Source organism: Paeniglutamicibacter sp. GQ140 (assembly GCF_059759235.1).
Genome location: NZ_JCAXDW010000005.1, coordinates 283,095 through 340,765, shown reverse-complemented (window position 1 = coordinate 340,765; position 57,671 = coordinate 283,095). Strand labels below are relative to the sequence as shown.

The following is a 57,671-nucleotide window of genomic DNA, read 5'->3' as shown; positions in this document are numbered from 1 at the left end:
CGTGGTCGGCAACCAGACCCTGGCCAAGGTCACCAAGAACGCACTCGCGACCGGGACCATCGCCGGGATCACCGGGGTTCCCTTCGCCGCCGGCTGCGACCGCCCGCTGGTGCGCACCATCGAAAACGCGCCCGACATCCACGGCGAATCGGGCATGGATGGCCCGCTGCAGCCCGAATCCGCCATCGAGCTGGACCCCCGCCACGCCGTTGACCTGATCATCGACACGATCATGGCGCACGAGCCGGGCACCGTCACCCTGGTCCCCACCGGCGGCCTGACCAACATCGCCATGGCCGCTCGCAAGGAGCCGCGCATCGTCGAGCGCGTGAAGGAAGTCGTGCTGATGGGCGGCGGCTACCACGTGGGCAACTGGAGCGCCGTGGCCGAATTCAACATCATCATCGACCCCGAGGCCGCGCACATCGTCTTCAACGAGAAGTGGCCGGTGGTCATGGTCGGGCTCGACCTGACCCACCAGGCGCTTGCCACCGACGAGGTCGTCGCGCAGATCGAGGCCGTCGGCACCGGCCCGGCCAAGTTCGTGCGCGAACTCATGGACTTCTTCAAGGCAACCTACAAGGACGCCCAGGGCTTCGACTTCCCGCCGGTCCACGACCCCTGCGCCGTCGCGTACGTCATCGACCCGACCATCGTCACCACCCGCAAGGTGCCGGTGAACATCGAGCTGCAGGGCACCTTGACCCTGGGCATGACGGTGGCCGACTTCCGCGCCCCGGCCCCGGCCGACTGCCACACCTCCGTCGCCGTGGACCTTGACCACGAGCGCTTCTGGAACCTGGTGACCGACGCGCTGGTGCGCATCGGCGACGTCGAGCTCGCAAGCGCATGAGCACGCTGACCGAAAAGGCCACCGGCACCCGCGGCGGCGCCGCGGCGCTGACCGCCGCCCTGCTCACCGCCTGCGTGGCGTTCCAGCTCAACGCCTCCATGCTCAGCCCCGCGCTGGTGACCATGGGCGAGGAACTGGGCACCGACCAGGCGGCCATCGGCCTGTCCCAGACCTGGTTCTTCACCACGGCCGCGCTGTTCTCCCTCTTCCTGCCCCGACTTTCCGACGTGGTGGGCCGCAAGCGCATCCTCGTCATCATGATGCTGCTGACCGCCGTCGGCTCCGTGGTCGCGGCCCTGGCCCCGAACATCGGCTGGCTCTTCGCCGGACGCATCATCCAGGGCATCTCCGGGCCGACCGTCCCGCTCTGCCTGCTGATGCTGCGTTCGGCCGTGCCCAACCCGCGCCGCTACGGCACCCTCATGGGCCTGATCCTCGCCGTCAACGGCGGGGTCGCCGGCGTCGATTCCTTCCTCGGCGGCTACCTCGCCGAGAACCACGGCTTCCGCTCCATCTTCTGGTTCATGGTCGTCCTCGCCGTCCTGGCCGCAGCCGCGGTGGCACTGCTGACCCGCGAGTCCAAGCCGCAGGCGGGCACCAAGATGGACTGGCGCGGCGTGTTCTTCATCGTCGTTGCCGTCGGCGCCCTGCTGACCGCACTGAACGAGGCCGCCAAGCTGGTCGGCGGCATCGACCCAGCCACCGTGATCACCTCCGTCGTGCTGCTGGCCCTGGCCGCCGCCGCCTTCTACGGCTTCTGGGCCACCGAGAAGCGCGTGGCCGAGCCCATGGTGCAGCTCGAGCACCTGCGCCAGCGCGCCACCTGGGCGCCGCTGCTGACCACGGTGCTGACCATGACCGGCATCTTCGCGGTCATCAACGGCATCGTCCCGGCCTACGTGCAGGCGGCCGGCCCCGGCTTCGGCGTCGGTCCCACCCAGACCGCGCTGCTGATCCTCACCCCCTACGCGTTGCTGGGCTGGATCTTCGGACCCATCAGCGGACGCCTGGCCCCGGTGTGGGGCTACAACAAGGTGCTGCGCATCGGCATGGTCGGCTCGGTGGCCGCGCTGTTGGTCATCGTGTTCTTCGGCATGGATTCGCTTCCCATGATGGTTGCCGGCACCGCGCTGCTGGGCATCATGTACGCCGGCACCGCCAACATCATGCTCAACGGCCTGGGTGTGGTGCTCTCGCCCAAGGGCAACCCCGGCTTCCTGCCGGGCATGAACGCGGGCGCCTTCAACCTGGGTGCCGGGCTGAGCTTCCTGGTGCTCCCCGCGGTGCTCGTGGGAACATCGTCCCTGGGCGACCGCGCCTCCTACGTGACCGTGGTGGTGGTCGGCCTTCTCATCACCGTGGCCGCCTTCGCCGCGTCGCTGTTGATCCCCAAGCCCGTCGATGCAGAGGTGAAGTAGTTGGATACCCAAGCCCCGGACAACCAGGCCGGCAGGATCGTCGTGGTCGGCTCGCTGAACGCCGACCTGACCATCTACACCCGGCGACTGCCGGCCCCGGGGGAGACCCTGCACGGTGAGGGCTTCACCGTGAACCCCGGCGGCAAGAGCGCCAACCAGGCGGTTGCCGCCGGGAAGCTCGGCGGCAACGTGGCCCTGGTGGGCGCCGTGGGCCGGGACGCGAACGGAACCATGCTGCTCGAGTCCTGTGCCGCCGCAGGCGTCGACGTCACTCAGGTCCGCCGCGCCGAGGGCGTGGAGACCGGCGTCGCGGTGGTCACCGTGGATGCGCACGGGGAGAACAGCATCGTGATCTCCGCCGGCGCCAACGGGACCCTGTCCCCGGCCGACGTCGAGGCGGCAGCGGCCGCCTTCGAGGGCGCCGCGGTGCTCTGCCTGTGCCTGGAGGTCGGCATGGAGACCGTCGAGGAAGCGGCCCGGGCCGGCGCGGCCGCCGGCGCGAAGGTGCTGCTGAACCTTTCCCCGTACGCCCCGATCCCCGCCAGCCTGGCCCGGCTCTCCGACGTGCTGCTGGTCAACGCGCACGAGGCCTCGCAATTCCTTGACGGGGAACAGATCCCGGAACCCGATGCCGAGGCCTCGGTCTGGGAACCGGTCCTGGAGCACCTGGCGGCCCGCGGGCTGCCAAGCGCCGTGGTGACCCTGGGTGCCGAGGGCTCGGTGGTGCTGGACTCGACCGCCGAGGCGGGGAAGCGCATTGTCCGCATCTCCCCGACCCGGGTCGACGCGGTGGACACCACCGGCGCCGGCGACGCCTTCACCGGCGGGCTGGCCGCGCGCCTGGCCGCCGGGGACACCCTGGCCGATGCCGCGGCCTTCGCCTCGGTGGGAGCCGCACTTGCCGCCACCCGGAAGGGCACGCAGGCCGCCTACCCGGATGCCGCCGCGGTCAACGCCAGGCTCAACGCCTAGCCCCTTCCCTGCCCGTCCCCGATCCCCCGGGAAGGGCGGGACCCCCCGGCCGCGCCAGATCCCTCCCGGACCTTTCCCCGGGAGGGATCCGGCGTTAAGCCAAGTGGGCGCAGCATCCCGTTGCGCGTCCACTCGGGTGCACCTAGGCTCAGGGTGAGGGCGCACCACCAGGTGTCCCGGACCGCGGAACCGCACAGCCCGTGAAGAACCCAGCCCATGCCATTCGGCCCGCTCAAGAGGTGGCTCGACGCCAAGAGAAGCGACGACTACATGTACATGACCCGGCCCCGGGCCCGGGCCGCGCTCCGGGAGTTCCTTGACGAACGCCCACCGGCCCTGCGCCGGCTGGAGGAACTGATGACGGTTGACGGCCAGGATCCGGCCGTTGTCCTGGACGGCACCCCGGAGAGCCTGGTTCCGCTGTGGGGCTGGATGCTTTCGAGGTTCACCGCCCGCGAAGCCGCCGGCGCCACCGACCCCGCCTCCGTGGCCAGGGCGGCCTGGCCGTCGTGGGAACGCCATACCAGGGAGGTGGAGCAGACCCTGTCCATTCAGTCGCTGACGCTTCTGGACGGGCTGGTGTCCTACCTTGCCCAGGTGGTGCTGGCCCGCGCGCCGTTGGCACGGTGGGAGATCGCGCACGACAGCCACAAGCGCTACCACCTGGAGAACCACCCGGTGCTGGTCAGCGGGACGGGCAAGAACCACAACTTCCTCCCCGGTCTCCCGGTGGTCCTCGTGGTCAGGATCTTCCACGGGCTTGATGAGCCGCAGGACGACAGCATGGCCCAGTACGCGCGCAGGCTCATCGAGCAGCTGAACCGGGACGAGGAGAGCGACGACGAGCTCGCCGAGCCGGAGCCGCCCTACGAGGTCGAGGACGTCCGCGGCGAGGAGGGGGACTACGACTTCGAGATCGGCCTGGGCGAGGAAATCGCCCACGAACGCTCGCGCGCGGTCGACAGGATGGTCCGCAAGTTGGGCCGAGCGGACGGGGTCAAGGAGGCATTCCGGGAGGACCGGGAGATCATCCTGGTGCGGGCTCCGTCGTGGAGCCTCGACGCGCTGGAGGAATGGCTTTCCCGGCACCTCTGAGGTTCGGCGGCCATCGGTGTTCCCTTTTTTCCGTTCCGTTCAGCGAAGCGGTGCTGCCACGTCGACGAGGGTGATCGTGTCGCGCCCGCGCACGCCCTGGAAGCTGTACTCGCCCCAGCGGACAGACTGCGCCTGCTCGTGCTCGACGGCGCTCCAGTCCCAGCCGAGCACGGCGGGGGAGTCGGCGCCGCATTGCGGCGGGAAGGACTCCATGACGGTCGTGCAGTAAACAGGACCGGTCCCGCCATCCAGCACCGTGCCGGCGAAGGACCGTTCGGGCGCGGGTGACAGCGCGATGAGCAGCGCGAGGACCGCGAGCACCAGCGCAACCGGTGTCATCACGTAGCGCTCCGGCCTGGATCGGGAGATCGCATTCATCACCACCCCGAGGGCAAGGTACCCGAACACGACCCAGCTGCCCACGCGGGAGAGGCCTTCCGGAAACATGTCGAGAATTCCTGCCCGGTGCAGGGCAAGCACCGCGATGAACCCGTAGACCAGGATGGAGAACGCCGAGGCGATCCGGTAGCCGGTCGGCAGGATGCCGGGATGTTGCCCGCCCCACGCGAACCGACCCCACGGCGCCCCACACGCCAAGGCAAGCTGGAAGATGGCCAACAGGGCCAGCACTGCGACGAAGACGACGGCGACGGTCATGGACGGAAGCCTACTATGTGCCCTGGAACGGGCAAGGGGGCGGCTTCCCGCCTTTTTGGGGTCCAGAGTTGAACCTCCGCGTTGGACCACGCGGATTCCACGTGCCAGCCGATTTGTCCATTTAGTACTATCATGCGATGGTTAAAGGTCCCCTGGAGATTTGCCAGAAGAGCGTGAGCAGCGGAATTTTCCGCACGGCCGCTCGTATAGCAGTGCAAACACTTGGGCGGAACGGACAGTTGGGCCGGGATGAATTTGTCAGGGCCGGATGCAGCGCTGAAGGTAGCGACAGCAAATCCCCCGTACCCACGCTCTGCAGCCTGAACCGAAAGCGGGCCGCGCGATCCGATGAAGCACGCCTGCCAGAAATCTTTGCTGACGGGCCCCTGCACATCGCTTCGGATGTCGATTGCACGTTGGAGTTGGCCGGTCAATGGACCGGCGGATCAACGAGGATTGTTCGAAATTCGGCAGGCACCTCCCTCGACGTGGAGGGCCTGCAATAGCACCACTCGGAATGTGCCAACTGTTCGACGCCTCCCGGCGTCGAACACGGCGCTCCCGGCGGTGAACGACGCTGGGCATGCCCCGTCGAATTGCCGCACAGTCACGAAAGGACGGATCAGAATGACACCAGGTCACGAAGCACTCATCATCACCGCCATCGCGATGATCGGCCTACTCAGCGTGCTGACCTTTGCCATGGTCTCGCGCTACCGCAAGGCCCACAACAGGCACGCGGAACCAAGCGCCGAAAAAGCCGCATAGGAATTTAGATGGCACGGGAATGAACGGCCCGGGCCACTGAACAAGAAGAACGGGTGTGCCGGCCATGGATGTGGCAAGCGCACCCGTTTTTCGTGTTTCCGGCGGTCCTTCATCCATCCCTGCAAGGCAACCGATTCCCTCGATGCCTGTTGCCAGTCACCGCAAATACGGGCCGCCTCACCGAGTCGACCGGCGGTTACCTGCATCGAAGGCGCAAAGTGGCCCAAATGTGACGCGATCAGGGACTAAAGTGGCGCGAATGACACGAGGCAACGTGTGTCACACATCTTTAGGAAGGGCAGCCGTGCACGAGCGGATCCAATACTCCAAGTTCCTTGACCTTCGAATGACGGCCGAACAGGCCGCGGCCATGGTCAAGCCAGGCATGACGGTGGCAATGAGTGGCTTCACGGGCGCCGGCTACCCCAAGGCCGTCCCCGGCGCACTCGCCGCCCTCATGGAGCAGGAGCAGGCCGCCGGAAATCCGTTCAAGATCAACGTGCTCACCGGCGCCTCCACCGCCCCGGAGCTCGACGGGGTGCTGGCCCGGGCCGGGGGCATGGATCTGCGCCTGCCCTACATGTCGGATCCTGAGCTGCGCCGGCGCATCAACGCCGGCGAGATGGAATACATGGACATCCACCTCTCCCACGTGGCCCAGCACGCCTGGTTCGGCTTCTACGGCAAGATCGACCTGGCGATCATCGAGGTCGTGGGCATCAAGGAGGACGGCAGCCTGATCCCGTCCTCGTCGGTGGGCAACAACAAGACCTGGCTGGACATGGCCGACAAGGTCATCATCGAGGTCAACACCCAGCAGTCCGCCGCCATGGAGGGCATGCACGACATCTACTACGGCACCGCGCTGCCGCCGCGCCGCTTGCCCATCGAGATGACCACCGCCGACCAGCGCATCGGCGAGCCCTACCTGCGCGTGGACCCGGCCAAGATCGTTGCCGTGGTGGAAACCAACGCTCCCGACCGGCTGAGCCCCTTTGCCCCTGTCGATGCGACCAGCACGCAGATCGCCGACCACCTGCTGGACTTCCTTGACCACGAGATCCGGGCAGGCCGCCTCACCGACAAGCTCCTGCCGCTGCAATCTGGCGTGGGAAACATCGCCAACGCGGTGCTCGCCGGCCTGGCCCGCGGCGGTTACAAGGGCCTGCAGGCCTACACCGAGGTCATCCAGGACGGCATGCTGTCCCTGCTCAAGGACGGGACCCTGGGATTCGCCTCTGCGACCTCCTTCTCGCTCTCGTCCGACGGCATCGACGAGTTCAATGCGCACGTGGACTTCTACCGCGAGCGGATCCTGCTGCGCCCGCAGGAAATCTCCAACCACCCCGAGCTGGTGCGCCGGCTGGGGTGCATCGCGCTGAACGGGATGATCGAGGCCGACATCTACGGCAACGTGAACTCCACGAACGTGGTCGGCTCGCACGTCATGAACGGCATCGGCGGCTCCGGCGACTTCGCCCGCAACGGCTACCTTTCGGTGTTCATGTCCCCGTCCACCGCCAAGGGCGGAAAGATCTCCGGCATCGTGCCGATGGCCAGCCACGTCGACCACACCGAGCACGACACCATGATCCTGATTACCGAGCAGGGTCTGGCCGATTTGCGCGGGCTCTCGCCCAAGCAACGCGCCCAGGTGGTCATCGACAACTGCGCCGCACCGGAGTACCGCCCGATGCTGCAGGACTACTTCGACCGGGCAAAGGTTTCCAGCTACGGCAAGCACACCCCGCACCTGCTGGGCGAGGCACTGTCCTGGCACCAGCGCTACATCGACAACGGGGACATGCGTCCGGCCAGCTAAGGACCCGGAACCGGCAACGCCGGGAGCCCGTTTCGCACGCCTTCACGGCTTGGGCGAAGCGGGCTCCCGGCGTTTTGCCGGACCTTGACAGTCCTCGATGGATTTAGGCCGGAACTGCGCTGTCCTGGTCCGTCCCGAACTCCACCGGGCGCGCCCGGTGAATGCCGTGCGGAAGCACGGTGTTCGGCTGGGCCGGGACCAGCGGAGCCAGACCCATGCCGGTGCGGTACCAGGAGGATTCCGTGGACACCCAGATGGTCATGGGAAGCCCGGTGAAGTAGCCGGTGTATTCGCGTTCGCGCGTCCACCGCGGCGATCGCTCGTAGTAACCCCACGAGGCCTGGTTGCGGTTGTCGATCACCGTGACCGGGGTCCCGCCCATGGACAGGGCGTAGGTTAGCCGCGCCTCGGCCATGTACTGGCGGATGCCCAGGCGGCGGTAGGCGGGGTGCACGAACATGCCACCGAGCTCCATGGGGCGCGGCGCCTCGGTGGGTGCCGTGACGGCGTTGTGGACGATTCCCATGCCCACCCGGGTTCCCTCGTGCAACGCGGTGACAACGAACAAGGCATGGTCCATGCGCTCGTGCCAGCGGGCGTCGGGGTTCAGGGTGAGCGCGGACAGGGCATCGCGTTCGATGCCGGTGGGCGCGGAGTAAGACAGGGAATACTCAATGTTGGGAAGCACTGGGAGCGGTCCTCTAAGCAAAAAGAGAGCGAACAAAAGAAGTGGTTCCCGGAATTACGCCGGGCCGGTTCTTTGGCCGGTAGGGGACCGCTGCCGGCGGTTCCCGGCAGCTTCCTTGTAGGGCCCAGTTTGGGCGTCGAAGAATTCGACAGTGAAATTATTACCCGCCGAAAGCCCTGTTGTAAACACGGCTTTGGGGCGACTCGCCGTCCGCGTCGAAAGCTCCGTCGCGAGGCACTGTCCCGGACCCCGAAAATCCCCGGAATATCAAGGGTTTTGATGACATTGCAGGACCGCGGATTCACCAACAATTCACCCGTGGCTTTTGCGTCCGGGCGTGGCCCCGGCAGCGAGCGATCGGCGCTGCGGCAGCGCGGGCCTGCGTAGGCCGGAACGCGGAAACATCTCGCGCCGATTTGGCGTGCACCGAGGTGCTCGGCTAATCTTGCTAGGTACTCCCTTGGGAGTGGCAGCACGGTTCTTTAGCTCAGTTGGTTAGAGCGCTCGCTTCACACGCGAGAGGTCAGCAGTTCGAGTCTGCTAAGAACCACCAACAGAAAGGAACCCCGGATATCCGGGGGTTCCTTTCGTTGTTAGTGGCGGCTTCCGCCGCAATGGCGGGCCCCGGCCTACTTTGCGTCGAGCATCTCCAGGACCAGGGGCTTGACCTTGGTGCCGAGCAATTCAATGCTGCGCATCATGGTCTCATGCGGCAGCGAGCCGGCCGAATACTTGATGTCGGCGCGTGAGAGCCCGAGACCGCTCGCAAAGTGGGCGATCTTCCTGGCCACGGTCTCCGGGCTGCCGGCCAGCAGCGAGCCCTCGGGACCGGCCGAGGCCTCGAAGCGCATGCGGCTGGCCGGCGGCCAGCCACGCTCGGCGCCCAGCCGGTCCATGGTGGTCTTGTAGTGCGGCCACAACAGGTCAAGCGCCTCCTGGTCGCTGTCGGCAACCAATCCGTGGAAGTGCGCACCGATGCGCTGGGGCCGGTGCCCGAACTCCTCCAGCGAGCGCTTGTACAGCCGGGTCAGCGGCTCGAAGGCCATCGGCTGCCCACCGATGATGGCCAGGAACAGCGGCAGGCCGTGCCGTGCCGCGCGCACCACCGATTCGGGGCTGCCGCCAACACCAACCCAGGCATCCAGGGTGCCGTTTTCAATCGGCGGGTAGACCGCCTGGTTCCGCAGTGCGGAGCGGGTCTGGCCGGACCAGCTCACGGGCTCGCCCTTGCGCAGCTTGGCGAAGAGCGCGAGCTTCTCCTCGAAGAGCAGCTCGTAGTCGGAGAGCTCGTAGCCAAAAAGCGGGAACGACTCGATGAAGGAGCCGCGCCCCAGGATGACTTCGGCGCGGCCGTTGGACAGGCCGTCGACAGTTGCGAAGCGCTCGTAGACGCGCACCGGGTCATCTGAGCTCAACACCGTCACAGCGGAGCCCAGCTTGATCTTCTCGGTCACCGAGGCAATGGCGCCCAGGACCACCTCGGGCGCGGAGACCGAGTAGTCGTCGCGGTGGTGTTCGCCCACCCCAAAGAAATCCAGTCCCGCGGCCTCGGCGGCCCTGGCCTCGGCGACCACGTTGCGAAGGACCTGGGCTGGGTGCAGCGGCTGGCCGCTGGCGTCGTTGGTGATGTCGCCGAAGGTCTCGATGCCGATCTCAAATTGCTGGGTGTTCGGGGTGGATTCACTCATGGTTTCCCGTCGCTCTCCTGTCGAAAGTTATATGCGTTTGCATTCATTATGGCTCAACTCCGGGAATGGCGCGGATATTCCCGGGGCAGGTGCGGGCAATGTGTCCAAACAGTCAAATGTGAGTTGTGCGGTCCGTGGATCAATGCACCATAAAGCGGCGGTATGGTGGTGGAAACAAGCGCAATCGACAGGAGGAAGCGTGTCTTCAGGTAAGGGGCCGGACACCGCCGCCCCGGCATCCCCGGGCGAGGATCCCAACCCGCAGGTCTCGAGCATTCGCCGCGTCCAAGCGCGGGAAATGGTCCACATCACCCAGGCCCTGAAGGACGCTGCCGCGCACGCGCAAAACGCCCCGAAGTTCCCCGCCATCGACGCGCCCGCCGCCGGCACGCCGGTTGTCGAACCGACGCCCACGAAACCCGTCGCCAAGCAAGAAGCTAAGCCCTCGGGTCGTCCGGCCGGCAAGCGACCAAGCGGCACCAAGCCGCCCAAGGCGCCGAAACCGGCCAAGCCCGCCAAGCGGCCCCGGCCCACCACCCTGGCCCAGGACGCCATCAACGCGAAGACCGGGCAGGTAGGCATCACGTCCAGCGGCGCGCCGGCCCTGCCGCCGCGCGCCAACCCCACCGCCAAGCGCATGATCTCGCGCTGGCTGGCCTCCGACACCCCGCCCACCCAGGCGTTCAACATCGTCGAGCGGCTCAAGGGGACCCCCTATGCCAACCCGAAGGTGAACGCTGCGCAGGATGCCTCGGCGCGCAAGACCCTGGAATTCGCACTCGACCTTGCCGAAACCATGTTCCGCTACGGTGCCGGTGCCCTGGAAGTGGAAACCAGTGTCATTGCCGTGACGGCCGCCCTCGGGCTGAGCTACACGGACGTGGACATCACCAACCAGTCGATCCACCTGAACTTCGCCCCGCCGGAGGGCGAGTCGTTTTCCATGCTGCGCGTGGTGCGGTCCTGGACCAACAACTTTGCCGGACTGGCGGAGGTCCACCGGCTGGTTTCCGACATCGTCTCCGGCGGCGTGACCCGGCAGCAGTCGGTGGACAGGTTGCGGGAGATCTCGCGTCGGCCCAAGCCCTTCCCGCGCTGGATGATCGCCTCGGCCTCCGGCGCCTTTGCCGCCCTCTTCGTGATCTTCATCGGCGGATCCCTGCCCGGGGCCGTCCTGGCTTTCGTCTCATCCCTGGCGGTCGGACAGATCATCAAGCACGCCGCACGCTGGCGGGTGCCGGAGTTCTTCTCGGTTGCCACCGCGAGCTTCGCCGTCACGGCCATTGCGGTGCTCTTCCACGCCCTGAACGCGCCCATGGACCCGGCGCTGGTAGTGGCAGGCGGCATCCTGCTGCTGTTGCCCTCGGCCAGGTTTGTCTCAGCCCTGCAAGATGCGATCAACGGGTTCCCTGTCACCGCGGCCGGACGGTTCTTCTCCGCCGCGCTGACGTATGCCGCGATCCTGACCGGCATCATGACGGCATTGGTGGGAGGCGAGCTGCTCGGCGCCCCGGAACTGGACGTGCGGGTCATCGACACGATTTCCTATCCCGGCTGGCTGCTGGCGGCCCTGGTGGTGGCGGCTGTCATCATGGGCGCGATCACCGAACAATCGGAGCCCAAGCTCCTGCTGCCCACCGGCGGAATCGCCCTGCTGGGCTACCTGATCCTGCTGGGCATCCAGGCACTGGGAGTGGGCGACAGGGCCGCGCCCGCGGTCGCGGCGACCTTCGTCGGCCTGGCCGGGCGCTGGGTGGCCTACAAGATGGGGGCCCCGCAGCTGGTGCTCGCCGCCCCCGCCATCGTGTTCCTGCTGCCCGGGCTGATGATCTTCCGGTCCATGTACGGGATCGTCTTCGAGATCGACGACATGAACTCGGCCATCGTGCAGATGTTCACCGCGTTCACCATCATGATGGCGATTGCCGGGGGCGTGGTCTTCGGCGACACCATCGCCCGCCCGCTGATCGGCGCCGAGGTGCTGGCCGAGCGCCGCAACATCCGCCGCCGCTAGGCCCTGGGCACCGCCAGCGGAAGCGCCCAGTCGATGGGGGCGCCGCCGGCCGCCACCAGCAATTCGTTGGCACGGGTAAAGGGCCTGGAGCCGAAGAAACCGTGCCGCGCCGAAAGCGGTGAGGGGTGGGCGGAGGCAATGATCGGGATTGGGCCCAGCGCCGGTGCCAGCGCCTGGGCGTCCTTTCCCCACAGGATCGCCGCCAGCGGGCCCCCGCGCGCGGCCAGGGCGGACATGGCGGCGTCGGTGACTGCCTCCCAGCCCAGCTTCCGGTGCGACCCCGCGGCGCCTGCACCCACCGTCAACACCCGGTTCAGCAGCACCACGCCCTGGTCGGCCCATGCGGAGAGGTCCCCGTGGGCCGGGATCGGCGCCCCGGTGTCCTCGTGCAGCTCAAGGTAGATGTTCCTCAGGCTGCGCGGCAGCGGGCGGACCTGCGGCAGCGCGGAAAAGCTCAGCCCCATGGAATGCCCCGGCGTGGGGTAGGGGTCCTGCCCCATGATCAGCACCCGGGCCTCGGACAGCGGGCGGCTGAAGGCCCGCAGGATGTCCGGGGGCGCAGGGAGGATGCGCTCGCCGGAGGAGCGCCTGCGCTCCAGCTCCCGCGCCAGGGACACCAGGTTGCCTTCCACCGGCGCCAGCGCCTCGGCCCAGTCGGCAGCCACGTAGCCGCCCGCCACGGCCGCGGCGAGCCCGTGGCCGAAGGGGAAGGCGGTGGTGTCGGGTGTCGGCTCGGGGAGCTCGAAGAGGGGCGTTTCGCGGGTGTCCATGACATACATTGTGGGCAGATGCCCAGCCGGATGGGCAAACGGTTTGCGGGGGCGACACGTTAGAATAGTTACAGTTGGGGCAGATTGCCCGGTAGTTCGCCGTGAACCGGGGAACCGGATTGTTGAGGGAAGTGCAATGTCATCCGAGGCACTTGGGCTGGAGTTCGAGCTTGACGAATCCAGCGGTCTGGACGAGCGTTCCCAGCGGATTCTCGCGCTGGAACGCCAGTGGTGGAAGTACGCCGGAGCCAAGGAGCAAGCCATCTCGGAGCTGTTTTCCATCTCCCCGACCAACTACTACCAATTGCTGAACACGCTCATCGACACGGACGCGGCACTGGCCCATGACCCCATGCTGGTCAAGCGATTGCGTAGACTACGAACGACGAGGCATCGCGCTCGGTCGGCGAAACGGCTCGGATCCGAGGCATGATTGCAACGCACGTCTGGCGTTTCGGGGCCAGGCCGCACTTGTATTCCTGCACCCGCGCATGCCCACATTGCAAGCCACATCACCGAGGACGGGCATGACCAACTATCCGCGCGATGAATTTGATCGCGTCCCAGAGTTCAGCAACCGTAGCGGATCGCACCGCGAAAACGGCTGGGCTGCCGCCGCATCCGTGGGCGGGGCCCGATCCGGCTTGCGTTGGCTGATGGTTTTCGGGGCAATTGCCCTGGTCGTGGGACTCTTCTCCTTCATGGTCCTGCCCAAGTTCACGGGCACCCCAACCGATCCGGCATCCGTTGCCGCCAGCTCCTCGGGCGCGCAGGAGGCCACGGCGTCTTCCGAGGCAGCGGAATCGCCTTCCGAGTCCGAATCGCCGTCCGAGGCCAGCGAAACGCCTGCCGAAAGCGAATCGGCCGAGCCCACCGAAGCCAGCTCCTCCGCCGAGTCCAGCGAAAGCCCCCTGCCGGAAGACGCTGACACCTCCATGGCCATGGGCGTCTACAACGGCGCGAAGGTCGGCGGCCTTGCCGGCAAGGCGCGTACCGAGCTGCAGAACGCCGGGTTCAGCAACGTCGCGGCTTCCAACTGGACCAAGAAGGTCACCTACTCCACGGTCTACTACCGCTCAGAGACCCACCGGGCCACCGCGGAGGCCGCGGCCGCGGAATTGGACATCACCTCGGTCATGCAGAGCGCAAACATCCCGGGCAATATCGCCATCGTGCTGGGAAGCAACTTCCGCTAGGGAGCGCAGCGCCGCAATACGCTTACGGCAAAGACCCACAGCTTGCACTCCGAGTGGTTGAGTGCCAAGATTTGTATTAGCACTCGCATGCCCCGACTGCTAATTCGATCGAAGATTCGACCGACTACGTGCGGCTTCGGGGCGGTGTTTGAGTGAGTCCTTGACCAGGGCAGCGAGAAGCTTTTGCGATCGTCCCATGACATCGTGGATTCTTCGTCCGTCGCGGGCGTTGCCTCAGGTCGTAGATACGCATGAACGTCCCGAAAGGACATAAGCCGCTATGGCCAAAATCATTGCATTTGATGAGGAAGCACGCCGCGGCCTTGAGCGCGGCCTGAACATCCTGGCTGACGCCGTCAAGGTCACCCTTGGCCCGCGTGGACGCAACGTCGTCCTGGAAAAGAAGTGGGGCGCCCCCACGATCACCAACGACGGTGTCTCCATTGCCAAGGAGATCGAGCTCGAGGATCCGTACGAGAAGATCGGTGCGGAACTCGTCAAGGAAGTTGCCAAGAAGACCGACGACGTCGCAGGCGACGGCACCACCACCGCCACCGTCCTGGCACAGGCATTGGTCAAGGAAGGCCTGCGCAACGTTGCCGCCGGCGCCGACCCGCTGTCCCTGAAGCGCGGCATCGAGAAGGCCGTCGAGGCCGTCACCGTTGAGCTCCTGGCCTCCGCCAAGGAAATCGAAACCAAGGAAGAGATCGCCGCCACCGCATCGATCTCCGCCGGCGACAACGAAATCGGCGCCCTGATCGCCGAGGCACTGGACAAGGTCGGCAAGGAAGGTGTCATCACCGTCGAGGAGTCGAACACCTTCGGCCTCGAGCTTGAGCTCACCGAGGGCATGCGCTTCGACAAGGGCTACATCTCGGCCTACTTCGTCACCGACAACGAGCGCCAGGAAACGGTCCTTGAGGATCCGTACATCCTGATCGTCAACTCGAAGATCACCAACGTCAAGGACATGGTTTCGATCCTTGAGAAGGTCATGCAGTCCAACAAGCCGCTGCTGATCATCGCCGAGGACATCGAGGGCGAAGCCCTTGCCACCCTGATCGTGAACAAGATCCGTGGCCTGTTCAAGTCCGTCGCCGTCAAGGCACCGGGCTTCGGCGACCGCCGCAAGGCCATGCTGGCCGACATCGCCATCCTCACCGGTGGCCAGGTCATCTCCGAGGAAATCGGCCTGAAGCTCGAAAACGCCACCATCGACCTGCTGGGCTCCGCCCGCAAGGTCGTTGTCACCAAGGACGAGACCACCATCGTCGAGGGTGCCGGCGACGCCGAGGAGATCGCCGGTCGCGTGAACCAGATTCGCGCCGAGATCGAGAACTCCGATTCGGACTACGACCGCGAGAAGCTGCAGGAACGCCTGGCCAAGCTGGCCGGCGGCGTTGCAGTCATCAAGGCCGGTGCCGCTACCGAGGTCGAGCTCAAGGAACGCAAGCACCGCATCGAAGATGCAGTGCGCAACGCCAAGGCCGCCGTCGAGGAAGGCATCGTCGCCGGTGGCGGCGTGGCCCTCATCCAGGCCGGCGCTGCTGCATTCGCCAAGCTGGAACTCGTTGGCGACGAGGCAACCGGTGCGAACATCGTTCGCGTTGCCATCGAAGCTCCGCTGAAGCAGATCGCCTTCAACGCCGGCATGGAGCCGGGCGTTGTCGCCGACAAGGTCAAGAGCCTGCCTGCAGGTCACGGCCTGAACGCAGCCACCGGCGTGTACGAGGACCTCCTCGCCGCCGGCGTGAACGACCCGGTAAAGGTTACGCGCTCTGCCCTGCAGAACGCCGCTTCCATCGCCGGCCTGTTCCTGACCACCGAAGCCGTTGTCGCTGACAAGCCGGTTCCGGCAGGCGCAGCAGCACCGGGTGGCGACGACATGGGTGGCATGGGCGGCATGGGCGGATTCTAATCCCCCCTGCCTACCGCGCCTGCCTGCGTTAGCAGCATCTGGCTAATACCGTGAGCCGCTTTCCCGCGGTGCACCGTTCCTCCCCACGGGAGGACGGTACACCGCCCGGGAAGGCGGCTTGCCGCTTTAACAAGGAAGCGACGGGAAAACGGACGCCGCGGAAAAGCCCCGCTCCCGGTGCACGGCGCGCCGGAATAGGATGGGGCCATGCCGGAAATCCAAGAGCCGCTGGCCGGCGGGAATGCCGCGGGGGAAGTACTGCGCATCGGCATGACCGTGCGCAAGCCCTGGCTTGAAAGCACGCCCTCGGTACAGAGGTTCATGGCCCACCTCCGCGAGCAGGGTCTCACCGACGTCCCGCTGCCTTTGGGCAAGGACGCCCAGGGCCGGCAGGTTACGGAATTTGCCCCCGGGACACCGGCGCCTCATGACAGGCCCCTGCCGTTGGAGGTCCTGGAGGAGGTCGGGCGCCGGATCCGCCGGATCCACGACACCGCCGAAAGCTTCGAACGGAACCCGGACGATTCCTGGTCCACCGTGATCCCGGTTCCCCACGCGAACCTGATCTGCCACAACGACCTCGCCCCGTGGAACCTGGTTGCCGGGGAGCGCCTGGCCTTCATCGACTGGGACGGCGCGGGTCCGAGTACCCGGCTTTGGGATCTGGCCTATGCGGCACAGTCGTTTGCCTTCCTCGTCGCCGGTGAGGATCCGGGGAGGGCGGCGGCGCGACTGCGGGTGCTTGTTCTCGACGGCTACCGGGCCGACGCCGATCTGCGCGCCCGATTGCCCGGTGCCCTGGGGGAGCGCACCATGGCCATGTACGATTTCCTCCACGAGGCCCACCGCAGGGACATTCGGCCGTGGGCCGGAATGTTCGTCGACGGGCATGGCCGCCATTGGGCGGGTGCCGCGCGGTTCGTGCGGGAAAACGAACCGCTCTGGGCGTCAACGCTTGGGGGAAACGGGGCCGGGCAGCGACCGCGGACTACTGCGCCGGGGCGTCAAGTTCCCTGAGCTCGGCCGACAGGTTGGCCCGCGCCGCATCTTCCCAGAGCGCCCGCCCTCGTTCGCTGGAGAACAGGGAACCGCCGTCGAGCAGCCCGCGCAGGATGGCGGAGCGCCCGCGGGCAAAGTCGGCGTCGGGCACGTGGGCGTATTCGCGGCGGACCGCGGCGGTGTACCGCCTGTAGGCAGCGGGGGGCCGGGCCAGGACCTCCAGGTCCGCATCGCAGAGCAGGGCACCGGCAGCATCGCCGGGTTCGGGCTTGTGCGTCTTGGTGAGCAGGACGAGGCGCCTGACCTCGCCCGCCACGGGAGCGGCGATGCCGTGGCCGGGCAGGAGCGCTGTGGCCAGCGCCGCCGAATCCTCTTCATCCGTTGCCGCGCCGCGATACACGGCATCGTGGAACCACGCCGCCAGGTATACCGGCAGGTGCGCCCCTCCGGCCGCCGTCCCGCCGGTCAGGGTGTCCAGGGCCGTCAACACCGCCAGCAGGTGCGCCCGGTCGTGGTAGACGCGCTGCTCTTGGCTCCAACATTCCAGCAGCTCACGGCCCAGCTCCGGGGCACCGAGCCCCAGAGCGTCCCAGCGGGCGAGCAACACCGTGTCCAGGCGTTCGGGCCGTTCCCTGGCGCGCACCCGCAGCCCCGAGGCTATGAGCCGGCGCACCAGCTCGGTGGCGGGGAGCGGGACGGCGCCAGCCGCGACCAGATCGTCGTGGCGCTTTTGCGGCACGTCGTAGTGGTCCCGGTCGAAGGCGCGCTCGGGCAGGCCCTGGTCCCGGGCAAAGTCGTGCAATTCTTCAAGCGATGCATCGGAGACCAGATGCGAGAAGAACGTTCCGTGGGCCGGCCAGGACGGGGGATCAATGAGGATGGACACGTCCCCAGACTAATACGCGCGTGCATCGCGCCCCGGCGACTGGCCGCCCCAGGAGGTCAGTACGTGAAGAGGGACGCGTTGGCGGCCTCGGCCTCGTCGTATTGCACCGAGGCCCGGTTCAGTGCGGTTCCGATGGAGGCCAGCGACTCCTCCACCCGTGCCTGGGTGTTGCGCCAGTCGGCCACCACGGACTGGAAATTGGCCGAGGCCGCTCCTTGCCAGGTGCCCTGCAGGTCCTGCAGCGAGGAGGTCAACGAGTTCACCTCCGCCCGGACGCGCTCGATGGTGGCATGCAGGTTCATGGACCGGGCCTGCATTTCGTTGGTGTTGGCGGCAAAGGTGCTCATGATGGGCTTCACTCCCGTGCAATGGCGAATTGGCACCGGTCCGCGGGCGACAATCCCGCACAGGGCCCGGAGGGAAGCGCGCTTTGGTTGGATGCGTGCCTCCGTTTTCAGGCTAGGGCACGCACCCCGCCGCGGTCCGGGGGCCGCAACGGGGTGTGGACAACGCCAGGCGGAGGATCAGTCCTCGTCCTCGTCCGGCTCGTCCTCGGGCTTGACGTAGGGCAGGTGGATCGACAGGGTGGCCCCGCCGCCCGGGGTGTCGCTGAGCCGGATGGAACCGTCATGCTGCGCGGCGATCGCCGCGACGATGGCCAGCCCCAGCCCGGTCCCGCCGGTCTCGCGCTGCCGCGAGGAATCGGCGCGGTAGAACCGCTCGAACACCCGCCCCGCGTCCTCCTCGGAAATGCCCGGGCCGTGGTCGCGGATTTCCAGCACCGCGTCGGACCTCCCGTCGATCACGGGCTTGACGCCGACGGCGATCTCGATGTCGCTGCCCTCGGGGGTGTATCGCAGTGCGTTGGTCATCAGGTTGGCCACGACCTGCCGCAGCCTGGCCTCGTCCCCGGAAGTGGGTGCAGGCTGCGGGGCCCCGCCGTCCAGGCCGATCAGGCGGACCTTGCGGTCCACGGCATTGACCCGGGTGTCCTCGGCTGCGTCCCCGGCCAGCAGGAGCAGGTCGATGGGCTTGCGCTCCAGCGGGCGCTGCTCGTCCAGCCTCGCCAGGGTCAGCAGGTCCTCCACCAGCTGGGCCATGCGCTTGGACTCGGCCTCGATGCGCCCCATCGCGGTGCGCAGCATCTCCGGGTCGTTGAGCCCGCCCTGCCGGTAGAACTCGGAATACCCCTGGATGGTCACCAGCGGGGTGCGCAGCTCGTGGGAAGCGTCCTGGATGAAGCGGCGCATCTTGCGCTCCGAGGCCGCCCGCCCGCGGAAGGCGTGCTCGATGTGCGCCAGCATCGCGTTCAGCGAGCGCGAGAGCCGCCCGACCTCGGTTTCCGGCGGGTAGTCCTCCACGCGGCGGGAGAGGTCCCCGGCGGCAATGGCCGCCGCAGTGCGTTCGACGCGCAGCAGCGGCAGCAGCGCCCGGGTGGTGATTCCGTAGGCGATCATCGACATCAGCAACGTGGCAAGCATGCCGGTGGACATCACCAGCATCGTGGCCTTGGTGACGGTGTCCTGCACCGAGGTCATCGGCAGCGCATAGATCAAGTCGTAATCGGTGCGCGGCAGATCCACGATGCGCACCCGCCACCCGGCCGAACCGAGGTTGGTGCCGCGCACCGAGATCGAGGCGGCCGGGTCCTCCCGCATCCGCGCGATTTCCCCGGCGTCGACGGCCGGGGCATCCAGCGGCTTGTTGTCCGTGGCGGCCTTGCGCGGCATGGTGTAGAGGATCTCGCCGGACTCGTTGCGCAGGTCCCCGTAGAAGCGCGCGAGCCCGTTGGACTTGGGGTTGATCTCGGCGATGCCCGCATAGTCGTTGAGCATGGTGGCGGTGATGGTCGCGCTGTTGGACTTCAGGTCCGTGTCCAGCTGGGCGGTGAGCATCAACCGCAGCGACTGGGCCGAGCCGACGGCGGTGACCACGATCCCCACGATCATCAGGGAGCTCATGAGCGCCACGAGCTTGGTCCGCAACGACACCTGTCGCCAGAATCTGCGGGCACTTTCCACGTGGGGAACCGGCCTTTCGTCTTAGCGGCGGTCGGCGGTCCGCATGAGGTAGCCGACACCGCGCTTGGTCTGGATCAGCGAGGGCCATTCGGCTCGGGAGTCGATCTTGCGGCGCAGGTAGGAAATGTAGGACTCCACGATCGAGGCGTCCCCATTGAAGTCGTATTCCCACACGTGGTCAAGGATTTGCGCCTTGGAGAGCACCCGGTTGGGGTTCATCATCAGGTAGCGCAGCAGCTTGAACTCGGTGGGGGAGAGCTCGATGACCTCGCCGGAGCGGCGGACCTCGTGAGCGTCGTCGTCCAGTTCGAGGTCGTCCACGCGAATGATGGCGCTGTCCTCCTCGGCCGGCTGGGTGCGGCGCAGCACCGCGCGGATGCGGGCCACGACCTCGTCGAGGCTGAAGGGCTTGGTGACGTAGTCGTCCCCGCCGACGGTCAGTCCGGTGACCTTGTCCTCGGTGTCGTCGCGGGCGGTGAGGAAGAGCACCGGGAAGTGCTTGCCTGCGGCGCGCAGCCGGCGGGTGATGGTGAAACCGTCCATGTCCGGGAGCATCACGTCGAGCACGGCCAGATCGGGGGTGTCGGCTTCCACCGCGGCCAGGGCTTCGCGCCCGTTGGCCGCCGCAACCACCTCGAAGCCCGCGAAACGCAGGGAGGTGGAAAGCAATTCACGGATGTTTGGTTCGTCGTCGACGACCAGGAGCTTTGCTTCGGGGGTTTTGGCATTCATGGTTACCAGTCTGCAACCGCTATCTGTAAGAATCCTGTGTGTTTCTTGTGTGCGCAAGGGTTCCCGGCCCGGCGAACGCCCCCAAGATGCCCGGAGTCCGCAGGGCGTTACGTGGGATTCCGGGACATGTGGGCTAGCGGGAACGGCGACGTTGGCGGAAGTTCAGCACCAGGATCACCATGAGCAGGATGAATGCCAGCGGCAGTCCATAGAGCGACACGGCAATCAGCGCCGGGGCCGGGGCCAGCTGCATGGCGTACTGGACGAGAATGACGGCCAGGGCGGCGAGCGAGATGATGGCAACGCCGCCGGCCAGGAAGGTCAGGATGCGCTGGGATGCTGGGGTGTCGGCGGTGGTGTTCACCCCTTAAAACTACCGCGCACCTGCGAAACAGCCACATTGGGGCCCCGCCCCCGCGGATGGGAAGGGGCAAAGCCGCTGATGTCGTACCCTAGAAGATATAGACTTCCCCGGACGCATGAGCCCGCCCGCAAGCCCCCATCGGGGGACGGGCTGCGTGGTTTCGCGCCGGGAGATCGCCAGAAATGGGAACGCGGAACTTTCTTGACCCCCGTCGTTGCCCCATTGAGACGCAAGAACGAGGTAGTTAGACGTGCCAACCGGCAAAGTGAAATGGTACGAACCCTCCAAGGGGTTCGGGTTCCTGGTAACCGACGAAGGCCAGGAAGTGTATCTGAACGCCTCGGCGCTGCCCGCGGGCACGACCGAGCTGCGTGCAGGTACCCGCATGGAATTCGGCGTCGCCGAGGGCCGCAAGGGAGCACAAGCCCTGAGCGTGCGCATCATTGATGACGCGCCCTCCGTGGCCCGTGCCAAGCGCAAGCCGGCCGAGGACACCGCAGTGCTGATCGAGGACCTCATCAAGGTGCTCGACTCGGTCTCCAACGGACTGCGCAGGGGCCGTTACCCGGAAAAAGCCCAGGGTGCCAAGGTCGCAGCTGTGCTGCGCGCCGTAGCCGACGATTTGGATGCCTGATCACATGGCCCGCAAAGCAATACTCGACACGACACTGGCAAAGGCCGTTGAGCCCGCACGCAAGGCGCTGCTGGAAATCACGGACGACGCCAGCATTGGTGAATACATCGATGCCGTCAACGACGGCGAACGCCTGGTGACCCACCGCTTCGAGGCGCTGCTCCCCGGCTACGAGGGCTGGAGCTGGTTTGCCACGCTGACCCGTGTCCCGCGCGCCCAGGCCAAGGACCTGACGGTGTGCGAGGTCGGGATCCTTCCCGGCGAAGACGCGCTTCTGGCGCCGGCCTGGGTGCCGTGGGCCGAGAGGGTTCGCCCGGAGGAGATGGACGCCGAGCGCCGCGCCGCCGAGGAAGCCGCGGCCGCGGCCGAAGGCACTGGTGTCGATGCCGAGGCCGAGGCCCACGGGGAGCCCAACCCGGCCGCCGCGGACGGAGAGACCCCGGAAGGCGAACGGGAGTCGGCGGCAGCGGTGGACGAAGCCGCCGCGGACGTGGCGGCCGTCGAGTCGGATGCCGACACCAAGTAGATGAATAAGCAACCAGGGGATTAGTCGCCTGGAGCGCCTCAGGTAGCGGGCGGCGGTCACCAGATCGCCGCCCGTTTCCTTTGCCGTATCGCCGGCAGCCCCGGCCGAAAAAGAGGGCGCCGACCTGACGCGGGATCATTCCCGCGTCAGGTCGGCGCCCTCTATGTTCCCGGAGGAAGCTAGCTGTTCTTCAGTACGTACTCGATGCACTTGAGCAGGGCGGAGACGTCGTCGGGCTCAATGGCCACGAAGGTCGCCACGCGCAGCTGGTTGCGGCCGAGCTTGCGGTACGGCTCCACATCCACCACGCCGTTGGCGCGCAGTGTCTTGGCCACCGCCGCGGCATCGATCGAATCGTCGAAGTCGATGGTGGCGATGACGTTGGAACGTTCCTCGGGGGCGGCGACGTAGGGGGTCGCCACATCGGAGGCCTCGGCCCAGTCGTAGATGCGGGAAGCGGAGTCGGCCGTGCGGGCGGCGGCGAACTTCAGGCCGCCGTTGCCGTTGAGCCACTGCACCTGGGCATTGAGCGAGACCAGGGTGGAGAGTGCCGGGGTGTTGTAGGTCTGGTTCAGGCGCGAGTTGTCGATCGCCGTCTTCAGGTTCAGGAAGTCGGGGATCCAACGGCCGGAAGCGGCGATCTCCTCTGCCCGGGCGATGGCCGCGGGGGAGAAGAGAGCAATCCACAGGCCGCCGTCGGAGGCGAAGTTCTTCTGCGGGGCGAAGTAGTAAACATCGGCCTGCGAGACGTCGACGTCCAGGCCGCCGGCGGCGGACGTTGCGTCAATGAGGACCAGTGATCCCTCGTCGGCCCCTTCGACGCGGTGCACCGGTGCTGCGACGCCCGTGGAGGTCTCGTTTTGGGGCCAAGCGTATACATCCACGCCGGTTTCGGCCACGGGGACGGGACGGGTCCCTGGCTCGGAGACGATGATCGTGGACGGTTCCAGGAACGGGGCCTTGTTGGTCGCGGCGGCGAATTTCGAACCGAACTCGCCGAAGGACAGGTGCTGGGCCTTGTTGCGGACCAGGCCGAAGGCGGCGATGTCCCAGAAGGCGGTGGAGCCGCCCACGCCCAGGACCACTTCGTAGTCGGAGGGGGCGTTGAAGAAGGTCTTGAGTCCCTCTTGGATGTCGCGAACCAGGTTCTTCACCGGGGCCTGGCGGTGGGATGTTCCCAGGAGCTGCGTGCCCGCGTCGAGGAGTGCCTGTACCTGTTCGGGGCGGACCTTGGAGGGTCCTGCGCCGAATCGGCCGTCCACGGGCAAAAGGTCTTGGGGAATAGTCACGCCGGTGCTCATGTTGCTCCTCATAAGGGGGTTTTACGCTTTGGACACTTCCGCTGCCGCAATCCGATGCGCATTGAGGGTGCCCAGTGCTTCAATAATCCCGCACCGGAGGGCCCAATGTGTAATAGCGAGACGCCAATGTGAACGCGGGTAGAGTGGAAAGCGTAGTGAACTCTTGTAACAATCAACCCATGCGGGAGCTGCAAACGTGTCAGATTTGATCGATACCACCGAAATGTACCTGCGTACCATTCTGGAACTCCAGGAGGAGGGCATCGTTGCCCTGCGCGCACGTATTGCCGAACGACTTGGGCATTCCGGGCCCACGGTTTCGCAAACGGTGGCCCGCATGGAACGCGACGGCCTGGTCGTGGTGACCACCGACCGCCACCTTGAACTGACCGAGCATGGCGCCGACGTTGCCACCGGCGTGATGCGCAAGCACCGCCTGGCCGAGCGCCTGCTGGCCGATGTCATCGGCCTGGAATGGGAGTACGTCCACGAGGAAGCCTGCCGCTGGGAGCACGTGATGAGCGAGCGCGTGGAGCAGCGGCTGTACAAGCTGCTCGGTGCGCCCGAGTCCTCGCCCTATGGAAACCCGATCCCCGGACTGGAGACCCTGGGCGGTCCGGGACTGGCGGAAATCTCGGTAGGTGTCCAAAGTCTCGATTCGGCCCTTGTCGACGGAAACCTCGGCCCGGTCCGGGTGGAGCGCCTTGCCGAAACCATCCAGGTCGAACCCGAGCTGCTGGTGCAACTCGATGAGGGCGGCATCCGCCCGGGGGCCCTAGTCACCCTCGAACGGGCCGGCGATTACGTGGTCGTTCGGGTGCAGGGGATCGAGGGCGCGCTGGAGCTTCCGACCGAAGTCAGCGCCCATGTGTTTGTCCGCCGCATGGATTGATAACGGAATTGTAACTTTGGCATAAATCCCGGTAGTGTCTTACGTTGGGTTGCACTTAGGTAATCCAGTCCCGATCCGATTCGCATAACCCTACCGGCGGATCGCGGAGTCAGAATTCCCGGTAGGGGCGGAGGACCCAATCAACCGTTCCTGGTCTTCGACCATGGATCTTGGGGTGAAGCTGAGTCCGCCTTGGTGGGCTCTGCCGAGTTGATCTCATGACTCGAATCCGACAGCTAACTTCGCAGGCGATATATGAGAGGTTGACATTTGACTCAGCAGCACACTGCCGGTCGCCGACGTGCGTCCGGTCCCGTTGATGCTTCGCCTGCTGAAGGCTCAATAGAGCAGATCGTGGACACCGCCCTGAGCGGTGAAACTACTTCCCGACGTGCCGGTCGACGCGCCCTGAGCGTGGTCCCGGATTCCGTTGAGGCCCAGGATGCCACGCAGTACACCGGCCGCCGCTTTGCGGCCGGCCTGCGTTACGGCGCATCCCCGGACGCGGCAGCCATTGCCGCAACCGAAATTCCCGTCGCCCTGGCTGCGCCCGCCGCACCGATTGCCGCTCCGGCCGAAGCCGACGAGCTGGATGACGTCCTGAAGCTCGCGCCCCGGCCGCAACGCCCCCGCATCGGGTTCACGCACAAGCTTGCCGCAGTCGCCGCAGTGTCCGGCCTTGCATTCGCTGCCGCCTCACCCGCGAAGGATGCCGAGACGGCAACCGCGGGCACCGAGCGCGTCGCCCAGTCCGTCGTGGTTGACGTCAAGGCCCCGGCCGACGATCAGGTGAAAATCGAGCGAGCCTCGCTGACCAGTGAATTCACCGAGGAAGACAAGCTGGCAACAATCATGACCGCTGCCGGTGGAGATGTCACCAAGATCGCTGCCGGCGGGGTCTTGGCCCAGCCGGTGGACAACATTCGCCTGACCTCGCGCTTCGGATTCCGCAAGAATCCAACGGGCCCGGGCTTCATGAACCACAATGGCCTGGACTACGCCGTGCCGATGGGCACCCCGATCAAGGCCAGCGCCGCCGGCACCGTGGTGCAGGCCGCCTGGGCCGGACACTCCGGTTTCCGCGTGGAGATCGACCACGGCAACGGCTTGCACACCAGCTACAACCACAACTCGGCCCTGAAGGTCTCAGTGGGACAAAAGGTCAAGCGCGGCGATGTCGTCTCCCTGAGTGGCAGCACGGGCAATTCAACGGGCCCCCACCTGCACCTTGAGGTCATCGTCAACGGCAAGTGGGTCAACCCCGAGGGCTGGTTATAACGGCAATTGTCACCGTTCCGTGATCAGAACGTGACTTTTGGATTCGCTTCATATATTCTAAGTAAGTGATCAGGGAACAACCCTGCTCACCGCCGCGGGAAGTGCCGAGCACTGCCAGCCCACGGTGTCCGTTCAAAACTCGTTTGGCAGTGGCGGGGGACCCACTTTCGGTTTCCACACCAGGAAGCCTTGGGGTTAAGTGGTTCGGCCTGGCGGCCGGATTGCCGAGTGACTCCCACTCGAACCCGACAGCTCACCTCGCAGGCATCAGGAGAGGCATTACTACGTGACTACACGTCAAGCATTGGGCCGCCACCGCGCGACCCCGGTTCGGACCAACCCACTCGAATCCATCTCGAAGGCTGTTGCCTCGAATGCTGGATCCGTTGGCCGCCAGGCAGCAGTCATTGCAGCCGCATCCGGCCTGGTACTGACTTTGGGCGTTCCGGCCCAGGGCGATGTTTCCCGCGAAGCAAGCGCGGTTCCCGTTGAAGGCCTCTCCGCAGAGCGCGTAGCCGTCAAGGCCGTTTCGGTCTCGGCTTCCAAGGCCAAGGACCTGAACATCGAGCGCGCGGCGTTCACCTCCAAGCCAGCACCGGCTCCGGTCGTCATCGCCGTGGCCAATGAGGTCTCGACTCGCTCCAACAACACCGCCCCGGAGACCCGTTCCAGCAACAGCTCGGACGCCTTCGCACCGGTCACGCGCTCGAACCGCGATAGCGCTCCGGCGGCCTCGGCCCCGAAGCCCAAGAGCGAATCGATGAACACCGCCAACCTCTCGGGCATCGCGGCTACAGCGGCCAAGTACGTCGGCGTCCCCTACGTATGGGGCGGCAACACCCCGTCGGGCTGGGATTGCTCCGGCTTCGTCAAGTATGTCTACGCACAGCACGGCATCAACATCGCCCGCGGCACCTCGGCAATCCGCGCCTCCGGCCAGTTCGTGCGCACCAGCTCCCCGAAGCCGGGCGACCTGGTCTTCCAGAACGGTGGCGGCCACGTCGGCATCTACCTCGGTGGCGGCAAGATGATCGGTGCACAGAACCCGACCGTCGACACCATGCTCCACGACGTCTCCCGCAACCCCCTCTACGGTTACTACACCCTCAAGGGCTAAGTTCAAGCGTTCCAAGGCCCCCGGGTGATCCGCAAGGATCGAGCGGGGGCCTTGTTGTTTAAAACGGCAATCCCGATGGAGCAATACCCCGGATGGGTATATGGTTGGTGATGTGAAAATGTTGCAATCAGGCTCCGCATCGTGGTCAGGGCGACCTTGGGTTCGCTCGCTCCTGCTGTGCATATTCTTTCTGGGCCTGTTTTCCATGCACGTCCTGGGCGCGGCCTGGGGCTCCGCTTCCGGACACGAAGGTCGCGACGGGAGTCATTCAAGTGGCACTCACGTCACAGTCTCCGTCGATCCCGGTGCGGGCCCCGAAAGTCTGACCACGATCCAGGCCCCGGGGCACATCGAAGTGGTGGGGCTTGGCGAATGCACCGTCGCCGGGGCGTGTGCCTTGTGTCTGTTGCTGGCCTTCAGGCTCGCCCGGCCCGTACCGGGAGCCAAGGTGTCTCGCGCCTGGCCCCTGAGCCGGTTCCTCGGGGTGCTCCCGCGGATGGACTATATCCCCGCCGGCCCCTCGCCATTGCGGCTCGGCATCAGCCGAAGATGAGAGGTCCGGACGCACCGGACCAGATTTCTCATCCATACGCAAGGAAAAGCCGTTGAAGAATACCAAGACCACATTGTCGATTTCCGCTGCCTTCCTGGCAGGATCCGTACTGCTGGCTGGCTGCGCGACTGCCGGAACGGAGCACACCGGCACGGATCACGCGGCGGGGACGGAAGCCTCCCGGCAGGCGCCTGTCGAGGCGCACAACAGCGCCGACACGATGTTCGCGCAAATGATGATCCCGCACCACGAACAGGCGGTGGAGATGAGCGAGATCATGCTGGACAAGGCCTCAGTGAGCCCGGAACTTGCCAAGCTGGCCACCCAGATCAAGGATGCGCAGGCACCGGAAATCTCGTTGATGGAATCCTGGTTGACTGCTTGGGGAGAATCCCGAACCGTGGACCATGGCATGGCGATGGACGGAATGCTCGGCGAGGCGGAGCTCGACTCGCTTAAGTCCGCCCGCGGAGGCCAGTCAGAGGAACTCTTCCTTCAGCAAATGATCGAGCACCACCTGGGAGCTACAAAAATGGCCGAAGAGGCCCTGGCCTCCGGCAAGAACTCGAAGGTCCTCGACCTGTCGCGCGCGATCATCACCACACAGAACGCCGAGATCAGCCACATGCGCGAAATGCTGAAGAAGTAGGCGGGAGCCACGGCCGTGAAGTTGCTCCCCATTAACAAATCCATGATCCTGCCGCTGTCGCTGTTAGGGGCATTGGTGCTGGGCGGCTGCGCAGTCGCGCCACAATCCCAGGGCGCAACCGCCGGCAACAGCCTCAACCCGGCGGCCGCGCCGGGCGAGGCGGCCGTCACGGTCGAGGGTTATCCCCGCGCCCATGTCCACGGCATTGCAGCCATCGGTGACAACAAGGTCCTTCTTGCCACCCATGAGGGACTGTATGACGTGTCGGTCAGCCCGGCCAGGCGCATCGGTCCCCTCGTCGACTGGATGGGATTCAGCCTCGGAGCCAACGAATTCTATGCCTCCGGACACCCCGGCCCGGGAACCGACCTGGAAAATCCGTTGGGACTGATGCGGTCCACCGATGGCGGCGAGACCTGGGACACCCTCTCGCGCTCCGGGATCTCGGACTTCCACGCGCTCACGGTGTCCAGGAATGCCATCATCGGTTTTGACGGAGCGTTGCGCTCCACCGCGGACGGCAAAAACTGGCAGGATCGCGACCCCCGGATCCGGCCGGCAACCCTGGCTGCAGACCCGAGCGGGACCACCGTGCTGGCAACCACCGAACAGGGCATCTGGCGTTCCACCGACGACGGGCAGTCCTTCTCCGAGCCGAACCCCGGCGCGCCCGTGCTGCAGTACGTGGCGTTGGCCGGGCAGACAGCCGTGGGCTTCACCCCGGACAACGTCGCGTGGACCAGCACCGACGGTGGAGTGAACTGGAGCGAGGGCGCACGGGCCGCGGGGATGGTTGACGCGGTCGCGCTGGGCAGAGGAGGAAAAGACATCTGGGTCTCAAGTTCCGCCGGTGTCGAGTATTCGACCAACGCCGCCAAGGGTTTCACGGTTCACTTTACGTCCGGCCGGTGACCTATGTTCCTCTGGCGCGGGGCCCGACCCCGCGCAGGAGGGCGGGGCCGGGCATCCTTCGCCCGCCACATGTGCAGGTGGTGTACGGCGGGAAAAATTATGGTGGCAATTTCAACTGGTTTACACCAAAAACGCGCAAAACGGCGGTTTCTTGTTTTAGGCTAGGGCTCAGGAGCCAAAGCCGAGTGCCGCGTGCGCCACCGTGAGGGATTTCCGTCGTGGACGGGTCCCTCTGTTGCGCCGGGTCAGGATCTAAGGATGCGCGCATGCGAACCCTAGTACTGAATGCAGGATTTGAACCGCTGGCGGTCATCACCTTCCGCCGGGCACTTCTCCTTGTCCTCACCGGCAAGGCCACCGTCCTTGCCGATGACGACCGCGACCCGGTCGTCGGAGTGAACCAGGTGATGCCCCGGCCCACGGTGATCCTGCTGAATCGGTACATTCGTCTTCCCTACCGCAACTCCATCAACGTCTCACGCCGCGGGGTGCTGCGCCGCGACGGACACCGCTGCGGCTATTGCGGGCGCAGCGCCAACACGATCGACCACATCATGCCGCGGAGCCGCGGCGGGGAGGATTCGTGGGAGAATCTAGTAGCGGCATGCCAGGGCTGCAACAGCGCCAAGGGAGACCGGACGCTTGCACAGCTGGGCTGGAAGCTGCGGTTCGCCCCGAGCCGACCGCGAGGCGCCCAATGGTTCATCACCGAACTTGAGCGCCCCGCAGAAGCCTGGAGTCCTTTCTTACGGAGTGCAGCATGAAATTCGATGCGATCATCGTGGCCGGCGGCCGCGGATCCCGCCTGGGCGGGGTCAGCAAACCCCTTTTGGAGCACCGCGGCGAGACGCTGCTCGAACATTCCCTGAATGCCGTCCGCGACGCCCAGGCGATCGCGGTGGTCGGCGCCCACGCGTTGGCCGAAGCCGTCACCCGGTACATGGATACCGCACCGGATTTCCAGCGCGTGGTCATCACCCGCGAATACCCCACCTTTGCGGGTCCCGCGGCGGCGGTCGCCGCCGGGCGGGCCGCCCTGGACGACGGCCCCGACGACGAGAACGCCCAGCGCCAGAATCAGGCCTCCGAGCTGACCTTGGTGCTGGCCTCTGACCTGTTGGACCCCGGTCCGGTCGTGGTCGCGCTGCTTGCCGCCACCGAGAACCCCGCCGCGGGCATCGAGGCATGGGTGCCGCAGGATGCCTCCGGCGTGCTCCAGACGCTTTCCTGCGCCATTCTCACCCCTTCGCTCCGCCGAGCGATCGACCTGGCCGCCGAGCCCCGCGGAAGTCTCGAAAATGCATCAATGATGCGTCTGCTTGCTACAGTGCAGATGGAGCGCCTGAAGCTTCCCGACGCGGACTTCAGCGACATCGACACGCCCGGGGATGCCGGGCGGCACGGGATAGCGGTGGCCAACGGCCACTAACAAGGAGATTGCACAATGCCTGCAGCGGAACTCGAGGAATGGGTCAGGGAACTTTTGGCGGCCTTTGAACTCACCGACACCCAGGTCGACATCGACCAGGTGCTTTCGCTTGCAGGGGTTGCGGCACACACCATCGTTCGTCCTGCTGCACCGCTGACCACCTACCTGGCCGGCTACGCGGCCGGCCTTGCCGTCGGCAGCGCCCGGTCGGGCGAAAAGCCCGCCATGGACGCGGCCGATTCGCTTGCCCGCGCGGTCCTTGCCGCGCGCACGCCCTCCTCCGACAACGCCTAGCAAAGACACCGTGGAAGACCACCAGTGGGCGGCCGCGCGCGAGGACGCACACGCGCTGGGTGCCCGGATTGCAGGCGCCCCCGAATCAGTTCCCCTGCACCAGGCCGGCGGGCGCATCCTGGCCGCCGACCTCGTAACCGCATACCCGATGCCGCATTGCGCCACCTCCGCCATGGACGGCTATGCGGTCAACGGGCCCGGGCCATGGAGGCTGCTCAAGGCGCTGGCAGCCAACCCCGGCGCCGGGGACAACACGGCGCTGTCCGCAGGCGAGGCCACCGCCGTGGTCACCGGCTCCCTGATCCCCGAGGGCGCCACCTCCATCCTGCGCGTCGAACACTCGACGCTTGAGGGCGCCACACTCACCAGCGACAGGACGCTGCGCGCGGGTGCCGACATCCGGCCCTCCGGAACCGAGGCCGTCGCGGGCGAACTTCTGGCGGCCGCCGGCACCCTGCTGCGCGCCGGCGTCATCGCCACCGCGGCGGTGGCCGGTCACGACGAACTGTTGGTGGCGGCCGTCCCGGCCGTCCACCTGGTGTTCACCGGGGACGAGGTCATCACCTCCGGGCACCCGGGTCCGGGCCAGGTCCGTGACGGATTCTCCCCGGTGCTGCCCCAGGTCGTCGCAGCCCTTGGGGGCAGTGTTGCAAGCAGCTCCCGCATCGGAGACACCCTTGCAGCCACGGTTGCCGCCATTGACGGCGACGAGGCCCGGGCGGCCGCCCTGGTGGTGACCACCGGAGGCACCGGGTTCTCCGACCGCGACTTCGTGCGGGCGGCGGTGCGGTCCATCGGCGGGGAGGAAATCATCTCCTCGGTGGCCATGCGTCCCGGCCACCCGTCAATGGTTGCCCTCCTGCCCGGAAACCGCCTGCTGGTGGCGCTGCCCGGGAACCCGTTGGCGGCGCTCATGGCCGTGGCAACGCTCGTTGACCCGATCCTGCGCGGGGCGTGCGGCAGCGAATTGGCCACACTGGGTTCGGCGTCCTCGGCCACCGACTTCGCCGTGCTGCCGGGACGGACTCGCCTGGTCCCGGCCCGCTGGGTCCCGGCCTCCGGCGCGCGCGGCCCCGATTTGCTGGCACCGGCGGAGCACGTGGCACCGGCCATGCTGCGCGGCTTGGCCGCTGCCGATGCCATCCTGGTGGTCGGTCCGGGCGGCGTCGCTGCCGGCGACCCCGTGCCCTATCTTCGGTTACCTTGGTAGGTGTGCGGTCGCGGCACCGAGCAAGGTGCGGAACGCGGCCATCGCAAGGAAAGGCAATGAGGACATGGGACGGAAAATAACCCGCAGGCGCATCGTCCGCGCAACGCTGGACGGCGCACGGATCGCCCGCGAGGAAAAACTCGCGGTCGAGGAACCGCTGGAAATCCGCTTCAACGGGACATCCTTCACCACTTCCATGCGCACCCCCGGCGACGACTTCGACATGGTTGCAGGTTTCCTGCTCGCCGAGGGAATCATCAGCCGCACCGAGCACCTGGTTTCCATGCGTTATTGCGCCGGCACCGACGAGGAGGGAAACCAGACCTTCAACGTCATCGACGTGCAGGTCGGCTTCGGTGCCCAGGCTCCGGACCTTTCCGCGGCACGAAACGTGGTCACCTCCTCGGCCTGCGGGATCTGCGGCACCAACTCCATCGACGAGGTCTCCAAGAAATCCTCCTATCCGCTGGACCCCGCCCGGGGCCACCTGGACGTGAAGGTGCTGTTGGGCCTGCCCGACACCCTGCGTGAGGCCCAGAACCTTTTCAGCGCCACCGGGGGAGTGCATGCGGCCGGCCTGTTCACCACCGCGGGGGAGCTGCTAGTGCTGCGTGAGGACGTGGGACGGCACAACGCGGTGGACAAGGTCATCGGGGCCGGGCTGCGCGAGCAAAAATTACCGCTTCATGACACCATCCTGCAGGTCTCCGGGCGCGCATCCTTCGAGCTGGTGCAAAAGGCCGCGATGGCCGGGATTCCGGTGCTGTCTGCCGTCAGTGCACCGTCTTCGCTGGCAGTGGAACTGGCCGATGAAACCGGGTTGACGCTTGCGGCTTTCTCCCGGGGTAGTACGGTGAACTTGTATACGCATGCCGACAGGGTGAAGACCGGCTCCTAGACCGAATCGGGCTCCCGGATTTCCGGCACGCGCGCGACTACGGTCAAAGACACCGCACATCGACGTGGAGGACACATGCATCGGCCAGCCCCAACGCAGGACATCAACGAAGACGACCTGAAAGTCACCGAGCCCAAACGCAGCGCGGCCGGCGTCGAGGCCGTGATGGTGTCCATGAAACGCGGTTTCGCCGAGGCCGGCGTCGGCCGGACGCTGAGCTCGATGTTGCGCATCAACCAGCGCGGCGGCTTCGACTGCCCGGGCTGCGCCTGGCCTGAATCCATCACCGGGGCGCGCAAGCCCGCCGAATTCTGCGAAAACGGAGCCAAGGCCATCGCCGAGGAAGCCAGCGCCCGCACCGTGACCCCCGAATGGTGGGCCAAGCACCCCATCAACGTCCTGCGCGAGAAGACCGAGTACTGGCTCGGGTCCCAGGGCCGGATCACCGAACCCATGATCATCCGCGAGGGCGAAAGCCACTACACGCCCATCACCTGGGCGCAGGCCTTTGCCACCATCGGCGAGCACGTGAACGCGACCACGCCGGACAAGTGCGTCTTCTACACCTCGGGGCGCACCGCCAACGAGACGGCTTTCATGTACCAGCTGCTGGCCCGATCCCTGGGCACCAACAACCTGCCAGACTGCTCCAACATGTGCCACGAGTCCTCGGGATCGGCGCTGAACCCCACCATCGGCATCGGCAAGGGCACCGTGTCCCTGGAGGACTTCGAGCACGCCGAGCTGATTTTCGTCATCGGCCAGAACCCCGGAACCAACCACCCGCGGATGCTCTCGGCGCTGGCCGATGCGCGCAAGCGCGGCGCCCACGTCGTGGCGGTCAACCCGCTGCCCGAGGCAGGCTTCTTCGGGTTCAAGGACCCGCAGACCGTCGGCGGCATGCTCGGACGCCCCGACGACGTGAGCAACCATTTCCTGCAGATCAAGGTCGGCGGGGACCTGGCGCTCTTCCAGGCCTTCGGACACCTGCTCTTCGAGGCCGAGGCCAAGAACCCCGGAACCGTGATCGACAAGGCCTTCATCGATTCGGCCACGGACGGCTACGAGGCCTACAGGGAAGCGCGGTCCACGCTGGACTGGGAAGCCACCGAGGAAGCCACCGGACTGACCCGGGCCGAGATCACCACCGTCGCCGAGCTGCTCATCAAGTCCAAGGCCTCGATCTTCTGCTGGGCGCTGGGACTGACCCAGCAGCCGCACTCGGTGCCGACGCTGAAGGAAATCATCAACCTGCTGCTGGTGCAGGGCAACTTCGGCAAGCCCGGCGCCGGCGCCTGCCCGGTGCGAGGCCACTCCAACGTCCAGGGCGACCGGACCATGGGCATCTGGGAAAAGCCCGGCGAGGCGCTGCTGGCCGCCCTCGATTCCGAATTCGGGATCGACTCCCCGCGCGCCCACGGCTACGACTCCACCGAGGCGCTGCATGCCTTCGAGCAGGACTCCGTTGACGTGTTCGTGTCCATGGGTGGCAACTTTGCCCTGGCGAACTCGGAAACCGAGGCGCTGGAGGCGGGCATGCAGCGCGCCAAGCTCACCGTGCACATCTCCACCAAGCCCAACCGCTCCCACGTGGTGCACGGGCAGACCTCGCTGATCCTGCCCACGCTCGGACGCACGGACCGCGACGACAAGCACCCCGGCGGACCGCAGTTCCTATCCGTGGAGGACTCCATGTCCGTCATCCACTCCACGCAGGGCCGGCTCAAGCCGGTCTCGGAGCACCTGCTGGCCGAACCTGTCATCGTGGCCAGGATGGCCACCGCCATTCTCGGCGAGGACCACGTGGTGGACTGGAAGGCCATGGCCGACGACTACGACGTGGTCCGCGACCACATCTCCCGGGTGCTGCCGGGCTTCGAGGACTTCAACCGCAGGGTGCGCGGACGCAACGGCTTTGTGCTGCCCAACCCGCCGCGCGATTCGCGCTCCTTCGCCACCGATATCGGCAAGGGCAAGTTCACGGTCTCGCCCTTCGAGGCACTCTACGCGCCGGAGGGCCACCTGGTCCTGCAGACCATGCGCAGCCACGACCAGTACAACACCACGTTCTACGGGCTGGACGACCGCTACCGCGGCATCAAGGACGGCCGTCGGGTCATCCTGATCAACCCGCAGGACCTCGTTGAGCTTGGCTTGGAGGACAAGGCGCTGGTTGACGTCATTTCCACCTTCGGCGGCACCGAACGCCGAGCCAACCGCTTCCGGCTGGTTTCCTACCCGACCGCCAAGGGCTGCGCCGCCGCGTACTTCCCCGAGGCCAATGCGCTGGTCCACCGCGACCTGGTGGCCCGCGAATCCAACACCCCCGGGTTCAAGGCCATCATGGTGCGCTTCGTGCCGCACGAGCTGGCCCCGGGCCCGACGCTCGACAGCTAGCAATGTGCGGCGGGCGAGGCCGAGCCGTGCCGGGACCGGTTCCTGGCACGGCACGGCCTGCCTTCGCGCCACCGAAACCGGGTCCGCGGGCGATGGCGGGGCTTCGCGCCACCGGCTGTCCCGACGCGGAAAGGACGCGTGGATCCCCGCGGGGCAACCACCCGGCTAGCCTCCCGGACCTGTCCGGCCACCTTCTTCTGAAACCCTGGCCAAGCGCTGGTCAAGCCCGCGTTGCGGCGACCGTCGAGCACGTGGAACAAGCTCGGTTTGGCGCGCCGGTGCCGATGCCGGCGCACGAATCGTCGGCTAATATCGTGCCTAGCGAGCACCACGCTTCGCAAGGGCCATTCCGGTGGTCCCATGGCGCATCCCACGTTCCCAAGGAGCTTTGCCATCCGCTTCCCCGCCCTGGTCTTCGCCGCAGCGCTGGTATTGGCGCTGGTTGCTCCGTCCCCGGCTCCCGCCGCCCACCGGATCGCCGTACCGACGCCCTCCGTTTCCGCCGCGGCGGCGATGCCGTCGGCCTCGACATCGGGCGGCAGCGTGGCAACCGCCAAGCGGGGCGCCACCTTGAACACCAGTTCCACCAAAGGTCGATCGGTCCAGGCCGGTGTCCGCGGCATGACCGGATGGTACCCGCTGGCCAACACGAAACGGCTGCCACGGCACACACATGAGGCACTCAGGAAGACGAGCCTGCGCAAATCACCGGGCAAGGGGGCTGTGGTGGCGGTTGTGCCCCGGGGCCAAATGCTGGCGGCCACTGGACTAACCAGCCGGGCCCACACCCAGTTCTACATCGCCGGTACGAAGGGATGGGCCCGGTCTGCCGATATCCGGCGGGCCAGCATGGCAAAATACCAGACCTCCTCCGTCACCGCGCTGTATCAGTCGGCCCGTTCAAGGAAGCAGCTGGCGAGGATCCCGGCAGACTACACGCTTGGCAGCCCGACCAATGCCAGGTCGAACGGCCGGGTGCAGGTCCAGTACGCAGGCCGGACGGGGTGGGTCAAGTCCTCCCAGGCAGCCAGGGTTGCCGGGAACGTCCGGATCGGCCGGCTGAGCTGGGAGGCCTCGGCGGCGAAGAACATCGCCAAATGGTGCAGGGGAGTGCCCATCACCGCGGGCCCGAACCGACCCAACGAGGCCGAAGCCAGTGGTTGGATCGGCAACATGAAGGAAAGAATCAGCCTGGACACGAACGGCTTCCGCGGGAAGAAGCTCGACCCGAACCATCCGCTGGCTCTTTCCATCCAGTATCACGAGTGCGCCCACATCCTGCAGTACCGTGCCTACAAGTACGATTTCACCCGGATGGACAAGGGCATGGACAAGGCCTACGGCAAACCCCGGACCGCCTCCGGGACCGAGCACATGGCGGATTGCATGGCGGTGGCCATGGGCGCCCGGCTGAAGGGCTCGGAGTATGATCCCCGTTCTGGGTACACGACGACGTGGCGCTCGGGATACGGCGGGGCATGCAAACCCGGGCACTTGGATGCCGCCAGAAAAATCATCGCCGGCAGAGCGCTCTGACCCACGGCCCGTGGCGGGCCCGTGGTCCCGACGGCTGGATCGGAGGGCCGGGGCATGGCCTAAATTCGTCCCCGGGGTCTCGAGCCACGGGAGCCGGTCGCCGCGCGGGGAAGAATCCGGGCCCCCGGGTGGTTATGTCGGTGGCGGGGCCATGCGTATGCTGGCCCACAATCGATGACTTTTTAATTGCCTCGCGGGATCTTCCGCGTGGTGCGGCAAGACGACCTGGCTGGATGGCGAGACCAAATACATGAGCATGGAATCTGCGGCCTGGCATTCGTTGTGGCGAATGTCCGGGCCGGACAAGGGCAAGGCATACGCGGCCACGACACCGCGGCGGGTAGTGGCCTTTGCCGCGAGCTACAAGAACAGGCTGCTGGTCTTCGTGCTCTTCTCGGTGATCTCGGCCGTCCTGGCGGTGGTCACCCCGGTGTTGGCCGGCCGCGTGGTCGATGCCATCGTCGCCCAGACCGGGATTCAGGTCGTCTTGAAACTGGCGGCGATCATTGCGTTGGTGGCCGTGCTGGATGCCGTCGTCTCGCTCGTGGTGCGCTGGTTTTCCTCGAGGCTGGGCGAGGGGATCATTTTCGACCTGCGCACCGCGGTTTTTGACCACGTGCAGAAGATGCCGGTGGCGTTCTTTACCCGCACCCGGACCGGCGCGCTGGTCAGCAGGCTGAACAACGACGTGATCGGTGCCCAATCCGCGTTCGCCGGGACCCTCTCGGGCCTGGTGTCCAACACCGTGGCGCTGTTGTTGACTGCGGGCGTCATGTTTTCCACCTCCTGGCAGGTCACGGCGCTGGCGCTGGTCCTGCTTCCGGTCTTCCTGCTTCCCGCCCGCCACTTCGGAAAGTCCCTGGCGCTGCTGCGCAAGGAATCGGCCGACCTGAACGCGTCCATGGGCACCCAGATGACAGAACGCTTCTCCGCCCCCGGAGCCACCCTGATCAAGCTCTTCGGGCGCCCTGCGGACGAATCGGCGCAATTTGCAACCCGCGCCGGACGGGTGCGGGACATCGGGGTGAAGATGGCCATGCGCCAATTCTTCTTTGTCTCCATGCTCACCCTGGTTGCCGCCCTGGCCCTGGCTCTCGTGTACGGGCTCGGTGGCGTCTATGCGATGCGCGGCGAGCTGGCCGCCGGCGACGTGGTCGTGTTGGCGTTGCTGCTGACCCGGCTTTACGCCCCGCTCACCGCCCTGGCCAACGCCCGGGTGGAGATCACCAGCGCACTGGTGAGCTTTGACAGGGTCTTTGAGATCCTCGACCTCAAGCCCCTGATCACCGACGCGCCCCATGCCAGGGTTCTGGATCCGGGCCCGGTGTCGGTGAAGTTCTCGAACGTGTCCTTTGCCTACCCCAGCGCCGAAAAGGTTTCCCTGGCCTCACTGGAAGACGTCTCGGTGCTCGACACCCGGGGCGGGGAAACGGTGCTGCACGGCATCGACTTCGAGATCCCGGCCGGGACCACGGTGGCACTTGTCGGCTCCTCGGGGGCCGGGAAATCAACCATCGCCTCGCTGCTGGCACGACTCTACGACGTTGATGCGGGCAGTGTGCAGCTGGCCGGGGTCGACATCCGCGAGCTCAAGCTTGGTTCGTTGCGCTCCACCGTGTCGATGGTCACCCAGGACGGTCACCTGTTCCACGAGACCATCGGATCCAATCTTCGCCTTGCCAAGCCGGAGGCCAGCGACGCAGAGCTCTGGCAGGCGCTGCGGCGTGCCCGGTTGGAACCCACCATCGAAGCGCTTCCCGACGGGCTGGACACCGTGGTGGGGGAGCGCGGCTACCGGCTTTCGGGCGGGGAGCGCCAGCGCATGACCATTGCGCGGCTGCTGCTGGCTGCACCGCAGGTGGTCATTCTCGATGAGGCCACCGCGGCACTGGATTCCTCCAATGAGGCAGCGGTCCAGGCGGCCCTGGCCGAGGCCTTGGAAAACCGGACCGCGCTGGTTATTGCGCACCGACTCTCGACCATCCGCACGGCCGACTTGATCCTGGTCATTGAGGATGGACGGATTGCCGAACGCGGCACCCACGCCGAGCTCTTGGCGGCACGCGGCCGGTACGCCGAATTGCACGACACGCAGTTCGCGCAGTAACGCCGGGCGTCAAAGTCCCAGCAGGCCGGGAAGGACCTTCTCGCGCAGTAGCGGCGCGATGTCGGATCGGGCCATCGCCGCTGCCGGGTCGAGCCACAGCATCTGCTCGATTTCGGCCTGGATCCTCGGCGTGTCAAGGGTTCGGGCGGCGAACAGGTGGGCGTGGATGTCGGTGTCGGCTTCGTTGGCCGCCGGCCCGATCCACAGGCCCATGGAGGTGACCTGACCGGGAGTGAAAACCAGGTCCAATTCCTCCTGCACTTCGCGCAATACTGCGGCCAATGGGCTTTCGCCGGGTTCGAGCTTCCCTCCCGGTTGCATGAACATGGTGGTCCCCTCCTTGCGCACCAGAAGGATGCGTCCGGAGGGGTCTAGTAGCTGCAGGGCTGCGATGGTAAGAATCTTTGGCACAACTTGAGCTTAACAAGCACCAAAAGCACAGTTGGTGGTGGTAGCGTGCTTTGAGGACAAGTCTCGGGGCGCGTTTTTCCATTTAATCGTGGATACTGGAGTCAATTCGTTAACGCGCCATGTTCACGGAACCTCACTAGTCATTGGGGACAGGTGGTTCAGGTACGGCCGATGGGGGATCAAATGTGGATCTACAAATGGAGAATTGATGCAGCGGGGCACCAACTTAGGTCGACTCGGGGATTTTAATCAGGCGGTCATTTTTGAATCGATCCGTCGTGCGGTCGACGGGGTCAGTCGCGTAGAGCTTGCAGGCTCCACCGGACTTTCCCCGCAAACCATTTCAAACGTCGTGCGCCGTCTTCTTGACGAGGGCCTGGTCCGCGAGGACCGCACGATTGTGTCGGGACCGGGCAAGCCGCGTACCGTCTTGGAGCTCGAGGCAAATCGCATGGTTGCCGTGGGCATCCACCTCGATCCCGGTGTTATCACCGTGGTGATCTTGAACCTGCGGGGTGAAATCCTGCACTCGCGTCGCCTGGATATCCCCGCCGTCGAGAACCCGGAAAAGACCATCGAAACCATGGCCCTGACCGTGGACGAGATCATTGCCAAATCGGGCGTTCCACGCGCCAACGTGCTGGGCGTCGGCGTCGTCGTCCCCGGCCCCCTCGATCCCGAACGCGGAGTCATGATCGACCCGCCGCTGCTCGACGGATGGAAAGACGTCGACATGGTCGGGCCACTGCACCGGCTGCTCAAGCTCGACGTCGTTATTGAAAAAGACACCATCGCCGCCTCCATCGCGGAACAGTGGAAGGGCAACGACGCCGAACGAGACAACTTCGTCACGATGTATATCGGTGCCGGAATCGGCGCAGGCATGGTCCTGAACGGGGAAATCCACCGCGGGATCAGCAGCAACGCAGGCGAGATCGGGCATTTCTCCACCGGCGTTGTCGCCCAGGAATGCGACATTTGCGGACGCAACGATTGCTTGCATGCCTCCTTGGCGTTCAACATGATCGCGCAGAAGGCCCGCGATCGCGGCCTGAACCTCACGGTGCCCGATGACGGCAACGCGGCAGAACGTGCGGCCGGAATGGTCGAGCTCGTGCGCCTTGCGAAAGCCGGGAACGAAGCCGCCGTGGAACTGATCCGCGAATGCATGGGTCACGTGGGCCAGGTTGCCGGGCAGCTGTGCAACACCCTCGACATCGGATTGGTGATCCTGGCCGGCCCCTTGTGGTCCGAGGTCGGCGAATGGTGCCTCGAAGACCTGCGTGCGATCATCAACGAACGCTTCAGCTCCAAGAACGTCCACACGATCGAGGTTCGTTCCTCGACACTGGGCCACGAAGTCGGGGCGATCGGCGGGGCCTGTGCCATCATGGACGCGAGCCTTTCGCCCAAGGCCGCGGCGCTGTTGTTGCGCTAGGCCGTCGCATATTACGTCAAAGGGTCGTTCATTACCGTTTTGAACGACCCTTTGACTTATTACTCACGGGTCAGTTGACAAACTTTCTCTAATGAATTTAGATGACCAATAAGAGTTGGTGGCAACCGAGCTGCCCACCGTTGTTTTCGCATAGGTCTTGTTTATCGGCGAAGGCAGTGCGTGGGGGAACGGCAGGTCGGCTGCTGGGGACCCGGCTCTTAACGCCGTCGACCGGTGCCGTAGGATGTAATGGGAGTTATCCCACGGATTCACCGGTCGACGGCACCTCTTTTTAACCCTCACCCTCGAGTCAAGGTCCGGCCGATGGACCACAAAACGGGTTTGTACGTTGCTGCCAGGGGCCGAAGCCCCGAGATGGACGACGTGCCCCGCATTTCTGCGACAGGGGCATCCGCAACCGGCCGACGAGGTGGCCGGACCGCGCAACCAGCGCGCGTGAGGCATCCGCGCCGCACCTTTTGGACCCTTCGGCACAATTCGCCCAGGGGGTCATCCGGTCGGCTGCCCGCATCGGGCCAGCTCGCTGCTGTAGCCCGGGCGGTCGAGCGAGGGAAACATCCCTCCGCGGGGCCACGGACGACTTCGGATCAGGGTTGCCCTCATGCCCGGACGTCCCCGGGGCAGGAATATGGATTGGGTCGCAAGTCTGTTGCTTAAACGAGACGCGACCTGCATGTATGCAGGTCGCGTCTCCGTGGTGCCCCTGGCCGGAATTGAACCGACGGCCTACTCTTTAGGAGAGAGTCGCTCTATCCAACTGAGCTACAGAGGCCCGTTTCGTCAAAAACGATCCGAATCAATTCTAACGGCATTTTGCCGAAGCTTGGTTAATGCGACACCGCGTGCCGAGCCGGCGCCGCATAACCGTCGGCCTAGAGCAGGCCCCGCTTGGACAATTCCCACTTCTCGCGGAACGTCCGCCCAAACGAAGCGATGAGCACCGCGAACAAGATTGCCGCCGTTGCAAAGAGCAGGAGCCACCGGCTCGTGGTCAGCGTGGAGGCCAGGGACACCGCGGCCGGGTCCAGCGTGCCGATGAACAAGGCGTCGATGGCCCGGTTCTCCCACAGGTCCACTACCGCGAAGGCCATGGGCACGGCCCACAGGATCCAGCGGACCGCGCCGCGGGCGGTATTGATGTTCACCGCCAGCATGGTGATCAGTGCCAGGAAAAGCGGGAAGAGCAGGCCGGCGGTCTTGTGCACGTAGTTCAACTGCCCGGCGGCGTCGGCATCCATGGCCTGGCGCAACGCCTCGATATGCTCAACCGCGTAGCCGCCGACCATTTGGTCGGGCATGGTCAGCCCGTTGGACAAGTCGGTCATCTGGTTCAGGACCAGCAGGTGGAAGTATCCGAAGAGGAAGAGCGTGACGACCAACCCGGCAATCAGGATCAGGTTGGCGTTCCCCGCTGCCTTCTCCGGCGATCGCTGTGTGGAGGGATTGGCCGGTGGGGCAACCGGGGCAGGACGGTTGTACTGTTTCTTTTTCTTCTGTGACTTGGCCATAACCCCAATTATGCCGCCAATCGAACGGAACCCGGCCAACCCGTGGCCGCACCGCCGTAGACTAGGGCGCATCATGGATTTCCTTTTCGATGACTTCGTCGCGCCCGCTCCAGCCCCACACCTGCCAGGCACCCAAGAGCTGCTTGCCGGTTTGAACCCCGAGCAGGAGCAGGCAGTCAAACATTCCGGCTCCCCGTTGCTGATCGTCGCCGGGGCCGGGTCGGGCAAGACCCGGGTGCTTTCCCACCGCATTGCCTATCTCCTGGCGACGGGACGGTCGCGTCCGCACGAGATCCTTGCCATCACCTTCACCAACAAGGCCGCCGCCGAAATGCGCGAACGCATCTCCGCACTGGTTGGCGAGGACGTGGCCAAGAAGATGTGGGTCTCGACCTTCCACTCCTCGTGCGTGCGCATCCTTCGCCGCGAGGCGGCCTCGGTGGGACTGAAGTCCAGCTTCTCCATCTACGACTCCGCCGATTCCCTGCGGTTGATCACCCTGGTGTCCAAGGGGCTGGAGCTGGATCCCAAGAAGTTCACGCCCAAATCCATCGCACACAAGATTTCCGCGCTGAAAAATGAGCTCATCGACGATGAGCAATATGCTGCCACCGTCGCCAGCAACGACCCGTTCGCCTCGGCGGTCCTCCAGGTGTACCGCGGTTACACCGAGCGCTTGCGCGCCGCCAACGCCCTGGACTTCGATGACCTGATTGCCCACGTGGTCAACATCTTCCGCGCCTTCCCGGCGGTCGCCGACAACTACCGCCGGCGTTTCCGCCATGTGATGGTCGACGAATACCAGGACACCAACCACGCCCAGTACGCCCTGGTGCGCGAGCTGACCGGACCGGACGGACCGACCCCGGGCGGGGAACTGACCGTGGTGGGCGACTCGGACCAGTCGATCTATGCCTTCCGTGGCGCAGACATCCGCAACATCAACGAGTTCTCCAAGGACTATCCGGACGCCGAAACGATCAAGCTCGAGCAGAACTACCGCTCGACGCAAACCATCCTTTCGGCAGCCAACGAGGTCATCAAGCGCAATCCGGACCGGCCCGAAAAGCGTCTCTGGACCGCCGAGGGCGACGGCGAACTGATCATTGGCTACGTGGGCGAATCCGAGTCGGACGAGGCGCGCTGGATTGCCGACGAAATCCTGCGCCTGAATGACGAAGAGGGCATCCGCCCCGGGGACGTGGCCGTCTTCTACCGGACCAACGCCCAATCACGTTCCCTGGAGGAACAGCTGATCCGCGTGGACCTGAAGTACAAGGTCATTGGCGGGACCCGCTTCTACGACCGCAAGGAGGTCAAGGACGCCCTGGCCTACTTGCGGGTGCTGGTGAACCCGGAAGACGACATCAACGTGAGGCGCATCCTCAACGAGCCCAAGCGCGGCATCGGGGACCGGGCCGAATACTCGGTGGCGGCGTTGGCCGAGCGCGAGCGGATCTCCTTCATGGAGGCGCTGCGCCGTGCCGAAGACGCCCCCGGGCTGGGGACGCGCGGCCAGAACATGATCGGCGCGTTCGTGAAGATCATGGACGACCTTGCCGTGGTTGCCGAGGGCTCTGGCCCCGCCGAGGCGCTGGAAGCGGTGCTGGAGCAGACCGGATACCTGGAAATGCTCCGCTCCTCCAACGACCCGCAGGATGAGTCGCGCGTCGAAAACCTCGCCGAACTCGTGGCAGTGGTCCGGGACTTCATGAAGGAGAACCCCGAGGGAACGCTCACCGATTTCCTGGAACGCGTCGCGCTGGTGGCCGACGCCGATTCCATCCCGGAGGCACCAAGCGATGCGGAGGGCGTCGACATGGCCCACCGTGAGGGAATGGTCACGCTCATGACCTTGCACACGGCCAAGGGGCTGGAATTCCCCGTGGTCTTCCTCACCGGCATGGAACACGGGATCTTCCCGCACCAGCGCTCGCTGACGGATGAGAAGGAGCTGGCGGAGGAACGCCGGTTGGCCTACGTGGGGCTCACCCGTGCCCGCCAGCGCCTCTATTTGACGCGCGCCGAATACCGCAGCCTCTGGGGCCAGTCACAGTACAACCCGGCCAGCCAGTTCCTCGAGGAAATCCCCGGAAACCTGGTGGACTGGAAGCGCGAGGGCACCAAGCGGGCAAGCTTTGAATCCTTCGGCGGGCGCAACAACTTTGCCACCAGCCGCTATGAGTCGGGTTCCTATTGGGGTGCGGGTTCCGGCGCCGGCGGCGGGGGCAGGCTTTCCGGGGCCCCGGAAATCCACACGCTGAGCACCGCACCGGTGGCGCGGGCCAAGGGTCGCGTGCAGCCGAACAAGGAAATCATCGCCCTGAGCGTTGGCGACAAGGTGACACATGGCACCTTCGGCCAGGGTGTTGTCCTGGCGCTCGAGGGTGCCGGGGACAAGACCGTGGCGAAGGTTAAGTTCGCCGATGCGGAGAAGCGCTTGTTGCTTCGGTATGCCCCGTTAACCAAGCTTGACTAGCCAATTCATGGCCATTGCCCGCAGCGGCGCCGGGGCCCGTGCGGGAGGGCTTGTGGCAGTGGTCACGCACCCGTTGGCTCTACGGATTGTAGAACTGTGTCAATGGGCGCGAACGCGTTAGGCTGAGGACGGAGCCTGGCCTTATCCCAGGCGGGGCTCTACCCCCTCGATGCATGGAATCGTATCTACGGAGCCATGCCTTGAGTCAGCATAGACTTCGACAAGAAGGACACAAGCCCGTGGACCTGTATGAATACCAGGCGCGCGATATGTTCGAGTCGCACGGCGTACCCGTGCTGGCCGGCATCGTTGCCTACACTCCTGAAGAAGCCAAGGCCGCAGCCGAGAAAATCGGCGGCGTCGTGGTTGTTAAAGCCCAGGTAAAGGTCGGAGGCCGCGGCAAGGCCGGCGGCGTCAAGGTCGCAAAGACCGCCGACGAGGCATTCGCATACGCAACCGACATTCTCGGCATGGACATCAAGGGCCACACCGTGAACAAGGTCATGATCGCGCAGGGCGCCGACATCGCCGAGGAGTTCTACTTCTCGGTGCTGCTGGACCGCGCGAACCGCAACTACCTGGCCATGTGCTCGGTTGAGGGCGGCATGGAAATCGAGGACCTCGCCGTTGAGCGTCCCGAGGCCCTGGCCCGCATTGCGGTTGACCCGGCCGTGGGCATCGACCAGGCCAAGGCCGACGAAATCGTCGCCGCGGCAGGCTTCGCCCCGGAGCTGACCGAAAAGGTCGCCTCCGCCATCCTGAAGCTGTGGGACGTCTTCAAGAAGGAAGACGCAACCCTGGTTGAGGTCAACCCGCTGGTTCGCACCGGCGCCGGCGACATCGTCGCCCTCGACGGCAAGGTCTCCATCGACGAGAACGCCGAGTTCCGCCACCCGCACCACGTCGAGCTCGAAGACAAGGACGCAGCGGATCCGCTCGAGGCCAAGGCCAAGGCGATGGACCTGAACTACGTCAAGCTGGACGGCGAAGTTGGCATCATCGGCAACGGTGCAGGCCTGGTCATGTCGACCCTGGACGTCGTTGCCTACGCCGGCGAAAACCACGGCAACGTGAAGCCCGCCAACTTCCTGGACATCGGCGGCGGAGCCTCTGCCGAGGTCATGGCCGCTGGCCTGGACGTCATCCTGAACGACAAGCAGGTCAAGTCGGTCTTCGTGAACGTCTTCGGCGGCATCACCGCATGTGACGCCGTTGCCAAGGGCATCGTCGGCGCACTGGCCGAACTCGGTTCCTCCGCCAACAAGCCGCTGGTCGTGCGCCTCGACGGCAACAACGTCGAAGAGGGCCGCCGCATCCTGGCCGAGGCCAACCACCCGTTGGTCACCCTGGCAGCAACCATGGACGAGGGCGCCGACAAGGCCGCCGAGCTCGCCAACGCAGCGAAGTAAGTAGGGATACGCGAACATGAGCATTTACCTTAACAAGGACTCCAAGGTCATCGTTCAGGGCATCACCGGTGGCGAGGGCACCAAGCACACCGCACTGATGCTCAAGGCCGGCACCAACATCGTCGGCGGCGTCAACGCCCGCAAGGCAGGCACCACCGTGCTGCACGGCGACAAGGAGATCAAGGTCTTCGGCGCCGTGGCGGAAGCCATGGCCGAGACCGGCGCAGACGTTTCCATCGTCTTCGTCCCGCCGGCATTCACCAAGGATGCAGTCGTTGAGGCCATCGAGGCAGGCATCGGCCTGGTCGTTGTCATCACCGAGGGCGTTCCGGTCCAGGATTCGGCCGAGTTCTGGGCCCTGGCCCAGTCCAAGGTCGACGCCGACGGCAACCAGGTCACCCGCATCATTGGCCCGAACTGCCCCGGCATCATCACCCCGGGCGAGGCACTGGTCGGCATCACGCCGAACAACATCACCCAGAAGGGCCCGATCGGCTTGGTCTCCAAGTCCGGCACCCTGACCTACCAGATGATGTACGAACTGCGCGACCTGGGCTTCTCCACCGCCATCGGCATCGGCGGCGACCCGGTCATCGGCACCACCCACATCGACGCCCTGGCTGCGTTCGAGGCGGACCCGGAGACCAAGGCCATCGTGATGATCGGCGAAATCGGCGGCGACGCCGAAGAGCGTGCAGCCGACTTCATCAAGGCCAACGTCACCAAGCCGGTCGTCGGCTACGTGGCTGGCTTCACCGCACCCGAGGGCAAGACCATGGGCCACGCCGGCGCCATCGTCTCGGGCTCGGCCGGTACCGCACAGGCCAAGAAGGAAGCACTTGAGGCTGCAGGCGTGAAGGTCGGCAAGACCCCGTCGGAAACCGCAACGCTGCTGCGCGAAGTTTTCGCCGCCCTCTAAGGCAAAAGCACTATCCGCCGACGGCGGTTGGACACCCGGGGTTCCGGATGGCCAACCGCCGTCGGCCGTTAAGCACCGTCCGGCCGCCGGCCCTTCCCGCCCGGCGGGAATGCGGGTTGTTCGCGATACCGCAGCGATGCCTAGGATGCGGGGGAGGAAAGTGTCCCCGCATCGAAAGGCAGGCGGCCCCGCGTCATGAAACGTTCGCTCACCAGGCTTCCGGCGGCGCTGGCCCAGCTGAAGTTCAAGCCATTGCCGAAACCCGGCACGAGCCCGGCGAGCGGGGCGCTGAACATGGAAGACCTGCGGCAGCTGGCCAGGCGCCGCACCCCCACCGCGGCCTTCGACTATGCGGATGGCGGTTCCTACGCCGAAGAGGCCCTGGAACGGAACTACCGCGCATACCGGAACACGGAATTGCTCCCCGGGATCCTGCGCGACGTCAGCGCGGTGGACCCCTCCGTGGCCGTGGCCGGCGGGCGATTCTCGTTGCCCGTGGGCATCGCCCCCACCGGGCTGACGCGCCTGATGCATGCCGCCGGTGAACGCGCCGGGGCAGCAGCAGCGGCAAGGCACAACATCCCCTTCACCCTTTCCACCATGGGCACCGTGTCCATCGAGGAAACCGCCGCCGCGGCGCCACAGGGCACCCGCTGGTTCCAGCTGTACCTCGGCCAGGATCGTGCGGTCTCCGTTGACATGATGAGCAGGGCCCGGGAGGCCGGCTACAGCGCCCTGCTCCTGACGGTGGACACCGCCGTGACGTCCACCCGCGTTCGGGACCAGCGAAACGGCATGACCCTGCCGCCGACCCTCGGTGCGCGAACCATGCTCGATGCGCTCAGGCGCCCCGGCTGGTGCCTGGACTTCCTCACCACCGAACCCCTGGGCTTCGCCAACTTTCCGCACAACACGGGAAATATCAGCGCCCGGTTCGACACGATGTTTGACGCATCCCTGAACTACGCCGACCTCGCCTGGGTGCGGGAGGCATGGCCGGGCACGTTGATCGTCAAGGGCGTGCAGGGGCCCGAGGACGCTGTGGCATGCTTCGGGCACGGTGTCGACGGCGTGGTGGTCTCCAACCATGGCGGACGCCAGCTGGACAGGGCGCCGGTGCCGGTGTTGCAGCTTCCGGCCATCCGCGCCGCGGTGGGGCCGGACCGGCTCCTCATCGCCGATTCGGGAATCATGAGCGGGGGCGACGTGGTGGCGACGCTGGCCGCGGGGGCGAACTTCACCCTCATCGGCAGGGCCTACCTCTACGGCTTGATGGCCGGGGGACAGGCAGGGGTGGAACGCACCCTGGAGATCCTGGAACGGGAGATCCGGCAAACCATGGCCCTGCTGGGCGTGCGCACCCTGGCGGAACTGGGCCCGCAACACGTGCGCATGGGCGTGGGCGAGGGGTGAATCCGCCGGCAGCCGGCGACCGACCGGCACGTTGTCCCCGCGAACCGCCCGGGGACATCGCGCCGGTCGCTTCCTAAAAGGCCGTGGCCGCCTAGGCGGCGGCGACCCGCACCGGAATGGATTTCCAGCCGCGCAACGTGGTGTGCATGAATTGCTCCGGCTCGGCCGTCAACTCGATGGACTTCACCCGGCGCGCCAGTTCGGTGATGAGCACATCCATTTCGAGTCGCGACAACGGCTGGCCCACACACTGGTGGATGCCCATGCCGAAGGCCAGGTGCCCGCCCGCGGCCCGGGTGATGTCGTACTCGTTCGCGGTCGGCCCCCAGCGCCGCTCATCGCGGTTCGCGGCGCCAACGAATACCGCAACCTTGGTCTCGGCCGGGATGGCCATGCCCCCGATTTCCGCGGGCTGGCTCGTCGTGCGGTAGAAGGACTGAAACGGCGACTCGTAGCGGAAGGCCTCGTCGATGGCGAACTTCACGAGCTTGGGATTCTCGTGGACCTTCGCGTATTGCCCCGGGTGGCGGACCAAGGCCAGCAATGTTGCTCCCAGCGAGAAGATCGTGGTGTCGAGGCCCGCCGAAAGCATGGCGCGCACCAGCAGCGGGGCCTGGTCCGCGGTGATCTCGCCGCGGTCCGCGTAGTCCCAGATCTGCGCACCCAGGCTGCCGGGGCTCAGCCGTTCACGGGCGGTGTTGGCCATGGCCCAGTCGTTGGTGCCGGCCCCCGCGGAAAAGTGCTCCCGGGCCAGCGGCGTGTCGGGTCCGAAGGTGGAGAAGTTGGCCGCGCCCAGCGCCAGGAGGTTCTCGGCCCGGCCCTCGCGCGGAATGCCGACGGCATCCCCGAAGGCGCGCAGGGGGAAGACCTCCGACATGTCCTTGACCAGATCGAATTCCCCGCGATCCAGCAGCTCGTCGACGAGTTCGGTCGCATATTGCTCGAAGCCCGCGCGCAGCGAACGGACCCCGCGGGGCGAAATGACTCCCGCTATGGCATGGCGCATCTGGGTGTGGATCGGGGGATCCGACTCCATGATGCCCTGGGCCCGCCAGCTGGGTTCGCGGTGAAGGTTCCGCGGCCCGGCTCCCGCGCCGGAGATAAAGGTGCGGTAGTCCTCCAGGACTTCCTTGCACTCATCGAAGCGCGTCACGGCCAGGACGTCGTGTTCCTCGAGCCGGACCACCGGGCCGGCGTCGCGCATGCGTTCGAAGAGCCCGTATGGTTCGGCCAAATGTGCCAGGGAATAGGGGTCTTCCGTAAATAGCGGCGCCGTGGCAGCGGCCAGGGTCGAGTCCATGGGTTCCTCCCGAGATCGTGGTGACTGCCCTCAACCTAGCGCGCAGCGGTTCAGCGGGTAAGCGTGGTTCTCACTATGTGAGAGTCGGAATTGTTCTTCGCTCCCGCAGCATGCAACATCGAATCAGTGCCCGAGCATATGTCGCGCATCACATCTCATCTTGGGTTGGAAGGGAGGCTTGGGACACATGTCAACGTCTTTTGAACGGGGTTTGAGAATCCTGTCCGAGGTCATAGAACACGGGGACGCCTCGGTCGAGGCCGTGGCCAGGAAGCTCGGCATTCCAGCAAGCTCCGCATACCGGTATTTCAAGGTGTTGCGTGAACAGAATTTCGTCTGCGAGGAAGACGGGCGCTACCGGCCGGGACCGGTGCTTCTCAAGTCCGCCGGCCGCCACCATGCCCAGTCCTACCTCGCCGAGGTGGGCAATGCGGTGCTTCGCGAAATCGTGGACCAGGTCGGGGAAACGGCAGTGATGATCGTGCGGATCGGATCCCAGGCCATGTGCCTTCGGCGCGTGGAGCCGGAGAAGTCCCTGAAATACTCCTTCGCCGTCAACGAATTGCTGCCGCTGCATGCGGGGGCGGGGCAGCGCGTGTTGCTGGCCTGGGCACCCCCCGAAGTGGTTCATGAGGTGCTCTCCGGATCCATGACCCGGTTCACCGCCAAGACCATGAACCGCGAGCAAATCCTGGCGTCCATTCCGCAGACCCGGTCCTCCGGATATGTGCTGTCTCGCGGCGAATTGGATCAGGGATCGCTGTCCATCGCCATCCCGGTGACCAGCCACGGAGAAGTCGTCTGCTCGATCAACGTCGCCGGTCCCGAGGGGACTTGCGGTTCCCGCTTCTGGATTTCCTCCACGCTGCGCACCATGCAGGAATCGGCCAACAAACTTACCCAGGCATTGCAAGAGTGCACGCCGAACAAATCAACCAGGGAGACCCTTGATGACTACAGCAGTATTGGCTGAAACGGCACCGGTGACCATTGGCCTTCACCGTGCCACGCTCGACGACCTCATTCAGGTGGCCCGGCATCGACGCCCCGTCATCATCGACGATGCTGTCTTCGGCGCCATGGCCCCCAGCCGGGAATGGCTGGACGGCATCGTCGATGCGATGGGACCGGGCAAGCAGACACCGCCGATCTATTCCATCAACACCGGCTTCGGGTCATTGGCCGGACGCAAGGCCTTCGCCGAGCCGGCCGACGCCGCCGAACTGTCCCGGCGCCTGGTGCTCTCCAACGCCGCGGGCGTGGGCAGGTACGTCGACGAGGAAGTCGTGCGCGCGACGATGTTCATCCGCATCGTCAGCCTGACCCAAGGACACTCGGGGGTGCGGCCCGAAATCGTCACCACCCTGGCCCGGATGCTCAACGCGGGGGTCTGCCCGGCGATTCCGGAGTACGGCTCGCTCGGCGCTTCCGGGGACCTCATCCCGCTGGCGCACGTGGCCATCGTGATGTCCCGGTCGCACACCGGGGAGGACATGGAGCTGGATTCGGGGGAGGCCCTGGTGGACGGCAACGTGGTCAGCGGCATCGCCGCGATGCGCCACGCCGGCATCGAGCGGCTGCCGCTGGGGGCCAAGGACGGACTCGCCCTACTCAACGGCACCTCGTTCTCCTGCGCCCAGGCGGCCCTTGCCCTCTACGACGCACAGAACCTGCTGGAAACGGCGCAAATCACCGCGGCCATGACCATCGAGGCGCTCATGGGGTTCGGCGACGCCTTCATTGACGAGTTGCACCAGGCCCGCGGCCAGCGGGGGCAAATCGAGGTTGCCGCGCGCATCCGCGAATTGCTGTCGGGGTCCACCCTCATCGACGGCAACGCGTCAACCGACCCGGTCCGCCAACCGCCCCAGGATGCCTACTCGCTGCGCTGCATCCCGCAGGTCTTCGGCCCGATCAAGGACACCCTGGCCTTCGCGGCCGGGATCATCGACAACGAAATCAACGCGGCCACGGACAACCCGCTGATCTTCCCGTCGCTGCCCGACACCCGCAAACTCAAGGCCGTCTCGGGCGGGAACTTCCACGCCGAGTACGTGGCCTTCGCCGCCGACTTCATTTCCATAGTCGTCACCGAGATCGGCAACATCACCGAGCGCCGGCTCTTCCGCCTCGACGACGGAACGCTGAACCGGGGGCTGCCCGACATGCTCATCGACAGCGAGCAAACGGGCATGGACTGCGGCTACATGCTGCCGCAATACCTGGCCGCTGCCCTGGTGTCCGACTGCAAGACCCTGGCCCACCCCGACTCGGTCGATTCCATCCCGACCTGCGCCAACCAGGAAGACCACGTCTCAATGGCCAACAACGCCGGACGACATGCCCGGCAGATCGTGGCCAACATCGAATCCGTGGTCGGCATCGAATTGCTCATGGCCGCCCAGGCGCTGGAGCTGCGTGCCGCGCACCCGGACACCGGGGACGCCCGCCCGGGCGCGGCTAGCGCCGCGGCCCTGGCGCTGGTGCGCGGCAGCAATTCGGCCGACGGACGGCCGATCGACCACATCCGCGCCGACGTGGTCATGTACCCACGGGTCAGGATGGCCCTTGACCTGGTGCACAGCGGGTTGGTCGTTGAAACCGTGAACAAGGTTCTCGCCGGCTAGCCGCCCCCGAAAGGTTCCCCCCAGCACACCGCCGAAGTCGGTGGCTCTACTTCCCATGCCCAAAAAATCCGTGAACGCCACGGATTCCGCGGGATTCACCCCCAAGAAAGTCCCATCCGCTCCAGCAGTTCAGAACGCATCCATCAGGAGGAAAACATCATGAAAAACTCCACTCGCACCATCCGTTCCGGCGCACTTGGTGCACTTGCCCTGGCAGGCCTGCTCGCGCTTTCCGCCTGCGGCGGGACCGCGGAGGCCGAAAAGCCGGCCGCGGCCAACGCCAGTGCGCCCCTGTTTGGCCAGCTGCCGGAGAAGATCCAAAAGGCCGGGGCCATCAACGTGGCCAGCAACGTCGAATATCCGCCGTTCGAGTCCTTTGACACGGACGGCACCACCGTCATCGGCATCGACAGGGAAATCGCCGACGAGCTGGAGAAGCAGTTGGGCGTCACCATGGACTTCGACAACATCGCCTTCGACGCGATCATCCCGGGACTCGCCTCGGCACGCTACGACATGGCCATGTCGGCGATGTCCGACACCGTCGAACGCCAGAAGCAGGTCAACTTCATCGACTACTTCTCCGCGGGAGGAGGCGTCATGACCTCGGCAGCAAACGCCGAGAAGCTCAAGACGCTCGATGACCTGTGCGGCGCCCACGTGGGCATCGTGAAGGGCACCACCGAGGACGCCGACGCCGCCGAGGCCTCCAAGAAGTGCGAGGAAGCCGGCAAGCCGAAGGTCGAGGTGACGATCTTCGCCGGACAGAACCAGGCGGTGCTGGCCCTGCAGTCAAACCGCGTGGACGCCTTCCTGGTCGATTCGACCTCCGGGTCGGTCATTGCCGCCGAGTCCAAGGGCGCCCTGGCCATGGGCGAGCGCTACCAAGACCTGGCCTTCGGCATCGTCTTCCCCAAGGACCAGGAACAGCTCATGATCACCATCCAAAAGGGACTCGAGGCCATCAAGGCCGACGGTAGCTACGACAAGATCCTGGCCAAGTACAACATGGCCGACCACACCATGGAGTCCTTCCCCGTCAACGGGGTCAAGCAATGACCACGCGGACCCCTGAACCGCAGGAGAACGGTCTGGTCATCGTGCCGGCCCGCTATCTGGGCCGCTGGATTGCCGCGGTGGCAGTCGTCGGCATCCTCCTGATGCTGATCTACTCGATGTTCGCCAACGAACGCTTCCACTGGGACGTGGTGGGCGAGTACCTCTTCGCGGCGCCGGTGATGGCCGGCCTGGGCCGGACCCTGATGCTCACCGCCATCTCCATGCTCATCGGCATCGTGCTGGGGATCGTGGTGGCGGTCTGCAGGCTCTCGGCAAACCCGATCCTGTCCACCGCGGCCTGGGCGTACTCGTGGTTCTTCCGCGGGACGCCGCTGATGGTGCAGCTGCTGTTCTGGTTCTTCCTGGCGGCGCTGATCCCCAACATCGGGCTCGGCATCCCCTTCGGGCCCCAGCTGCTGAGCATCGACACCAACTCGGTGATCTCCCCGTTCACCGCCGCCCTGCTGGGCCTGAGCCTCAATGAGGGCGCCTACATGGGCGAGATCGTTCGCTCGGGCATCCGGTCCATCGCCGCGGGCCAGACCGAGGCGGCCAAGGCGATCGGCATGTCCCGCCTGCAGACCATGCGCCGGGTGATCCTGCCGCAGGCCATGCGCGTGATCATCCCGCCGACCGGCAACGAAACCATCGGCATGCTCAAGTACACCTCGCTGGTCATCGTCATCGGGTACTCGGAGCTGCTGACCAGCGTCTCGATCATCTACTCGCGCAATTTCCAGACCATCCCGCTGCTCATCGTGGCGGCCATCTGGTACCTGGCGGTCACCGCGGTGCTCTCCGTCGGCCAGTACTTCGTCGAACGCCACTTTGAACGCGGCTTCACGCCCATCAAGGGCAAGAAGCCAGCGGCGCCCGCGGCCTCGGCGACCGGCCCCGTCACGGGGCCGACCCCAGCGCCAAGCATCGAGCCGGAATTGGAGCCGAGCAAATGAACGAACCAGTCCTGCGCGCCCACAATGTGCGCAAGTCCTTCGGCCACCTGGAAATCCTCAAGGGCATCACCCTGGAGGTGCAGGCCGGACAGGTCGCCTGCCTGCTGGGGCCCTCCGGCTCGGGAAAAAGCACGTTCCTGCGGTGCATCAACCACCTGGAAAAAATCAGCGACGGGGAAATGTGGGTCCACGGGGATCGCATTGGATATCGCCGTGCGGGGAACAAGTTGCACGAACTGAAGGAAAACGAAACGGCCAAGCAGCGTGCGTCCGTCGGCATGGTCTTCCAGCAATTCAACCTGTTCCCGCACCGGACCGCCCTGGAGAACGTGATCGAGGGACCGACAATCGTGCAGCGCAAATCCCGGGCCAAGGCCATGGCCGAGGGCATGGAACTGCTGGACCGGGTGGGATTGGCCGACAAGTACCAGCACTACCCCTCGCAGCTTTCCGGGGGCCAGCAGCAACGCGTGGCCATTGCCCGGGCCCTGGCCCTGAAGCCGAAGCTCATGCTCTTCGACGAGCCGACCTCCGCGCTCGACCCGGAGCTGGTGGGGGAGGTGCTGGAGGTCATGACCTCCCTGGCGGCCTCGGGGATGACCATGATCGTGGTGACCCACGAAATGGGCTTCGCCAAGGAAGTAGGGGACGTCGTCCACTTCATGGCGGACGGGCAGCTGGTCGAGTCCGGCAGCCCCCGACAGGTCCTTGAAGACCCCCGCGAACCCCGAACCCAGGCCTTCCTGTCCAAGGTCCTGGCCTAGAAGCGAAGGAAAGACCCGATGTCCAACGAGCAATCCGGCGCCGGCGAGGCGACGCCCCGGCCGCGCGACCTGGTGGAGATGCTGCCGGGTTATTCGCGCTCGCCGGCCGCCGGAAAGGCGCGGTGGGTGGCCTCCTCCAACGAATCCTGGATGTCGCCCTCGCCCGCCGCCCTTGCGGCCATGGCGGACAGCGTGCAACGCTCCAACCGCTATCCGAGCCTGGCCGGGGACCGGTTGGTGGCCGCGCTGGCCGACACCCTGGGACTATCCGAAACCCAGGTTGCGGTGGGGGCAGGGTCCCTGGCCCTGCTGGGCCAGGTCCTCGCGGCTTTCGCGGGCCCGGGCGACGAGGTGCTGTACGCCTGGCGCAGCTATGAGGCGTATCCGATCCTGGTCACGCTGGCAGGGGCCAGGAGCGTCGAGGTGCCGCTGGATGCGGCCCATCGCCACGACACGGCGGCCATGCGCCGGGCCATCACCGAACGCACCACGGTGGTGCTGCTGTGCAATCCCAACAACCCCACCGGAACGGTGCTGGCGATCGGCGAGGTCGAATCCTTTCTCGCGGGGGTTCCGGGCCACGTACTCGTGGTGCTCGACGAGGCCTACGTCGAGTTCTCCGGATCCAGTGGGGACACCGTGCCGCTGCTGACCAAGCACCCCAACCTGGTGATCCTGCGGACCTTCTCCAAGGCCCATGCACTGGCCGGGGCGCGGGCCGGATACCTGCTGGGGCCGGAGGACGTCGTCCGGGCCATCCGCAAGGTGGCTCCGCCCTTCGGGCTCAGTGCGGTGGCAGAGGCCGGCGCCGTGGCGGCCCTCGCCGACACCGACTACCTGCTCGGCACCGTGGCCGCGGTGTCGGGGGAACGCGAATTCCTGCACCGGGAACTGGAGGCCCTCGGCCTGCGCGTCCCCGACAGCGGGGGCAACTTCCTCTGGATCCCGGAAAACGGGCGGCGGGCCGCGGACATCGAACGCGCGTGCGCAGCACACGGGGTGTCGGTCCGTGCCTTTGGCGGCGAAGGGGTGCGGGTGACCATCGGCCCGCGCCAGGCCTCGCTGGCGGTCCTGGCCGCGCTGGACGAGCCGGCAACGGCACGGTGCGCGGAAACATGGCAGGCAGTACCCACCACATACCCACACCACAGCACTGGAGGTGCATCGTGATCAGCACAAGTGAAAAGCATGCCATCGGGGAACCGGGGCCAGTCATCCGGATGGCCGAGGACGGATACTTCGTCGTGGACGTGGTGGACATCAAGCGGGAATCGGAGTCGGTGCTCTCCCTGGGCATTGCCCGCCCCGACGGGCTCGCGCTGCCGGACTGGAGTCCGGGATCGCACATCGACGTCCTGCTTCCCAACGGTCTGCTGCGCCAGTATTCCCTGTGCTCCGCCCCCGGGGACCGGCACTGGCGATTGGGGGTGTTGCGGGAACCCGCCGGCCGCGGCGGATCCGCCTACGTCCACGACCAGCTGAGGCCCGGCGCGCAGCTGCGGGTCAGGAGCCCGCGCAACAACTTCGTGCTCGGGCCGGCGCCCGAATACATGTTCATCGCCGGCGGCATCGGCATCACGCCCATCCTGCCCATGCTGCGCGCGGCCGAGGTCTCCGGGGCAGCATGGCGGCTGCTCTACCTGGGGCGCAGCCGTGGTTCCATGGCATTCCTCGGCGAACTGGCGCACTACGGGGACAAGGTCCACGTGCACGCCGACGACGAATCCGGGCTCTATCCCCTGGCCGAGCTGCTCGGTGACCCGGAGGCGGGATTCCACGCCTATGTGTGCGGCCCCGGACCGCTGCTGGACTACATCGCCACGCTCACCTCCGGCTGGCGGGACCCCGCGCGGTTCCACTTCGAACGCTTTGTCGCCGACCCTGCCGCAAGCGCGCCGGCCGCGGGGGACCACGAATTCACGGTGGAAACCACCGGCGGCCTCCAGGCACGGGTGCCGGTGGGCACCAGCATCCTGGCCGCCCTGGAGGACGTCGGGGTGCAGGTGCTGAACTCCTGCCGGGAGGGAATCTGCGGGACCTGCGAGACCCCGGTGGTCTCGGGGGAGATCGACCACCGCGATTCGCTGCTCAGCGAGGAGGAGCGGGATGCCGGAGACACCATGATGATCTGCGTGTCGCGCTGCAAGGGCGGGCGCCTGGTGCTGGATATCTAGCGCCTGCGCCCCCGGGGCATCAGGCGCGCAGGCGGAAGAACGAGCTTCCGACAAGCTCGTGCGCACCGGGGAGCAGTGCCACCAGCAGCTCGGGGTTGAACTGGACCTCGACGGGGCCGCGGCCCGCCAGTGCCGCCGAGAGCTTGTGCGGGGCGAGTGCCTCAAGCACCCACTCGTCGGGACCGGCCCCCACGTGCAGCAGGTCGGTCTCGGGGTCGAGGTCAAGCCAGGCAGTGATCCAGTCGCCGGTGAAGCGCGGCAGCGGATTCCTGGTGGGGGATGAGTCCAGGGTGGGGCTGTACATGATGTGCACACGTCCTTGAAGATCGTTGTCCTTGCCCCTGCGTGCGGGATGCGCGCCAAGGCCGCTTCGTCATCCGAACCACCCGCCGTGCAACTATGGGGTTGGTGCCTGGTCAGTCGGAGCTTTGCGCAGTGCAACCAGATCTCGTGAAGCTGTCTCCAGCCTACGGCGGGGCGGGGACGGTTGGCCACCGCGGGGCTGCGGGGAGCAACAAACCGTCATCTGCGACGGCCAGTGACCCCGCCCTCCCGAGGCGGGCCCGCAGCACCGCCGTCACCGGTTCCTGCCGGGTGATGCA

52 protein-coding genes, 2 tRNA genes and 3 riboswitches (1 of these 57 only partly in view) are annotated in these 57,671 nt (G+C 66.1%); of the genes, 39 read left to right on the top strand and 15 right to left on the bottom strand.

Annotated elements, in window-relative coordinates; all coding sequences use genetic code 11:
* The 4 genes from uriH to AC6CHY_RS09955 all read left to right on the top strand — a co-directional run.
* Positions 1-853 carry the 3' portion of a uridine-preferring nucleoside hydrolase UriH gene (uriH, locus tag AC6CHY_RS09970; protein ID WP_217388331.1) on the top strand. 128 nt of this gene lie to the left of the window's left edge, so the window shows 853 of its 981 coding nt (coding positions 129-981); the start codon falls outside the window, past its left edge; the stop codon is at positions 851-853.
* A complete protein-coding gene (uriT, locus tag AC6CHY_RS09965; protein ID WP_217388332.1) occupies positions 850-2,271 on the top strand; it encodes a uridine transporter UriT in 1,422 nt (473 codons plus the stop codon). Before uriH ends, uriT begins: the two co-directional genes overlap by 4 nt.
* Complete coding sequence (locus AC6CHY_RS09960; protein ID WP_498226606.1) at positions 2,272-3,243, top strand: ribokinase; 972 nt, start codon at positions 2,272-2,274, stop codon at positions 3,241-3,243. It begins immediately after the preceding gene.
* A 216-nt stretch (positions 3,244-3,459) separates the two neighbouring features.
* On the top strand, positions 3,460-4,338 hold the full coding sequence (locus tag AC6CHY_RS09955) for a hypothetical protein (RefSeq protein ID WP_217388334.1): 879 nt from the start codon (positions 3,460-3,462) through the stop codon (positions 4,336-4,338).
* A 39-nt stretch (positions 4,339-4,377) separates the two neighbouring features.
* Here AC6CHY_RS09955 and AC6CHY_RS09950 read toward each other — a convergent pair whose 3' ends face one another.
* The gene (locus AC6CHY_RS09950; protein WP_254455950.1) at positions 4,378-4,995 is read right to left on the bottom strand and encodes a hypothetical protein; all 618 of its coding nucleotides are present in this window, start codon (positions 4,993-4,995) and stop codon (positions 4,378-4,380) included.
* 627 nt (positions 4,996-5,622) lie between these two features.
* Here AC6CHY_RS09950 and AC6CHY_RS09945 point away from each other — a divergent pair.
* Complete coding sequence (locus AC6CHY_RS09945; protein WP_498226605.1) at positions 5,623-5,763, top strand: hypothetical protein; 141 nt, start codon at positions 5,623-5,625, stop codon at positions 5,761-5,763.
* 304 nt (positions 5,764-6,067) lie between these two features.
* Positions 6,068-7,585 (top strand): succinyl-CoA:acetate CoA-transferase ScpC, encoded by a 1,518-nt coding sequence (scpC, locus tag AC6CHY_RS09940; protein WP_498226604.1) that lies wholly within the window; start codon positions 6,068-6,070, stop codon positions 7,583-7,585.
* 103 nt (positions 7,586-7,688) lie between these two features.
* Here scpC and AC6CHY_RS09935 read toward each other — a convergent pair whose 3' ends face one another.
* Positions 7,689-8,273, bottom strand: coding sequence for a GNAT family N-acetyltransferase (locus AC6CHY_RS09935; RefSeq protein ID WP_498226603.1), 585 nt, complete (start codon positions 8,271-8,273; stop codon positions 7,689-7,691).
* A gap of 476 nt (positions 8,274-8,749) precedes the next feature.
* Between AC6CHY_RS09935 and AC6CHY_RS09930 the strand changes: the two genes are divergently transcribed.
* Positions 8,750-8,826: transfer RNA gene (locus AC6CHY_RS09930), tRNA-Val, on the top strand.
* Positions 8,827-8,902: 76 nt separating this feature from the next.
* On the opposite strand, the gene AC6CHY_RS09925 is transcribed toward AC6CHY_RS09930, so the two are convergent.
* Positions 8,903-9,961 (bottom strand): LLM class flavin-dependent oxidoreductase, encoded by a 1,059-nt coding sequence (locus AC6CHY_RS09925; RefSeq protein ID WP_498226602.1) that lies wholly within the window; start codon positions 9,959-9,961, stop codon positions 8,903-8,905.
* Positions 9,962-10,160: 199 nt separating this feature from the next.
* On the opposite strand from AC6CHY_RS09925, the gene AC6CHY_RS09920 reads away from it, so the two are divergent.
* Complete coding sequence (locus AC6CHY_RS09920) at positions 10,161-11,975, top strand: threonine/serine exporter family protein (RefSeq protein WP_217388339.1); 1,815 nt, start codon at positions 10,161-10,163, stop codon at positions 11,973-11,975.
* On the opposite strand, the gene AC6CHY_RS09915 is transcribed toward AC6CHY_RS09920, so the two are convergent.
* On the bottom strand, positions 11,972-12,745 hold the full coding sequence (locus AC6CHY_RS09915) for a uracil-DNA glycosylase (protein ID WP_498226601.1): 774 nt from the start codon (positions 12,743-12,745) through the stop codon (positions 11,972-11,974). The genes AC6CHY_RS09920 and AC6CHY_RS09915 overlap by 4 nt on opposite strands.
* Before the next feature lie 136 nt (positions 12,746-12,881).
* Between AC6CHY_RS09915 and AC6CHY_RS09910 the strand changes: the two genes are divergently transcribed.
* The 4 genes from AC6CHY_RS09910 to AC6CHY_RS09895 all read left to right on the top strand — a co-directional run bounded on the left by AC6CHY_RS09910 (position 12,882) and on the right by AC6CHY_RS09895 (position 16,876).
* A complete protein-coding gene (locus AC6CHY_RS09910) occupies positions 12,882-13,178 on the top strand; it encodes a DUF3263 domain-containing protein (RefSeq protein WP_217388341.1) in 297 nt (98 codons plus the stop codon).
* Positions 13,179-13,272: 94 nt separating this feature from the next.
* Positions 13,273-13,941, top strand: a complete 669-nt coding sequence (locus tag AC6CHY_RS09905) for a LytR C-terminal domain-containing protein (RefSeq protein WP_498226600.1) — start codon at positions 13,273-13,275, stop codon at positions 13,939-13,941.
* Between the two features lie 280 nt (positions 13,942-14,221).
* Positions 14,222-15,859, top strand: coding sequence for a chaperonin GroEL (groL, locus tag AC6CHY_RS09900; RefSeq protein WP_217388343.1), 1,638 nt, complete (start codon positions 14,222-14,224; stop codon positions 15,857-15,859).
* A 207-nt stretch (positions 15,860-16,066) separates the two neighbouring features.
* Complete coding sequence (locus tag AC6CHY_RS09895) at positions 16,067-16,876, top strand: phosphotransferase (RefSeq protein ID WP_217388344.1); 810 nt, start codon at positions 16,067-16,069, stop codon at positions 16,874-16,876.
* On the opposite strand, the gene AC6CHY_RS09890 is transcribed toward AC6CHY_RS09895, so the two are convergent.
* From AC6CHY_RS09890 to AC6CHY_RS09870, 5 genes are all read right to left on the bottom strand, one after another.
* Positions 16,848-17,744, bottom strand: a complete 897-nt coding sequence (locus tag AC6CHY_RS09890) for a DUF4031 domain-containing protein (protein WP_217388345.1) — start codon at positions 17,742-17,744, stop codon at positions 16,848-16,850. The genes AC6CHY_RS09895 and AC6CHY_RS09890 overlap by 29 nt on opposite strands.
* A gap of 56 nt (positions 17,745-17,800) precedes the next feature.
* Positions 17,801-18,091 (bottom strand): WXG100 family type VII secretion target, encoded by a 291-nt coding sequence (locus tag AC6CHY_RS09885; RefSeq protein ID WP_217388346.1) that lies wholly within the window; start codon positions 18,089-18,091, stop codon positions 17,801-17,803.
* 177 nt (positions 18,092-18,268) lie between these two features.
* Entirely contained in the window at positions 18,269-19,705 is a 1,437-nt protein-coding gene (locus AC6CHY_RS09880) for a sensor histidine kinase (RefSeq protein WP_254455984.1), read from the bottom strand.
* Positions 19,706-19,786: 81 nt separating this feature from the next.
* Complete coding sequence (locus AC6CHY_RS09875; protein ID WP_217388348.1) at positions 19,787-20,497, bottom strand: response regulator transcription factor; 711 nt, start codon at positions 20,495-20,497, stop codon at positions 19,787-19,789.
* Between the two features lie 133 nt (positions 20,498-20,630).
* Positions 20,631-20,861, bottom strand: a complete 231-nt coding sequence (locus tag AC6CHY_RS09870) for a hypothetical protein (protein ID WP_217388349.1) — start codon at positions 20,859-20,861, stop codon at positions 20,631-20,633.
* A gap of 250 nt (positions 20,862-21,111) precedes the next feature.
* Between AC6CHY_RS09870 and AC6CHY_RS09865 the strand changes: the two genes are divergently transcribed.
* Positions 21,112-21,495 (top strand): cold-shock protein, encoded by a 384-nt coding sequence (locus tag AC6CHY_RS09865; protein ID WP_217388350.1) that lies wholly within the window; start codon positions 21,112-21,114, stop codon positions 21,493-21,495.
* Between the two features lie 4 nt (positions 21,496-21,499).
* A complete protein-coding gene (locus tag AC6CHY_RS09860; protein WP_498226599.1) occupies positions 21,500-22,021 on the top strand; it encodes a DUF3027 domain-containing protein in 522 nt (173 codons plus the stop codon).
* 179 nt (positions 22,022-22,200) lie between these two features.
* On the opposite strand, the gene serC is transcribed toward AC6CHY_RS09860, so the two are convergent.
* Entirely contained in the window at positions 22,201-23,322 is a 1,122-nt protein-coding gene (serC, locus tag AC6CHY_RS09855) for a phosphoserine transaminase (protein WP_498226598.1), read from the bottom strand.
* A gap of 196 nt (positions 23,323-23,518) precedes the next feature.
* Between serC and AC6CHY_RS09850 the strand changes: the two genes are divergently transcribed.
* From AC6CHY_RS09850 to AC6CHY_RS09790, 13 genes are all read left to right on the top strand, one after another.
* A complete protein-coding gene (locus AC6CHY_RS09850; protein WP_217388353.1) occupies positions 23,519-24,214 on the top strand; it encodes an iron-dependent transcriptional repressor DtxR in 696 nt (231 codons plus the stop codon).
* Positions 24,215-24,306: 92 nt separating this feature from the next.
* Positions 24,307-24,481, top strand: a riboswitch (cyclic di-AMP (ydaO/yuaA leader).
* Between the two features lie 87 nt (positions 24,482-24,568).
* Complete coding sequence (locus AC6CHY_RS09845) at positions 24,569-25,492, top strand: M23 family metallopeptidase (protein WP_336245056.1); 924 nt, start codon at positions 24,569-24,571, stop codon at positions 25,490-25,492.
* A 119-nt stretch (positions 25,493-25,611) separates the two neighbouring features.
* A riboswitch (cyclic di-AMP (ydaO/yuaA leader) is annotated at positions 25,612-25,773 on the top strand.
* A gap of 5 nt (positions 25,774-25,778) precedes the next feature.
* Complete coding sequence (locus AC6CHY_RS09840) at positions 25,779-26,609, top strand: C40 family peptidase (protein WP_217388354.1); 831 nt, start codon at positions 25,779-25,781, stop codon at positions 26,607-26,609.
* A 605-nt stretch (positions 26,610-27,214) separates the two neighbouring features.
* Positions 27,215-27,811 carry a DUF305 domain-containing protein gene (locus AC6CHY_RS09835; RefSeq protein ID WP_254455951.1) on the top strand — a complete coding sequence of 199 codons (597 nt, stop codon included), beginning with the start codon at positions 27,215-27,217 and terminating at the stop codon, positions 27,809-27,811.
* A 15-nt stretch (positions 27,812-27,826) separates the two neighbouring features.
* Positions 27,827-28,723, top strand: coding sequence for a F510_1955 family glycosylhydrolase (locus tag AC6CHY_RS09830; RefSeq protein ID WP_217388355.1), 897 nt, complete (start codon positions 27,827-27,829; stop codon positions 28,721-28,723).
* 266 nt (positions 28,724-28,989) lie between these two features.
* The gene (locus AC6CHY_RS09825) at positions 28,990-29,487 is read left to right on the top strand and encodes an HNH endonuclease (RefSeq protein WP_217388356.1); all 498 of its coding nucleotides are present in this window, start codon (positions 28,990-28,992) and stop codon (positions 29,485-29,487) included.
* The gene (gene mobA / locus AC6CHY_RS09820; RefSeq protein ID WP_217388357.1) at positions 29,484-30,152 is read left to right on the top strand and encodes a molybdenum cofactor guanylyltransferase; all 669 of its coding nucleotides are present in this window, start codon (positions 29,484-29,486) and stop codon (positions 30,150-30,152) included. Before AC6CHY_RS09825 ends, mobA begins: the two co-directional genes overlap by 4 nt.
* 15 nt (positions 30,153-30,167) lie before the next feature.
* Positions 30,168-30,446 carry a DUF6457 domain-containing protein gene (locus AC6CHY_RS09815; protein ID WP_217388358.1) on the top strand — a complete coding sequence of 93 codons (279 nt, stop codon included), beginning with the start codon at positions 30,168-30,170 and terminating at the stop codon, positions 30,444-30,446.
* A 10-nt stretch (positions 30,447-30,456) separates the two neighbouring features.
* A complete protein-coding gene (locus AC6CHY_RS09810; RefSeq protein WP_217388359.1) occupies positions 30,457-31,656 on the top strand; it encodes a molybdopterin molybdotransferase MoeA in 1,200 nt (399 codons plus the stop codon).
* Positions 31,657-31,720: 64 nt separating this feature from the next.
* On the top strand, positions 31,721-32,554 hold the full coding sequence (fdhD, locus tag AC6CHY_RS09805; RefSeq protein WP_498226597.1) for a formate dehydrogenase accessory sulfurtransferase FdhD: 834 nt from the start codon (positions 31,721-31,723) through the stop codon (positions 32,552-32,554).
* 75 nt (positions 32,555-32,629) lie between these two features.
* A complete protein-coding gene (locus AC6CHY_RS09800) occupies positions 32,630-34,951 on the top strand; it encodes an FdhF/YdeP family oxidoreductase (RefSeq protein ID WP_217388361.1) in 2,322 nt (773 codons plus the stop codon).
* A 360-nt stretch (positions 34,952-35,311) separates the two neighbouring features.
* Entirely contained in the window at positions 35,312-36,487 is a 1,176-nt protein-coding gene (locus AC6CHY_RS09795) for a hypothetical protein (RefSeq protein ID WP_498226596.1), read from the top strand.
* A 250-nt stretch (positions 36,488-36,737) separates the two neighbouring features.
* Positions 36,738-38,594, top strand: a complete 1,857-nt coding sequence (locus tag AC6CHY_RS09790) for an ABC transporter ATP-binding protein (RefSeq protein WP_217388363.1) — start codon at positions 36,738-36,740, stop codon at positions 38,592-38,594.
* 9 nt (positions 38,595-38,603) lie between these two features.
* Here the strand turns inward: AC6CHY_RS09790 and AC6CHY_RS09785 are convergent, their stop codons facing one another.
* Positions 38,604-39,005, bottom strand: a complete 402-nt coding sequence (locus tag AC6CHY_RS09785) for an NUDIX hydrolase (protein WP_217388364.1) — start codon at positions 39,003-39,005, stop codon at positions 38,604-38,606.
* Between the two features lie 208 nt (positions 39,006-39,213).
* Between AC6CHY_RS09785 and AC6CHY_RS09780 the strand changes: the two genes are divergently transcribed.
* Positions 39,214-40,443 carry an ROK family transcriptional regulator gene (locus AC6CHY_RS09780; RefSeq protein WP_498226595.1) on the top strand — a complete coding sequence of 410 codons (1,230 nt, stop codon included), beginning with the start codon at positions 39,214-39,216 and terminating at the stop codon, positions 40,441-40,443.
* A gap of 716 nt (positions 40,444-41,159) precedes the next feature.
* On the opposite strand, the gene AC6CHY_RS09775 is transcribed toward AC6CHY_RS09780, so the two are convergent.
* Positions 41,160-41,236: transfer RNA gene (locus tag AC6CHY_RS09775), tRNA-Arg, on the bottom strand.
* Positions 41,237-41,336: 100 nt separating this feature from the next.
* Positions 41,337-41,972 (bottom strand): hypothetical protein, encoded by a 636-nt coding sequence (locus AC6CHY_RS09770; RefSeq protein ID WP_254455952.1) that lies wholly within the window; start codon positions 41,970-41,972, stop codon positions 41,337-41,339.
* 73 nt (positions 41,973-42,045) lie between these two features.
* Here AC6CHY_RS09770 and pcrA point away from each other — a divergent pair, with 73 nt between their 5' ends.
* From pcrA to AC6CHY_RS09750, 4 genes are all read left to right on the top strand, one after another.
* A complete protein-coding gene (pcrA, locus tag AC6CHY_RS09765; protein WP_217388366.1) occupies positions 42,046-44,451 on the top strand; it encodes a DNA helicase PcrA in 2,406 nt (801 codons plus the stop codon).
* 239 nt (positions 44,452-44,690) lie between these two features.
* Positions 44,691-45,860, top strand: a complete 1,170-nt coding sequence (sucC, locus tag AC6CHY_RS09760; protein WP_217388367.1) for an ADP-forming succinate--CoA ligase subunit beta — start codon at positions 44,691-44,693, stop codon at positions 45,858-45,860.
* Positions 45,861-45,876: 16 nt separating this feature from the next.
* A complete protein-coding gene (sucD, locus tag AC6CHY_RS09755) occupies positions 45,877-46,779 on the top strand; it encodes a succinate--CoA ligase subunit alpha (protein WP_217388368.1) in 903 nt (300 codons plus the stop codon).
* A 195-nt stretch (positions 46,780-46,974) separates the two neighbouring features.
* Entirely contained in the window at positions 46,975-48,192 is a 1,218-nt protein-coding gene (locus tag AC6CHY_RS09750; RefSeq protein ID WP_498226594.1) for an alpha-hydroxy acid oxidase, read from the top strand.
* Positions 48,193-48,283: 91 nt separating this feature from the next.
* Here AC6CHY_RS09750 and AC6CHY_RS09745 read toward each other — a convergent pair whose 3' ends face one another.
* Complete coding sequence (locus AC6CHY_RS09745; protein WP_217388370.1) at positions 48,284-49,492, bottom strand: cytochrome P450; 1,209 nt, start codon at positions 49,490-49,492, stop codon at positions 48,284-48,286.
* A 187-nt stretch (positions 49,493-49,679) separates the two neighbouring features.
* On the opposite strand from AC6CHY_RS09745, the gene AC6CHY_RS09740 reads away from it, so the two are divergent.
* From AC6CHY_RS09740 to AC6CHY_RS09710, 7 genes are all read left to right on the top strand, one after another.
* Entirely contained in the window at positions 49,680-50,465 is a 786-nt protein-coding gene (locus AC6CHY_RS09740; RefSeq protein WP_498226593.1) for an IclR family transcriptional regulator, read from the top strand.
* Positions 50,443-52,119 (top strand): HAL/PAL/TAL family ammonia-lyase, encoded by a 1,677-nt coding sequence (locus tag AC6CHY_RS09735; protein ID WP_498226592.1) that lies wholly within the window; start codon positions 50,443-50,445, stop codon positions 52,117-52,119. Before AC6CHY_RS09740 ends, AC6CHY_RS09735 begins: the two co-directional genes overlap by 23 nt.
* Positions 52,120-52,278: 159 nt before the next feature.
* The gene (locus AC6CHY_RS09730; RefSeq protein ID WP_217388373.1) at positions 52,279-53,178 is read left to right on the top strand and encodes an ABC transporter substrate-binding protein; all 900 of its coding nucleotides are present in this window, start codon (positions 52,279-52,281) and stop codon (positions 53,176-53,178) included.
* Positions 53,175-54,131 (top strand): amino acid ABC transporter permease, encoded by a 957-nt coding sequence (locus AC6CHY_RS09725; protein WP_217388374.1) that lies wholly within the window; start codon positions 53,175-53,177, stop codon positions 54,129-54,131. Before AC6CHY_RS09730 ends, AC6CHY_RS09725 begins: the two co-directional genes overlap by 4 nt.
* A complete protein-coding gene (locus AC6CHY_RS09720; RefSeq protein ID WP_217388375.1) occupies positions 54,128-54,895 on the top strand; it encodes an amino acid ABC transporter ATP-binding protein in 768 nt (255 codons plus the stop codon). The genes AC6CHY_RS09725 and AC6CHY_RS09720 overlap by 4 nt, the downstream gene beginning before the upstream one ends.
* Positions 54,896-54,913: 18 nt before the next feature.
* Positions 54,914-56,065 (top strand): histidinol-phosphate transaminase, encoded by a 1,152-nt coding sequence (locus AC6CHY_RS09715; protein WP_498226591.1) that lies wholly within the window; start codon positions 54,914-54,916, stop codon positions 56,063-56,065.
* The gene (locus tag AC6CHY_RS09710) at positions 56,062-57,069 is read left to right on the top strand and encodes a PDR/VanB family oxidoreductase (RefSeq protein WP_498226590.1); all 1,008 of its coding nucleotides are present in this window, start codon (positions 56,062-56,064) and stop codon (positions 57,067-57,069) included. Before AC6CHY_RS09715 ends, AC6CHY_RS09710 begins: the two co-directional genes overlap by 4 nt.
* A 19-nt stretch (positions 57,070-57,088) precedes the next feature.
* Here the strand turns inward: AC6CHY_RS09710 and AC6CHY_RS09705 are convergent, their stop codons facing one another.
* Entirely contained in the window at positions 57,089-57,373 is a 285-nt protein-coding gene (locus AC6CHY_RS09705) for a hypothetical protein (protein ID WP_217388377.1), read from the bottom strand.
* A 22-nt stretch (positions 57,374-57,395) separates the two neighbouring features.
* A riboswitch (SAM riboswitch) is annotated at positions 57,396-57,525 on the bottom strand.
* Between the last annotated feature and the right edge of the window lie 146 nt (positions 57,526-57,671).

Coding starts and splice junctions, on each gene's coding strand:
- uriT (WP_217388332.1), top strand. CDS start 850: ATGAGCACGCTGACCGAAAAGGCCACCGGCACCCGCGGCGGCGCCGCG.
- AC6CHY_RS09955 (WP_217388334.1), top strand. CDS start 3,460: ATGCCATTCGGCCCGCTCAAGAGGTGGCTCGACGCCAAGAGAAGCGAC.
- AC6CHY_RS09950 (WP_254455950.1), bottom strand. CDS start 4,995: ATGACCGTCGCCGTCGTCTTCGTCGCAGTGCTGGCCCTGTTGGCCATC.
- AC6CHY_RS09945 (WP_498226605.1), top strand. CDS start 5,623: ATGACACCAGGTCACGAAGCACTCATCATCACCGCCATCGCGATGATC.
- AC6CHY_RS09925 (WP_498226602.1), bottom strand. CDS start 9,961: ATGAGTGAATCCACCCCGAACACCCAGCAATTTGAGATCGGCATCGAG.
- AC6CHY_RS09915 (WP_498226601.1), bottom strand. CDS start 12,745: ATGGACACCCGCGAAACGCCCCTCTTCGAGCTCCCCGAGCCGACACCC.
- AC6CHY_RS09910 (WP_217388341.1), top strand. CDS start 12,882: ATGTCATCCGAGGCACTTGGGCTGGAGTTCGAGCTTGACGAATCCAGC.
- AC6CHY_RS09905 (WP_498226600.1), top strand. CDS start 13,273: ATGACCAACTATCCGCGCGATGAATTTGATCGCGTCCCAGAGTTCAGC.
- groL (WP_217388343.1), top strand. CDS start 14,222: ATGGCCAAAATCATTGCATTTGATGAGGAAGCACGCCGCGGCCTTGAG.
- AC6CHY_RS09895 (WP_217388344.1), top strand. CDS start 16,067: ATGCCGGAAATCCAAGAGCCGCTGGCCGGCGGGAATGCCGCGGGGGAA.
- AC6CHY_RS09885 (WP_217388346.1), bottom strand. CDS start 18,091: ATGAGCACCTTTGCCGCCAACACCAACGAAATGCAGGCCCGGTCCATG.
- AC6CHY_RS09880 (WP_254455984.1), bottom strand. CDS start 19,705: ATGAGCTCCCTGATGATCGTGGGGATCGTGGTCACCGCCGTCGGCTCG.
- AC6CHY_RS09875 (WP_217388348.1), bottom strand. CDS start 20,497: ATGAATGCCAAAACCCCCGAAGCAAAGCTCCTGGTCGTCGACGACGAA.
- AC6CHY_RS09860 (WP_498226599.1), top strand. CDS start 21,500: ATGGCCCGCAAAGCAATACTCGACACGACACTGGCAAAGGCCGTTGAG.
- serC (WP_498226598.1), bottom strand. CDS start 23,322: ATGAGCACCGGCGTGACTATTCCCCAAGACCTTTTGCCCGTGGACGGC.
- AC6CHY_RS09825 (WP_217388356.1), top strand. CDS start 28,990: ATGCGAACCCTAGTACTGAATGCAGGATTTGAACCGCTGGCGGTCATC.
- mobA (WP_217388357.1), top strand. CDS start 29,484: ATGAAATTCGATGCGATCATCGTGGCCGGCGGCCGCGGATCCCGCCTG.
- AC6CHY_RS09815 (WP_217388358.1), top strand. CDS start 30,168: ATGCCTGCAGCGGAACTCGAGGAATGGGTCAGGGAACTTTTGGCGGCC.
- fdhD (WP_498226597.1), top strand. CDS start 31,721: ATGGGACGGAAAATAACCCGCAGGCGCATCGTCCGCGCAACGCTGGAC.
- AC6CHY_RS09800 (WP_217388361.1), top strand. CDS start 32,630: ATGCATCGGCCAGCCCCAACGCAGGACATCAACGAAGACGACCTGAAA.
- AC6CHY_RS09795 (WP_498226596.1), top strand. CDS start 35,312: ATGGCGCATCCCACGTTCCCAAGGAGCTTTGCCATCCGCTTCCCCGCC.
- AC6CHY_RS09790 (WP_217388363.1), top strand. CDS start 36,738: ATGAGCATGGAATCTGCGGCCTGGCATTCGTTGTGGCGAATGTCCGGG.
- AC6CHY_RS09780 (WP_498226595.1), top strand. CDS start 39,214: ATGCAGCGGGGCACCAACTTAGGTCGACTCGGGGATTTTAATCAGGCG.
- AC6CHY_RS09770 (WP_254455952.1), bottom strand. CDS start 41,972: ATGGCCAAGTCACAGAAGAAAAAGAAACAGTACAACCGTCCTGCCCCG.
- pcrA (WP_217388366.1), top strand. CDS start 42,046: ATGGATTTCCTTTTCGATGACTTCGTCGCGCCCGCTCCAGCCCCACAC.
- sucD (WP_217388368.1), top strand. CDS start 45,877: ATGAGCATTTACCTTAACAAGGACTCCAAGGTCATCGTTCAGGGCATC.
- AC6CHY_RS09750 (WP_498226594.1), top strand. CDS start 46,975: ATGAAACGTTCGCTCACCAGGCTTCCGGCGGCGCTGGCCCAGCTGAAG.
- AC6CHY_RS09745 (WP_217388370.1), bottom strand. CDS start 49,492: ATGGACTCGACCCTGGCCGCTGCCACGGCGCCGCTATTTACGGAAGAC.
- AC6CHY_RS09740 (WP_498226593.1), top strand. CDS start 49,680: ATGTCAACGTCTTTTGAACGGGGTTTGAGAATCCTGTCCGAGGTCATA.
- AC6CHY_RS09735 (WP_498226592.1), top strand. CDS start 50,443: ATGACTACAGCAGTATTGGCTGAAACGGCACCGGTGACCATTGGCCTT.
- AC6CHY_RS09730 (WP_217388373.1), top strand. CDS start 52,279: ATGAAAAACTCCACTCGCACCATCCGTTCCGGCGCACTTGGTGCACTT.
- AC6CHY_RS09725 (WP_217388374.1), top strand. CDS start 53,175: ATGACCACGCGGACCCCTGAACCGCAGGAGAACGGTCTGGTCATCGTG.
- AC6CHY_RS09720 (WP_217388375.1), top strand. CDS start 54,128: ATGAACGAACCAGTCCTGCGCGCCCACAATGTGCGCAAGTCCTTCGGC.
- AC6CHY_RS09715 (WP_498226591.1), top strand. CDS start 54,914: ATGTCCAACGAGCAATCCGGCGCCGGCGAGGCGACGCCCCGGCCGCGC.
- AC6CHY_RS09705 (WP_217388377.1), bottom strand. CDS start 57,373: ATGTACAGCCCCACCCTGGACTCATCCCCCACCAGGAATCCGCTGCCG.